The organism is Vibrio thalassae, assembly GCF_900089835.1.
Classification (GTDB): Bacteria; Pseudomonadota; Gammaproteobacteria; order Enterobacterales; family Vibrionaceae; genus Vibrio; species Vibrio thalassae.
Window position 1 is genome coordinate 1 of sequence record NZ_OANU01000007.1, and the last position, 57,671, is coordinate 57,671.

Annotated in this window: 45 protein-coding genes and 1 pseudogene (1 of these 46 running past the window's edge); 17 read left to right on the plus strand and 29 right to left on the minus strand. The window is 44.9% G+C overall.

All coding sequences use genetic code 11. The annotated features are described in order from the left end of the window. Positions 1-113 (minus strand): annotated as a pseudogene (locus VTH8203_RS25670) (IS982 family transposase); the annotation flags it as partial. A 245-nt stretch (positions 114-358) separates the two neighbouring features. Next, entirely contained in the window at positions 359-2,983 is a 2,625-nt protein-coding gene (gene topA / locus VTH8203_RS04340; RefSeq protein WP_096992557.1) for a type I DNA topoisomerase, read from the minus strand. A gap of 332 nt (positions 2,984-3,315) precedes the next feature. Here topA and VTH8203_RS04345 point away from each other — a divergent pair, with 332 nt between their 5' ends. Continuing rightward, positions 3,316-3,564, plus strand: a complete 249-nt coding sequence (locus tag VTH8203_RS04345; RefSeq protein WP_096992558.1) for a YciN family protein — start codon at positions 3,316-3,318, stop codon at positions 3,562-3,564. A gap of 37 nt (positions 3,565-3,601) precedes the next feature. Here the strand turns inward: VTH8203_RS04345 and aroA are convergent, their stop codons facing one another. Continuing rightward, entirely contained in the window at positions 3,602-4,882 is a 1,281-nt protein-coding gene (gene aroA, locus VTH8203_RS04350; protein WP_096992559.1) for a 3-phosphoshikimate 1-carboxyvinyltransferase, read from the minus strand. 227 nt (positions 4,883-5,109) lie between these two features. Here aroA and aat point away from each other — a divergent pair, with 227 nt between their 5' ends. The 3 genes from aat (at position 5,110) to infA (ending at position 6,833) form a co-directional block, all read left to right on the plus strand. Further along, positions 5,110-5,838 carry a leucyl/phenylalanyl-tRNA--protein transferase gene (aat, locus tag VTH8203_RS04355; protein WP_096992560.1) on the plus strand — a complete coding sequence of 243 codons (729 nt, stop codon included), beginning with the start codon at positions 5,110-5,112 and terminating at the stop codon, positions 5,836-5,838. After that, entirely contained in the window at positions 5,835-6,533 is a 699-nt protein-coding gene (locus tag VTH8203_RS04360) for an arginyltransferase (RefSeq protein ID WP_096992561.1), read from the plus strand. Before aat ends, VTH8203_RS04360 begins: the two co-directional genes overlap by 4 nt. An 81-nt stretch (positions 6,534-6,614) precedes the next feature. After that, entirely contained in the window at positions 6,615-6,833 is a 219-nt protein-coding gene (gene infA / locus VTH8203_RS04365; protein ID WP_006075347.1) for a translation initiation factor IF-1, read from the plus strand. Between the two features lie 85 nt (positions 6,834-6,918). On the opposite strand, the gene clpA is transcribed toward infA, so the two are convergent. After that, entirely contained in the window at positions 6,919-9,198 is a 2,280-nt protein-coding gene (gene clpA / locus VTH8203_RS04370) for an ATP-dependent Clp protease ATP-binding subunit ClpA (RefSeq protein WP_096992562.1), read from the minus strand. 41 nt (positions 9,199-9,239) lie between these two features. Further along, on the minus strand, positions 9,240-9,560 hold the full coding sequence (clpS, locus tag VTH8203_RS04375) for an ATP-dependent Clp protease adapter ClpS (RefSeq protein WP_031494481.1): 321 nt from the start codon (positions 9,558-9,560) through the stop codon (positions 9,240-9,242). 558 nt (positions 9,561-10,118) lie between these two features. On the opposite strand from clpS, the gene cspD reads away from it, so the two are divergent. Next, a complete protein-coding gene (gene cspD / locus VTH8203_RS04380) occupies positions 10,119-10,340 on the plus strand; it encodes a cold shock domain-containing protein CspD (RefSeq protein WP_096992563.1) in 222 nt (73 codons plus the stop codon). A 97-nt stretch (positions 10,341-10,437) separates the two neighbouring features. On the opposite strand, the gene VTH8203_RS04385 is transcribed toward cspD, so the two are convergent. Further along, complete coding sequence (locus VTH8203_RS04385; RefSeq protein ID WP_096992564.1) at positions 10,438-12,660, minus strand: NADP-dependent isocitrate dehydrogenase; 2,223 nt, start codon at positions 12,658-12,660, stop codon at positions 10,438-10,440. A gap of 313 nt (positions 12,661-12,973) precedes the next feature. Between VTH8203_RS04385 and VTH8203_RS04390 the strand changes: the two genes are divergently transcribed. Further along, positions 12,974-13,696 carry a pseudouridine synthase gene (locus VTH8203_RS04390; protein WP_096992565.1) on the plus strand — a complete coding sequence of 241 codons (723 nt, stop codon included), beginning with the start codon at positions 12,974-12,976 and terminating at the stop codon, positions 13,694-13,696. Positions 13,697-13,707: 11 nt separating this feature from the next. On the opposite strand, the gene kdsB is transcribed toward VTH8203_RS04390, so the two are convergent. Genes kdsB through VTH8203_RS04415 form a run of 5 tightly spaced genes read right to left on the minus strand, consistent with a single transcriptional unit; the run spans position 13,708 to position 19,698 of the window. Beyond that, on the minus strand, positions 13,708-14,463 hold the full coding sequence (gene kdsB, locus VTH8203_RS04395; RefSeq protein ID WP_096992566.1) for a 3-deoxy-manno-octulosonate cytidylyltransferase: 756 nt from the start codon (positions 14,461-14,463) through the stop codon (positions 13,708-13,710). Next, positions 14,463-14,642 carry a Trm112 family protein gene (locus VTH8203_RS04400; protein WP_096992567.1) on the minus strand — a complete coding sequence of 60 codons (180 nt, stop codon included), beginning with the start codon at positions 14,640-14,642 and terminating at the stop codon, positions 14,463-14,465. Before VTH8203_RS04400 ends, kdsB begins: the two co-directional genes overlap by 1 nt. Then, the gene (gene lpxK, locus VTH8203_RS04405; protein ID WP_096992568.1) at positions 14,623-15,633 is read right to left on the minus strand and encodes a tetraacyldisaccharide 4'-kinase; all 1,011 of its coding nucleotides are present in this window, start codon (positions 15,631-15,633) and stop codon (positions 14,623-14,625) included. Before lpxK ends, VTH8203_RS04400 begins: the two co-directional genes overlap by 20 nt. Continuing rightward, positions 15,630-17,384 (minus strand): lipid A ABC transporter ATP-binding protein/permease MsbA, encoded by a 1,755-nt coding sequence (gene msbA / locus VTH8203_RS04410; RefSeq protein ID WP_096992569.1) that lies wholly within the window; start codon positions 17,382-17,384, stop codon positions 15,630-15,632. Before msbA ends, lpxK begins: the two co-directional genes overlap by 4 nt. Positions 17,385-17,415: 31 nt before the next feature. Next, positions 17,416-19,698, minus strand: a complete 2,283-nt coding sequence (locus tag VTH8203_RS04415; RefSeq protein WP_096992570.1) for a DNA internalization-related competence protein ComEC/Rec2 — start codon at positions 19,696-19,698, stop codon at positions 17,416-17,418. 8 nt (positions 19,699-19,706) lie between these two features. On the opposite strand from VTH8203_RS04415, the gene VTH8203_RS04420 reads away from it, so the two are divergent. Further along, entirely contained in the window at positions 19,707-20,216 is a 510-nt protein-coding gene (locus VTH8203_RS04420; RefSeq protein ID WP_096992571.1) for a DUF2062 domain-containing protein, read from the plus strand. A 135-nt stretch (positions 20,217-20,351) separates the two neighbouring features. Here VTH8203_RS04420 and lolE read toward each other — a convergent pair whose 3' ends face one another. The 3 genes from lolE to lolC are packed head-to-tail and all read right to left on the minus strand — an operon-like array spanning position 20,352 to position 23,495. After that, entirely contained in the window at positions 20,352-21,590 is a 1,239-nt protein-coding gene (gene lolE / locus VTH8203_RS04425; protein WP_096992572.1) for a lipoprotein-releasing ABC transporter permease subunit LolE, read from the minus strand. Positions 21,591-21,604: 14 nt separating this feature from the next. Then, the gene (lolD, locus tag VTH8203_RS04430) at positions 21,605-22,294 is read right to left on the minus strand and encodes a lipoprotein-releasing ABC transporter ATP-binding protein LolD (protein WP_096992573.1); all 690 of its coding nucleotides are present in this window, start codon (positions 22,292-22,294) and stop codon (positions 21,605-21,607) included. After that, positions 22,287-23,495 (minus strand): lipoprotein-releasing ABC transporter permease subunit LolC, encoded by a 1,209-nt coding sequence (gene lolC, locus VTH8203_RS04435; RefSeq protein WP_167385787.1) that lies wholly within the window; start codon positions 23,493-23,495, stop codon positions 22,287-22,289. The genes lolD and lolC overlap by 8 nt, the downstream gene beginning before the upstream one ends. A 174-nt stretch (positions 23,496-23,669) precedes the next feature. On the opposite strand from lolC, the gene VTH8203_RS04440 reads away from it, so the two are divergent. The 4 genes from VTH8203_RS04440 to VTH8203_RS04455 all read left to right on the plus strand — a co-directional run bounded on the left by VTH8203_RS04440 (position 23,670) and on the right by VTH8203_RS04455 (position 29,218). Further along, entirely contained in the window at positions 23,670-24,239 is a 570-nt protein-coding gene (locus tag VTH8203_RS04440; protein WP_096992575.1) for a PilZ domain-containing protein, read from the plus strand. Between the two features lie 5 nt (positions 24,240-24,244). Next, a complete protein-coding gene (mfd, locus tag VTH8203_RS04445) occupies positions 24,245-27,703 on the plus strand; it encodes a transcription-repair coupling factor (protein ID WP_096992576.1) in 3,459 nt (1,152 codons plus the stop codon). A 108-nt stretch (positions 27,704-27,811) separates the two neighbouring features. After that, positions 27,812-28,612: a peptidoglycan binding protein CsiV gene (locus VTH8203_RS04450; protein WP_096992577.1), complete on the plus strand. Its 801-nt coding sequence runs from the start codon at positions 27,812-27,814 to the stop codon at positions 28,610-28,612. A gap of 57 nt (positions 28,613-28,669) precedes the next feature. Continuing rightward, positions 28,670-29,218: a GNAT family N-acetyltransferase gene (locus VTH8203_RS04455; protein WP_096992578.1), complete on the plus strand. Its 549-nt coding sequence runs from the start codon at positions 28,670-28,672 to the stop codon at positions 29,216-29,218. Positions 29,219-29,267: 49 nt separating this feature from the next. On the opposite strand, the gene VTH8203_RS04460 is transcribed toward VTH8203_RS04455, so the two are convergent. The 9 genes from VTH8203_RS04460 to hinT all read right to left on the minus strand — a co-directional run bounded on the left by VTH8203_RS04460 (position 29,268) and on the right by hinT (position 40,711). Beyond that, the gene (locus VTH8203_RS04460) at positions 29,268-30,557 is read right to left on the minus strand and encodes an NAD(P)/FAD-dependent oxidoreductase (protein ID WP_096992579.1); all 1,290 of its coding nucleotides are present in this window, start codon (positions 30,555-30,557) and stop codon (positions 29,268-29,270) included. Between the two features lie 392 nt (positions 30,558-30,949). Beyond that, positions 30,950-35,095, minus strand: a complete 4,146-nt coding sequence (locus VTH8203_RS04465; protein ID WP_096992580.1) for an Ig-like domain-containing protein — start codon at positions 35,093-35,095, stop codon at positions 30,950-30,952. A gap of 10 nt (positions 35,096-35,105) precedes the next feature. Then, entirely contained in the window at positions 35,106-36,137 is a 1,032-nt protein-coding gene (locus VTH8203_RS04470; RefSeq protein WP_096992581.1) for an outer membrane beta-barrel protein, read from the minus strand. Between the two features lie 210 nt (positions 36,138-36,347). After that, the gene (gene ycfP / locus VTH8203_RS04475; protein WP_006072986.1) at positions 36,348-36,887 is read right to left on the minus strand and encodes an alpha/beta hydrolase YcfP; all 540 of its coding nucleotides are present in this window, start codon (positions 36,885-36,887) and stop codon (positions 36,348-36,350) included. Positions 36,888-37,002: 115 nt separating this feature from the next. After that, positions 37,003-37,845, minus strand: coding sequence for a phosphotransferase (locus VTH8203_RS04480; RefSeq protein ID WP_096992582.1), 843 nt, complete (start codon positions 37,843-37,845; stop codon positions 37,003-37,005). Positions 37,846-37,855: 10 nt separating this feature from the next. Beyond that, on the minus strand, positions 37,856-38,446 hold the full coding sequence (lpoB, locus tag VTH8203_RS04485; protein WP_006072984.1) for a penicillin-binding protein activator LpoB: 591 nt from the start codon (positions 38,444-38,446) through the stop codon (positions 37,856-37,858). A 40-nt stretch (positions 38,447-38,486) separates the two neighbouring features. After that, a complete protein-coding gene (locus VTH8203_RS04490; RefSeq protein WP_096992583.1) occupies positions 38,487-38,879 on the minus strand; it encodes a YcfL family putative periplasmic lipoprotein in 393 nt (130 codons plus the stop codon). Next, positions 38,879-40,282, minus strand: coding sequence for a COG3014 family protein (locus VTH8203_RS04495; protein ID WP_096992584.1), 1,404 nt, complete (start codon positions 40,280-40,282; stop codon positions 38,879-38,881). The genes VTH8203_RS04490 and VTH8203_RS04495 overlap by 1 nt, the downstream gene beginning before the upstream one ends. A gap of 78 nt (positions 40,283-40,360) precedes the next feature. Next, on the minus strand, positions 40,361-40,711 hold the full coding sequence (gene hinT / locus VTH8203_RS04500; RefSeq protein ID WP_038229554.1) for a purine nucleoside phosphoramidase: 351 nt from the start codon (positions 40,709-40,711) through the stop codon (positions 40,361-40,363). Between the two features lie 417 nt (positions 40,712-41,128). Between hinT and VTH8203_RS04505 the strand changes: the two genes are divergently transcribed. Both VTH8203_RS04505 and VTH8203_RS04510 read left to right on the plus strand, forming a co-directional pair. Further along, entirely contained in the window at positions 41,129-43,120 is a 1,992-nt protein-coding gene (locus VTH8203_RS04505; RefSeq protein WP_096992585.1) for a methyl-accepting chemotaxis protein, read from the plus strand. A gap of 207 nt (positions 43,121-43,327) precedes the next feature. Beyond that, a complete protein-coding gene (locus tag VTH8203_RS04510) occupies positions 43,328-44,500 on the plus strand; it encodes a DUF1887 family protein (RefSeq protein WP_096992586.1) in 1,173 nt (390 codons plus the stop codon). 57 nt (positions 44,501-44,557) lie between these two features. Here VTH8203_RS04510 and VTH8203_RS04515 read toward each other — a convergent pair whose 3' ends face one another. Continuing rightward, entirely contained in the window at positions 44,558-45,802 is a 1,245-nt protein-coding gene (locus tag VTH8203_RS04515; RefSeq protein WP_096992587.1) for an MFS transporter, read from the minus strand. Positions 45,803-46,166: 364 nt separating this feature from the next. Between VTH8203_RS04515 and VTH8203_RS04520 the strand changes: the two genes are divergently transcribed. Then, positions 46,167-47,048: a LysR family transcriptional regulator gene (locus VTH8203_RS04520; protein ID WP_096992588.1), complete on the plus strand. Its 882-nt coding sequence runs from the start codon at positions 46,167-46,169 to the stop codon at positions 47,046-47,048. 74 nt (positions 47,049-47,122) lie between these two features. Here VTH8203_RS04520 and VTH8203_RS04525 read toward each other — a convergent pair whose 3' ends face one another. From VTH8203_RS04525 to VTH8203_RS04535, 3 genes are all read right to left on the minus strand, one after another. Then, entirely contained in the window at positions 47,123-48,499 is a 1,377-nt protein-coding gene (locus tag VTH8203_RS04525; protein ID WP_006072975.1) for an aldehyde dehydrogenase, read from the minus strand. 80 nt (positions 48,500-48,579) lie between these two features. Further along, on the minus strand, positions 48,580-49,644 hold the full coding sequence (gene buk, locus VTH8203_RS04530; RefSeq protein ID WP_096992589.1) for a butyrate kinase: 1,065 nt from the start codon (positions 49,642-49,644) through the stop codon (positions 48,580-48,582). Positions 49,645-49,680: 36 nt separating this feature from the next. Continuing rightward, positions 49,681-50,616 carry a bifunctional enoyl-CoA hydratase/phosphate acetyltransferase gene (locus VTH8203_RS04535; protein WP_096992590.1) on the minus strand — a complete coding sequence of 312 codons (936 nt, stop codon included), beginning with the start codon at positions 50,614-50,616 and terminating at the stop codon, positions 49,681-49,683. A gap of 683 nt (positions 50,617-51,299) precedes the next feature. On the opposite strand from VTH8203_RS04535, the gene VTH8203_RS04540 reads away from it, so the two are divergent. The 3 genes from VTH8203_RS04540 to VTH8203_RS04545 all read left to right on the plus strand — a co-directional run bounded on the left by VTH8203_RS04540 (position 51,300) and on the right by VTH8203_RS04545 (position 54,646). Further along, positions 51,300-52,826: a diaminopimelate decarboxylase family protein gene (locus VTH8203_RS04540; RefSeq protein WP_096992591.1), complete on the plus strand. Its 1,527-nt coding sequence runs from the start codon at positions 51,300-51,302 to the stop codon at positions 52,824-52,826. Between the two features lie 648 nt (positions 52,827-53,474). Next, positions 53,475-53,723, plus strand: a complete 249-nt coding sequence (locus VTH8203_RS24955) for a hypothetical protein (RefSeq protein WP_244181144.1) — start codon at positions 53,475-53,477, stop codon at positions 53,721-53,723. Positions 53,724-53,740: 17 nt separating this feature from the next. Then, on the plus strand, positions 53,741-54,646 hold the full coding sequence (locus tag VTH8203_RS04545) for an MFS transporter (RefSeq protein WP_244181145.1): 906 nt from the start codon (positions 53,741-53,743) through the stop codon (positions 54,644-54,646). 67 nt (positions 54,647-54,713) lie between these two features. Here the strand turns inward: VTH8203_RS04545 and udp are convergent, their stop codons facing one another. Both udp and VTH8203_RS04555 read right to left on the minus strand, forming a co-directional pair. After that, the gene (gene udp / locus VTH8203_RS04550) at positions 54,714-55,472 is read right to left on the minus strand and encodes a uridine phosphorylase (RefSeq protein WP_096992592.1); all 759 of its coding nucleotides are present in this window, start codon (positions 55,470-55,472) and stop codon (positions 54,714-54,716) included. Between the two features lie 253 nt (positions 55,473-55,725). Then, on the minus strand, positions 55,726-57,671 hold the 3' portion of the coding sequence (locus VTH8203_RS04555) for a zinc/cadmium/mercury/lead-transporting ATPase (RefSeq protein WP_096992593.1). Its footprint extends 370 nt past the window's final position; 1,946 of the gene's 2,316 nt are visible here — the last part of the coding sequence; the start codon falls outside the window, past its right edge; the stop codon is at positions 55,726-55,728.

The window sequence follows — 57,671 nt, forward strand, 5'->3', positions numbered from 1 at the left end:
CCTTTGCGATTACGCTTCCGTACGCCGCTCTCAAGCTGAAGTTTTTGCCACTGGGGTAGAAAAGCCTGACAAAAGTCATCGACATGGCAAAATAAGTCCACTAATTTGTGCATAGCTGGTTCCTTGTGATAAGTCTCTCTTGGTCGAAAGATCTGATCGCAGAACCAGCTTTTAGTTCCCTTCTTTTTTTATCCCGAGTTCAGGTTAACTTAAACTGCTACGACCAGTTAAACGGATATTTAATGAGCAATGGTGTATGAAATACATACAGCCATTTACAAAATGAAACTACTTATTATTGGCAAGATAAAAAAACAGCACTCATCTGAGTGCTGTTTTTTAAAAGGTGACGTGTTTATTATTTAGACTTTTTACGTTTATCGGTAATTTCCCACTTACCGTCAACATATAAGCCTGTCCAACCGGATGGTTTACCATCGATTTCTGAGCGCACATAGTTCTCTTTGGTCTTACGACTGAAACGAACCACTGTGGGTCTACCATCTGGATCTTCGGTCGGAGCTTCCGCAAGGTAGTGGAATTTCGGTGACAAACGCTCTTTGTATTGCGCTAACTCACTGACTAGGGGTGCACGAGTTTCTCTCGATTTAGGGAAGTTGCTTGCGGCCATAAACAGACCTGAAGCACCATCACGCAACACAAAGTAAGCATCCGAGTTTTCACAAGGCAGTTCTGGGAAATGAACCGGATCTTCCTTCGGTGGAGCAATCTCACCGTTTTTGAGGATCTTGCGCGTGTTTTTACACGTTTCGCTAGTGCAGTCCATGTACTTACCAAAACGACCGTTTTTCAGAACCATTTCAGAACCACACTTATCGCACTCGACAGTCGGACCATCATACCCTTTTACTTTAAACTCGCCCTGCTCTACCACATGGCCTTCACAATTTGGGTTATTACCACAAACATGAAGCTTGCGCTTATCGTCGATCAAATAAGCGTCCATTGCAGTTTCGCAAATTGGACAACGTTTTTTCGCTCGTAACGCAGCCGTTTCAACGTCCTCTTCTAGAACGTTAATAATGCCTTCTTCGTCGCCTAAATTAATCGTCGTTTTACAACGCTCTTTAGGTGGTAACGCATAACCAGAACAGCCCAAGAACACACCTGTAGACGCGGTACGAATACCCATAGGACGCGAACAAGTAGGACATTCGATCTCGGTCATAACGATATGATTTGGCTTCATACCGCCATGCTCTTCATCTTGCTCCGCTTTACCTAAATCTGTGGTGAACTCTTCGAAGAATTCGTTTAGTACGTTCTTCCAGTTTGCGTCACCTTCAGCGATTTGGTCTAGCTTCTGCTCCATACGAGCCGTGAAGTCATAGTTCATCAAATCAGTAAAGCTATCATCAAGACGATCGGTGACTATCTCACCCATCTTCTCTGCATAGAAACGACGCTGGTCAACTTTTACATAACCGCGATCTTGAATCGTAGAGATGATCGATGCATAAGTCGAAGGACGACCAATACCACGCTTCTCAAGCTCTTTAACTAGCGCCGCTTCAGTGTATCGTGCTGGCGGTTTGGTAAAGTGCTGTTTAGGATCCAGCGCGACTAGATCTAGCTTATCGCCCAGCTGAACCGCTGGAAGAATAGCATCTTCGTTTTTACCCATTGGACGTTGTACGCGAGTCCAACCATCAAACTTGAGAATGCGACCTTTTGCATTCAACGTATACTCGTCAGCTTTGACACTGACTGTTGTCGAATCGTACTTCGCCGGTGTCATTTGACAGGCAACGAACTGGTTCCAGATAAGGGCATAAAGCTTATGAGCGTCTGCTTCCATTCCTGAAAGATCATCGACTTTCACGTTAACATCTGAAGGACGGATCGCTTCGTGTGCTTCCTGAGCCCCTTCTTTGCTGCCATAGAAATTCGGTTTCTCAGGAAGGTAAGCGCCTCCAAACTCACTATCAATGTAACCACGAACTGCCTCAACAGCTTCAGCACTTAAGTTGGTAGAGTCGGTACGCATATAGGTAATATAACCCGCTTCATACAGTCTCTGAGCTAACATCATTGTTTTCTTAACACCATAACCCAGACGAGTACTTGCCGCCTGTTGCAGTGTCGAAGTGATGTAAGGTGCTGATGGCTTACTTTGAGTTGGACGGTCTTCACGTTTACAAACTTCGTAAGTCGCCTTATCTAATACAGAGACAGCCGCTTGAGCTTCTGTTTCATTAGATGGCTTGAACGCCTTGCCCGCTTTTTGAGCGACAAGTAAACGAAAATCCGTTTTATCCGATGTCTTAGTATCGGCATGAATATCCCAAAACTCTTCAGGGATAAATGCATTAATTTCACGTTCACGCTCTACCAGAAGCTTAACCGCTACAGACTGTACACGACCTGCTGATAAGCCTCGAGCCACTTTTTTCCATAGTAGCGGAGACACCATAAAGCCTACAACACGATCTAAGAAACGTCGTGCTTGCTGTGCGTTTACGCCATCCATATTCAGCTCTCCAGGATCTTGGAATGCCTGTTTGATAGCGTTTTTGGTGATTTCGTTAAATACTACACGTTTATATCGCTCTTCATCGCCACCGATGATCTCACGAAGGTGCCATGCGATTGCTTCCCCTTCGCGGTCCAAATCGGTTGCGAGATAAACATGATCTGCGTCTTTTGCTAGCTTCTGCAGTTCAGCAACCACTTTCTCTTTACCAGGTAAAACTTGGTAATTTGCTGCCCAATCATCATATGGGTTGATGCCCATCTTTTTAATTAGTGCTTTGCGGTCTTTTTCTTTTTTGATACGTGCTTTTTCTTCAGCACTTAAGCCTTTTGTAGAGACAGCTGCTGCTTTTTTACCAGTACTTTGCCCTGCAGTTGGTAAGTCACGCACATGACCTACACTCGACTTTACGATAAAGTCTTTACCAAGGTATTTGTTAATGGTTTTAGCTTTAGCGGGTGACTCCACTATAACCAGTGACTTTCCCATAATGACACTAACGTCCTATATCACATTGCGACATTTAATCGCACGATGTTCGAAATTTATGCTTCTTTTTACTATTGAGCGAGAACAAAAGAAGATCAACCAGTTTTTTTGCAATTGGATTCCGATTGCTCGACAAATGTCCGATCAAATAGAACTCATCGCTTGAAAAGTGGCGCAATATTAAACGCCACTTGGGACTGTTGCCTAGCAACATTCACTATAATTTGTTACCTATCACAAATTGCTGCTAACTATAGCTGAGATATTTATCCTTGCAAAATGTGTAGGCACTCATACACTACGCGGTAATGTTTTATATAGAGGGCATCAATATGTCACAGAAAACCGCAATTACCGAGTTTGATTTGTTGCTAATCGCAAACCAAATCATTCAAGAACATAATGATTTCATTGAAGGAATGCGCGCAGACAGTGTCGAAGAAAAAGACGGCGTCTTAGTTTTCAAAGGTAACTATTTCCTCGATGATAACGGGTTACCGACGGAGAAAACGACAGCAGTATTTAACATGTTTAAATACCTCGCTCACCAACTTTCAAAAGAGTTTACCATTCAAAATTGATGAAATAACGCCCCTATCCGGGGGCGTTATTTTTGGTCTATTGACTTAAGCTTGCCAACTTATCAAAGTAACTCGGGAACGTCTTCGAGGTACATTTAGGATCATTAATTGTCACTGGCGTGTCACTTAAAGCAACGAGCGAAAAGCACATCGCCATTCGGTGATCATCGTAGGTATCAATTGCAGCATGTTTTAACGTATCTGTCGGCTCGACAATAATGTAGTCTTCACCTTCCTCTACAGTCGCCCCCACTTTTCTCAGTTCCGTCGCCATCGCAGATAGTCGGTCGGTCTCTTTGACTCGCCAGTTATAAACATTGCGAATAACGGTGGTGCCTTTAGCGAAGAGCGCTGTTGTCGCGATAGTCATCGCCGCATCAGGGATATGATTATAGTCCATGTCTATCCCGACCAACTCGCCCTTACGACAAAGAATGTAGTCATCACCCCATTCAATATCGGCACCCATTTTTTCCAGAGCGTCAGCAAATCGAATGTCGCCTTGAATGCTATTTTTCCCGATACCCGTTACCTTGATTTCACCGCCTTTAATAGCGGCGGCTGCAAGGAAATAGGAAGCTGAGGACGCATCTCCCTCGACTAAAAACTGTCCTGGCGATCGATACTGCTGCCCACATTGAATAACAAACTGCTGATAGTCTCGGTTTTCAACTTTCACACCAAACTGCTCCATGATGTGCAGCGTTATATCAATATACGGTTTAGACACCAATTCACCGACAATGTCTATGGTGACATCGGCTTCGGCCAATGGAGCGGACATCAGAAAAGCGGTCAAAAACTGACTAGAAATAGAACCATCAATTTTGACCACTCCACCCTTCAAACCAGTGCCAATGATTTTCAGAGGCGGGTAGTGTTCTGCTTCGAGGTATTCAACATTTGCTCCCGCTTGCTTGAGCGCATCAACCAAGTGACCAATGGGTCTTTCCTTCATTCTTGGCTCACCCGTCAGGACAAACTCGCCATCACCAAGACACAGTGCTGCAGCTAAAGGACGCATCGCCGTTCCTGCATTGCCAAGGAACAATTCTGTAGGCTCAGTAACATGAAACGGTCTGCCTAAACCTTGAACGATGCATTGAGTTTTGTCCTCGGATAATTGATACTCGACACCCAAACTTGTGAGTGCGTTCAGCATATGGCGAATATCATCACTATCTAGAAGGTTGGTAAGCGTTGTTGTGCCTTCTGCCAAAGCGGCAAGTAATAAAGCACGATTCGAGACACTTTTTGAACCTGGAAGGTTAACCGTTCCGGATACTTTTTGGATGGGTTGGAGTGTTAAGCTTTCCATTAGTTGAATCTAATCCTTTGTAGACGCTTCAGTCCTTGTAGTGAAACGTCTTATATAATTCTTGGTAGTTGCAGCGTAACGAAAATACATCGTAAACACCAGAGCTAATACACCCATAACTGTTCAATATAACCGCAACCAATACTAGCCAACTAGTACTAAGGAAAGCACATAAATGAATCGGAATTGCGTATAATTAACAAAAAGGAACGCGATACTACTGCACTATGACGATCTACCTGACTGAACTCGATAGCAACGATTTTGCTTTTCCCTCTCCCTTTGAAGCGCTTGATGAGCCTAACGGCCTGCTCGCCTTTGGTGGAGATCTCAACCCTCAACGACTTTTATCAGCCTATCAACATGGTGTATTTCCCTGGTTTGGCCCAAATGAACCACTTCTGTGGTGGAGTCCAGCCCCAAGGGCCGTATTCGATCCACTCTTGTTTCGCCCGTCTAAAAGCTTGAGAAAGTTTCAGCGCAAAGCGAACTATCGAGTTACCCTCAATACTTGTACTTCAGATGTCATCGGTTATTGCGCTAGTACACGCTCAAAAGAGGAAACGTGGTTAAATGAGGATATGCGCACAGCCTACAACGAACTAGCGAAACAAGGGTACTGCCATTCCGTCGAGGTATGGAGAGATGACCACCTAATTGGTGGACTCTATGGCCTATCTATCGGTCAAGTGTTTTGCGGTGAGTCCATGTTTTCTTTAGAAACCAACGCATCTAAAATCGCACTCTGGTACTTCTGCCATCATTTTAAGACTCATGGAGGCAAACTCATTGACTGCCAAGTTATGAACCCTCATTTAGACTCACTGGGCGCAGAAGAACTTACTCGGGAACAGTTTATCAATACCTTGCACGAGTTACGTGATCTCACGGTTCTCGATTCCTGTTTTGTGAAACAAGAGCTATCCTTTCCTACACAACAGGAGACAAATGGATGAACATGGCTGTCCAACAAATTCGTATCGGTTTAAGTCGCAAACAAGATTGCAGTTACTTGCCATCTCAACAAGAACGCGTCGCTATCATTTTAGAAAAAGAGCTACATGAAACGAGCCAGTATGAAATGTTACTTGCCAATGGTTTTAGGAGAAGCGGTGATGCGATCTACAAACCTCAATGTGAACAGTGTACCGCTTGCCATGCCCTGAGAGTGTCAATCGCTGACTTCCAACTGACCAAAAGTCAAAAACGGTTACTAGCAAAAACGCGATCTTTTCGTTGGGAAATACGACCAGCGCTAGATAATAGATGGTTCGACTTGTATTCGCGCTACATTGAAAAACGTCATTCGACTGGCAGTATGTTCCCGCCAAGAAAACAAGAATTTTATGAGTTCGCGCAGTGCTCATGGATGACCATGCATTACTTGCATTTTTTTGATGGCGATACGCTGATTGGCATCGCAATTACTGATGTACTTACCGATAGCGCCAGTGCCTTCTATACCTTTTTCGACCCAGACTACTCGCTTTCTTTGGGGACCTACGCTGTCTTATGTCAAATCGAATACTGCCAACGCTATAACAAACGATGGCTATATTTAGGTTACCAAATCGATGATTGCTCAGCTATGAACTACAAAACACGGTTCCAACGTCATCAAAGGCTAGTAAATCAGCGATGGCAAGGGTAGAATACACCGCAACTTTACTTATTAAGATTTTAACGGCACAATGCCTGTCGTTAAAAACGCCACATGTCGAAAGAGGATTAAATGGCTAAAGAAGACGTAATTGAGATGCAAGGTACGGTCCTTGATACTCTACCAAACACAATGTTCCGTGTTGAACTAGAAAACGGTCACGTAGTTACAGCACACATCTCTGGTAAGATGCGTAAAAACTACATCCGTATCCTTACTGGTGACAAAGTAACTGTAGAGATGACTCCATACGACCTAACTAAAGGCCGCATCGTCTTCCGTGCTCGTTAATCTCAACGTTTAACTGAACACAAAAAAACGGAGCTTACGCTCCGTTTTTTGTTATTTGCTGACTAGCAAGTCAGATGAAGAAGCGCTAGTGATGCGCTTCTACTTCTTCCTTCGCGCCGACGTATTCAAACACTAAGTCATCGTCTTTAAGAGAAACTTTCACTGTTCCTCCATTCACTAACGAGCCAAACAACAACTCATTCGCCAACGGTTTCTTAAGCTTATCTTGGATAACACGACCCATCGGCCTTGCACCCATCGTCTTGTCGTAGCCCCTGATAGCCAACCAATCGCGTGCTTCATCAGATACTTCCAACGAGACACCTCGAGAATCCAATTGAGCTTGAAGCTCGACAATGAACTTATCGACCACTTGATGAATGACTTTATCATCTAGGCTATTAAACCAAATGATACCATCAAGACGGTTACGGAATTCAGGGGTGAACACGCGCTTAATGGCACCCATCGCATCCGGTTTATGATCCTGTTGAATCAGACCAATTGATTTCTTCTCTGTCTCAGCAACACCTGCGTTACTGGTCATAACAAGGATAACATTGCGGAAATCCGCTTTGCGGCCATTGTTGTCCGTTAGCGTACCGTTATCCATGACTTGCAACAGCAAGTTAAAAATATCTGGGTGTGCTTTCTCGACCTCATCTAGCAACACCACAGAGTGCGGATGCTTGATAACAGCGTCTGTTAAAAGACCACCTTGATCGTAGCCAACATAACCCGGAGGCGCGCCGATTAAACGGCTAACTGAGTGACGTTCGCCATACTCCGACATATCGAAGCGAAGCAGTTCAATACCCAGCAGCTTAGACAATTGAACCGTCACTTCTGTCTTACCAACACCGGTTGGGCCTGCAAATAAGAATGAACCGACAGGCTTGTCATCGTTGCCTAAACCAGCACGTGTCATCTTGATTGCTTCACAAAGCACATCAATTGCTTTGTCTTGACCAAACACCAGCATCTTCATCTTGTCATCAAGGTTTTGAAGAATGTCCTTGTCAGACGATGATACGGATTTTTCTGGAATGCGCGCCATTTTAGCAACCATAGCTTCGATATCGGCCACACCCACCGTTTTCTTACGGCGACTGACAGGCACTAAACGGCAACGAGCCCCCGCTTCGTCGATCACGTCAATTGCTTTATCTGGTAAATGGCGCTCATTAATGTATTTCGCCGATAGCTCAACAGCAGCACGCAACGCTTTGTTAGTGTAACGCACCTTATGGTGCTCTTCGTATTTCGGTTTCAATCCCATCAAAATCTTGGTGGTGTCATCGAGTGAAGGTTCCACAACATCAATTTTTTGGAAACGACGAGACAGAGCACGTTCTTTATCAAAAATATTGCTGTACTCTTGATACGTTGTCGAACCGATACAACGCAATTTACCACTACTCAGTAGCGGTTTGATTAGGTTTGCTGCGTCAACTTGTCCACCAGAAGCTGCCCCTGCACCGATGATGGTATGAATCTCATCGATAAATAGTATCGCGTCGTCTTCTTTTTCAAGTTGCTTAAGAATCGCTTTGAAGCGCTTCTCAAAGTCACCGCGGTATTTAGTACCCGCTAATAATGAACCGATATCTAACGAATAAATTACGCTGTTTTGAATCACGTCAGGCACCTGACCTTCAACGATTCTCCAGGCTAAGCCTTCGGCAATAGCCGTCTTACCAACACCAGCCTCACCGACCAGCAGTGGGTTGTTCTTGCGGCGACGGCATAGTACTTGGATCGTACGTTCAAGTTCTTTATCACGACCAATAAGAGGGTCAATGTTACCCACTTTCGCTACTTGGTTTAGGTTGGTTGCAAAGCTTTCAAGGCGATCTTCGCCATTGGCTTCTTCAATGTTCTCACTACCACCAAGCGAACCACTTGACGGTTCGTCACCCGCAGGGCCGATGTTTTTGGTAATGCCATGAGAAATGAAATTAACGATGTCCAAACGACTTATGTCATTTTTCTTCAAAAGGTAGGCGGCGTGTGACTCTTGCTCACTAAAAATCGCTACTAACACGTTCGCACCAGTTACTTCACTGCGCCCAGAAGACTGTACATGGAAAACAGCGCGTTGAAGAACACGTTGGAAACTTAAAGTAGGCTGCGTTTCTCGTGTGTCGTCGGAATCTGGTATAAGAGGTGTTGTTTGGTCTATGAAAATGTCGAGCTCATTACGCAAATTTTCAAGATTAGCGTTACAAGCAGCTAGTGCCTCTTTAGCAGAGTCATTTTCCAACAAAGCTAAAAGGAGATGCTCTACGGTCATGAATTCATGCCTTTTATCACGTGCACGAGCAAATGCGCCGTTCAGACTCGATTCTAATTCTTTATTTAGCATAAGTACCTCCTAAGGAATGACAAATGTCATTCATGCGAAAATTAGGCTTTTTCCATGGTACACAAAAGTGGGTGTTCATTTTCCCTTGAATACATGGTCACTTGAGCAACTTTCGTTTCCGCGACTTCAGATGTGTAAGTGCCACAAACGGCTTTACCTTCATAATGCACTGCCAACATCACTTGTGTCGCTTTGTCTTCGTTGAGTGAAAAAAAGCGTTCCAAGATTTCTACTACAAAGTCCATCGGAGTGTAATCATCGTTGTTTAAAACTACGTTATACATCGCCGGCGGCTCAACCTTAGTTTTTTCTTTCTCCAGTAAGTCTGAGTCTGGAGTCACCCATTCAAAATTTTTACTCATGGCCAAATGTTGAGAGTTTTCTTTTAATTTTAGAACACTGTGTTGCATGTCAATATTTAAAACGCCGTTTTAGATACTTGTGAGCCAACACTCGAAAAACATCTCTATTAAGAGACTAATGCACCAATTGTATAGCTGCAAACAAAACAATGCTATTAGTGTGTGTCACATATGAGCCAAGTAGAAAAAAAATCCGCCTCCCTTATCTATAGAATACATGAGGCTTGTACAAACAGAAGACAGATTTTACATTTTTGTTAAAATAAAGGCGCATATGTATAGAATATGTGGTTATTTATACGACTTTACTATTGACTCCGCTCAATGTTTGACTACAGTGGTTAGTTAGTGACTAAAATTTAACAAGTTTTGCATCAGTATTCTTGTAAGGGTAAGAATACCCTTACAAGAAAAATCCACCATTTGGAGCAATGATGGAAGTTATCTCCGCTTGAACGCTGATGATTAGGTGTTAGTCATTACCCAGAAGAAGCAAACACATTTGGTCAGTGTCTTCAAAGCGACTTAAGTAACAAAAATGCATGAGGGATGTATAGCATGGCTACAGGTAAAGTAAAATGGTTTAACAACGCCAAAGGATTTGGGTTTATTTGTCCAGAAGGCGAAGATGGCGACATTTTCGCGCATTACTCCACCATTAAAATGGATGGCTACCGTACTCTGAAAGCGGGTCAGCAAGTCAATTACGAACTAGAAGAAGGGCCAAAGGGCTATCACGCTAGCTCAGTTACGCCTGTCGAAGGTGACTTAGCGAAGTAGTTTCACAAAACAATCACCCACTTCAGACGACACGACCTGATAAAAAAACCACCTTTCGGTGGTTTTTTTAGGTCTTTAAAAACGTGATATTGGGCAATTAGCCAACAATATTGTTCAGCGTTGAGCTAGGACGCATGAGCGTCGCGGTTTTCACATCATCAAACTGATAGTAACCACCGAGGTCCCCTACTACGCCTTGAGCATTATTTAGCTCAGACACAATAACACTCTCATTGGACGCAAGATGTTCCGCAATCGGTGCAAATTCATCGGCCACAGCTTTGTCTTCAGTTTGAAGTGCTAGTGCTTGTGCCCAGTAGAGAGCCAGATAGTAATGAGAACCACGGTTATCTAATTCACCCACACGACGTGATGGCGACTTGTTGTTATCTAGGAACTTACCTGTGGCCTCATCGAGTGCTTTCGCTAATACGTTCGCTTTTTCTTTGCCAGAAACCACCGCTAGATGCTCTAGAGAAGCAGCGAGTGCTAGGAACTCACCCAACGAGTCCCAACGTAAGTGATTTTCTTTTTGAACCTGTTGAACATGCTTCGGTGCAGAACCACCAGCGCCTGTTTCAAATAGACCACCGCCGTTCATCAATGGAACAATAGACAGCATCTTCGCCGATGTGCCAAGTTCAAGAATTGGGAATAAGTCTGTTAGGTAATCACGTAAGACGTTACCTGTGACCGAGATGGTGTCGTCACCTTTCTTGATGCGCTCAAGTGAGAACAAGGTCGCTTCCAAAGGTGCCTTCACGTAAATTTCTAGGCCTGACGTATCGTGCTCAGGAAGATATTGATTCACTTTCTTAATCAACTCAGCATCATGGGCACGGTTTTCATCGAGCCAAAATACCGCAGGTGTGGCTGATGCACGGGCGCGCGTTACCGCCAGTTTTACCCAATCTTGAATTGGAGCATCTTTCACCTGACACATACGGAAGATATCGCCTTCTTCAACAGGTTGCTCAATAAGCACATTGCCTGCTGCATCAATCACTTCCACTTTGCCATTACCTTTTAGAATGAAGGTCTTATCGTGTGAGCCGTACTCTTCTGCTTTTTGAGCCATCAGGCCTACGTTTGGTACGCTACCCATCGTCGTTGGGTCAAAGGCACCATTCTCTTTACAGAAGTCGATAACCGCTTGATAAATACTTGCATAGCTACGATCTGGAATCATTGCTTTAGTATCTTTCTGCTTACCATCTGGCCCCCACATTTGACCTGATGAACGCAGCATCGCTGGCATAGAAGCATCAACGATAATGTCACTTGGTACGTGTAGATTGGTAATACCGCGGTCAGAGTCAACCATGGCAAGGGCAGGTTGAGTTTCGTAAACGGCGGCAAGATCGGCTTCAATCTGCGCTTTTTGAGCAGCTGGAAGTGAGGCGATTTTCGCGTAAACATCGCCAATGCCGTTGTTTACATCTACACCAAGTTCTTCAAAAAGCTGACCGTGTTTGGCAAATACATCCTTGTAGTACACTTTCACTGCATGACCAAAGATAACCGGGTCAGAGACCTTCATCATCGTGGCTTTCATATGCAGAGAAAGCAGAACATCTTGCTGTTTCGCTTCTGCAATTTGTTCTTCAAAGAAAGATACTAACGCCTTTTTGCTCATGACAGACGCGTCGATAATTTCACCCGCTTGTAGGGCAACTTTCTCTTTAAGAATACTTGTCTCGCCATTAGCGGAAGTGAATTGAATTTTCACATCCGTTGCATCCGCTACAGTGACCGATTTTTCACTACCGAAGAAATCGTGATCTGTCATGCTGGATACATGAGACTTAGAATCTTTCGACCAAGCGCCCATTGAATGCGGGTTTTTCTTCGCGTAGTTTTTAACAGATAGCGGCGCACGGCGGTCTGAGTTACCCTCACGTAGAACTGGGTTTACCGCACTGCCTTTGATCTTGTCGTAAGTAGCTTTAATCGCTTCTTGTTCTGGCGTGGTTGGTTCTTCTGGGTAGTTTGGCAAATCATAGCCATTCGCTTGAAGTTCTTTGATTGCCGCCTGAAGCTGTGGAATAGAAGCAGAGATGTTTGGAAGCTTGATAATGTTCGCTTCTGGTGTTTTCGCCAGTTCACCAAGTTCGGCGAGAGCGTCGCCAATGCGTTGTTCTTCTTTCAGATATTCAGGGAAGTTAGCAATAATACGCCCTGCTAGTGAAATGTCTCTTGTTTCAACACTGATACCAGATGAAGCAGTAAATGACTGAATGATTGGCAGCAATGAATACGTTGCTAGCGCTGGAGCTTCATCAGTAATGGTATAGATAATTGTCGGCTTTTCTGTAGGCATGAAATTTCCCTATCGTTCTAATTGGGTATGAGCACCCTTATTAATCAAAGTGCCTTCATCAAGTACACGTAAACGTTATGACCGAACGCGATGGAGTGGCTGGATACAAAAAGTTTGTACATGAAAACCCTCTCAATTAGGCTTTTTTGTTCAGTCAAACGAAATCCTAAGCACTTATAATTAAACAAATTTGGGCAATTAGTCTATTATCTTGTGCGTTATTCCTGTTTTTGAGCGCGCTTATAATAGCTCAAAACAACCGTAGACAAAACTACACCACACAGTTTGTTTACATTTTTGCAAGGTAGTTAACATGACGAATAAAACAGCGGCACCTCGTAACAAGCCGAAAAGCCGCGCTGCTTCTACACGTTTCAAACAGCAATCAGATCAAAGAAGTAGGACGAAAAAGCCCTCATCCAAGCAAACGTTTAGACGAAAAGCGGATAGCAATAGAACGAGACTACCCATTGAAGATCGAAAAGTAATCCTCTTCAACAAGCCTTATGACACATTAAGTCAATTCACAGATGGTGACGGACGTAAAACTCTCGCCGATTACATCCCAATCAAAGATGTCTACGCTGCAGGACGCCTCGATAGAGATAGCGAAGGTTTGATGGTTCTGACCAACGATGGCATTTTGCAAGCTAGGCTAACACAGCCAAAATCTAAATCAGAGAAAACCTATTGGGTTCAAGTGGATGGTGTTCCAAGTGATGAAGACTTAGAAAAACTGCGGCGTGGTGTCGTTCTCAAAGACGGTCCTACACTGCCTGCTAAAGTTTCACTTATGGAAACACCTGAAGTTTGGGAACGCAATCCACCAGTCCGCTTTCGGGCCAATATTCCGACTACTTGGTTAAGTATTACGATTATTGAAGGAAGAAATCGACAAGTACGTCGAATGACGGCGAATATTGGTTTCCCAACATTGCGGCTGATCCGAGCGTCTATGGCTGGATTTGAGGTTGGGCATTTGCAGCCAGGTGAATGGGTAGAGCTCCCAACCCATCACCCAGCGTTAGTGAAGTAAGCGTCAACAACTTATTGTTTGGCAACAATCGCTCGAACGTGCTCAAGATCTTCAGGAGTATCCACCCCAGCTGGTGGTGCTTCTTGAGCCGCAGCCACATGGATTTTCTCACCGTACCATAAGACACGCAGCTGCTCTAAACACTCAATGCGTTCAAGTGCACTCGGTGCCCACTCAACATAGGTCTTGATAAACCCTGCACGATAAGCATAAATACCAATGTGTCTAAGCAAAGGACTCGCCGCGCGTTGCTTTGGCTCTGAGGCATAGGCATCGCGATCCCAAGGTATCGTAGCTCGACTGAAATAGAGCGCATAGCCCTGCGCGTCAGTGACCACTTTTACCGCATTCGGGTTAAACACTTCCGCGTCATTGTCAATAGTGACGCCAAGCGTTGCCATTGGAGCAATGCTTGTTTCTAGGTTGCTTGCTACTTGTTTAATGATACTTGGCGGAATTAGCGGCTCGTCGCCTTGAACATTCACCACTATATGATCAGGGGCGATATTCATCGACTCTACCACCTCAGCTAAACGCTCTGTACCTGATTCATGTGTCGGAGAGGTCATGCAAACTTCGGCACCAAACTGCTTCGCCGCTAACTCAACACGCTCATCATCCGTTGCAATAACTACACGCTCTGCGCCCGATTGGAGGGATTTCTCATAAACGTGCTGAATCATCGGTTTACCGCCGATGTCCGCCAGCGGCTTGCCAGGCAGACGAGTAGATTCATACCTTGCTGGAATTATGACCGTAAAAGACATTAGCGTCCCTCATCCATACTCATTTGTCTTGCTTCAGGTTCTAGTAGTACTGGAATCCCATCTTTGATTGGGTAAGCAAGTCTATCAAGCTTACAAATAAGCTCTTGCTTGTCTTTGTCAAAAGTGAGTTTTCCTTTGCATACTGGGCATGCCACGATTTCAAGAAGTCTGTGATCCATAACTTTCTATTACCTTGTTTATTTTATTGAGTATTTCGCTATTGTCTTGCTCAGTGAACTGCGCAGAAACGGGCAAATACCACCAATTATCTTGTGCAAATGAACGACATTTTACGGCATCTTTTTCCGTCATAATGACGTTATCAGCCCCCTTACTGAGGGCCATTAATTGTTGTGGTTGAAAATCTTGATGATCGGCGAAGCCTTGGCAGCACACCAAGTCGGCATCCAAAGCGTTCAGCGTCTTAAAAAAACGTGGCGGGTGACCAATACCAGCAAAGGCAGCAAGTCTGCCTAGCTCAGTGACCGATTTACGCTCATTGGTTACCAAGTTGATGGCAAGTTCAGGCTGTAAATCAAAACGCTTTTCTTGCTCTAAGCCACCTTCGCCACCGTTGGTGACGATGAGATCCACTTCATCCAAACGAGACAGCGTTTCACGTAACGGTCCCAATGGAATAGATTGCTCATTCCCAAACCGTCGAACACCATCGACCACCACTATTTCCATCGCTCTATCGAGAGCATAGTGTTGGAGCCCATCATCAGTAACAATGACATCAACACCAAGATGCTCCAGCGCCTTAACCGCATTCGATCTTATAGGATCCACAACAACGGGAACTTTAGTTCTTTCATATATAAGCTTTGGTTCATCACCACACGCTTTCGTACTGGTCTCAGTGGTTACTTGTAACGGATAGTGATCAGATTTGCCGCCATAGCCACGAGAAACAACGCCAGGCTTTAAGCCTTGTCGCTGCAAATTCTCTATCAACCAAATCACTATTGGCGTTTTTCCATTGCCACCTGCAGTAATGTTGCCAACCACAATCACAGGCAAGGATGACGTGTAATGCGCTTTTGAACCATTACTGAAGGCCAACCTGCGTTGCTTAGCGATCGCTTGGTATAACTTACTCAAAGGCCAAAGTAATGGCCACCACAAGTAGTTGAATGGATTACGACCGAACCACAGTTTCTCAATCACTCACTTTCACCAAACTGAATTTTATGCAGCTGTGCGTAAGCGCCTTTGTGAGCAAGCAGCGTTTTGTGATCGCCTCTCTCGATCACTTCACCATCATCAACTACAAGAATTTCATCCGCTTCTTCGATCGTTGATAGGCGGTGAGCAATCACTAACACCGTTTTGTCTTTCTGCAGTTCGTCCAATGCCGATTGAATGGCGCGCTCTGATTCCGTGTCCAAAGCCGAAGTAGCCTCATCCAAAATCAGCACCGGCGCATCACGCAACAAAGCTCGTGCAATTGCGATGCGCTGTCTCTGACCACCCGACAAGCTCGCACCATTTTCACCAATCACAGTATCAAGGCCGTTATCTAGCCCATTGATAAACTCCATCGCATGAGCGAGTGTCGCTGCATGTTCTATCTGTTCACGGGTATATTCACCATCCGTTGCATAGGCAATGTTGTTAGCAATGGTATCGTTAAATAAATGCACATTTTGAGACACCAACCCAAAGTGCTTACGCAAGTTGGTGAGCTTAATATCATCGATTTTGTGACCATCGAGTTCAATGCTTCCGTTATCCACGTCATAGAAACGTGTAAATAAGTTCGCAATCGTACTCTTACCAGAACCTGAGCGACCAACCAAGGCAATGGTTTTTCCAGCAGGAAGGTTAAAACTAACATGTCGCAGCGCTGGCTTCTCGTTACCCTGATAGGTGAAGGTGATGTCATTGACTTTAATGTCCCCTTTCACTTTTTCAAGCTCTACGGTGCCATTGTCACGCTCAGTATCTAAATCCATCAACGCAAATAACGTCTGACTTGCCGCCATGCCGCGTTGAAACTCTGCTGTTACGCCGGTCAGCGCTTTTAATGGACGCATTAATGAGAACATCGCAGAGAAAATAACCGTAAACGTACCTGCTGTTAATTGATCCCGAATCTCATCAAAACTCGCAAGATAAAGCACAGCCACTAACGCAAGGGAAGCGATCATTTGAATCACCGGGTTTGCTACCGCTGAAGCCGCAACCATCTTCATGCTTTGCTGCCTCATTTGGTTACTCATTTGGTCGAATCGTTCTTTTTCTACTCGTTGTCCACCGTAACTCAGAACCACTTTATGACCTTTCAGCATTTGTTCCGCTGACGTTGTCATATGACCCATGGAGGTTTGCATGTTACGAGAGATCTTTCTGAATCGTTTGGAAACAAAACTGATTGCCCAGGCCACGACTGGAGCCACTGCAAAAAGAACCAAAGAAAGCTGCCAACTGCTCCAGAACATCAGAACCAATAAACCAATGATACTTGCGCCTTCTCGGACAATACTGACTAACGAGCGGCTTGTCGCACCCGCGACTTGCTCTGAATCATAAGTAATACGAGAAAGCAGACCACCGGTAGATTCTTTGTCAAAGAATGAGACTGGCATGTGCATAAAATGACTGAAAATTTTTCGACGTAGCTCCATCACCACTTTGCCGGATACCCAGCTCAAACAGTAAGTGGAAACAAATCCACTGGTACCACGTACGAACATCATTCCAAGAATAATTAGAGGAAGGACTTTTAGGAAATTTGACTCGACATCACCGAAGCCCTCATCAAGTAGAGGCTTGAGTAGTGAAAGCATATAGGTATCTGCAGCAGCATTGATCACCAGTGCGATCACCGCAACGACGAGACCCGCTTTGTACTCTCGAATATAAGTCCAAAGACGCTTAAAGGTCTGCAGCGTCGTTTCATCTTGATTTAGCGACATAATTATTGTTCGTTTTCTTCTATCTATTTATTTATTCTACTCTGCTTCGCAACATCTGCCTATACCAAGGGTCGAGGTTCTGGTTGCGAAGCGTTGAAACGGTTAATTCTCCATCAAAAAAGACAAAATTAATCTGTCCTTGTTCACCAGTTTCGTACCATTGAGCACCTTGTTCAATATATCGTTGTTTAACCGATTCACTCGGAAGCTGCCAACGAGACTGGAACTTGGTTGACGCGACAACATGGTCGGCGCGAATTAATCGGGTCAGAAATGTTGAAGAGGAAGTATTGCTGCCATGATGGGGGACACCCATCACATCGACATTGAGGTCAGAAATTGTTCTTGCGATCAAAATTTCACTGACTTTCTCAATATCACCGGTAAGCAGTATTCGTTTTATCGTTGTCTGGCCTTGAACAACACTCACTAGTACAACGCAAGAGTGTGGGTTGTACGCTCTCTCTACTTTGTTCGGTGGCCACAGTGCTTCAAATCGAATTGCTTTCCATTGCCACGTCTTACCCTGGACACAAAGCTGCTCATCCTTTGTACCGTCTGGCTTTTTTATCCATTCTGGCTGCCAACTAGCAACAAGTGCATTTTCCCCTCCTGCGTGATCATTATCGGCGTGGCTGATAATGATTCCATGGAGCTTTTTAACGCCTAGAGCCAATAGATTGGGAGTAACTACAGCCCTTGCCATCGAGAACGTCGGGGTCGCCCTTCCTGTGTCATAAAGCACGGCTTCATCGCCTTGTTTAATGGCAACAGCGAGGCCATGAGCCACATCGAAGAAATGAACACTGACTTTTTGACCACTTTGTTTTAGTGGCAACGTCACGGCAAAAGCTATTAATAATAACGCGAACCACTTCAATGAAATGCCTTGTCTCAACACCAAGACCAAAATCAAAGGTATTGCATAGAAAGCAAAATACGCTGGAGCATTAAACCAAAACCAACTGGATAAATTCAAAGCGTAGTCAAACGGCATCATAAGCCCATCGACCCACTCCCATACAAAGCGCGCTTTTTCCACAAGCACTGTCACTACAGTGACCAACAGCAATGTCGGGACGACGAGAAAACTAAACCAAGGAACAAAAACCAAGTTATAAAACGGCGACGCCATGGCGATGCCTTGAAATAAACCGACAACAATAGGAATGAATAGTAAGCAGAGCAGCACGTGAGTGTACAATACAGTACGAAGACCAAATTGATGGCACACAACAGAGTGAGTAACGATAAGTACAGCAACAGCAAGGAAAGAAAGCCAAAAACTGGCACTTGCGGCAGAAAATGGTATCAAAGTCAGTATCAGTGACGCTGTCACCAATAACGTCACCACACTCATTATTCGGGTGTGAGTAATGTAGAGTACATTAACAACAGCAAGCATGATTAAAGCTCGAACCGTTGATGTAGCAAAGCCTCCTAATGCAGCATAAAAGTATGCTAACAAGAGCCCCAACAGCAGGCTTAATATCAAACCAAAACGCACCGTTTTATGACGATATGCGACTGGCAAGCACAGCGTCATGACAAGCAAGCTAGCGCGTCCGATAAGGTAGCCTACGGTAAATATTATTCCTACGTGCAAGCCTGAAATAGCCACAAGATGAGACAGTCCGCTTTGTTTTAAGCGCAACCAATCTTTCGCCTCTAGTTTGCTTCTATCGCCGAAAATTAACGCCAAATAATAACCTTGATAGGGACTATTTTCGGTCGCTGACACAACCACTTGATGCAATGTCGCTTGCCAATTGTCCACACTGCGAACGATAAAGTGGCTGCCATTCGCCAAAATACTCTCTGCCGAAATGCGATGGGAAAAATAGTATTGCTCTTTGTCGAAACCAACCTGATTACGCACACCAATAACTGGAGCTAAGTGAACCAATGCGTGTAGCTCATCGCCCATTGATAATTCGACTGGTGTATATAATTTGACGCTAGGCTGCTCAAAGAATGACAATTTTTCTCCGTTAATAGATAAAATCGTCAACTCAACCTCATATCCACGAGTTATTTTTTTAAAATAGCTGTCAACTCGTCCTTTTATGGTAATATCTGTGCCAAATCGGTAAAGCACCTCAGACTGGTGCTTATATAGATTCCCTTGTATCAAAGCCACGGACATTGCAATAAATACCCATGCGAATACTAAGCAGCGGTTTATAAGTAGGGCTATGCTAATTAAGGATGTAGGAATCAACCAGTAGTAATGAGGCATCATTGGCCACCAAATCACACTGATCAGTGTTAAGGTGTAACCCAATGGTGCAACAATGCCTGTTAAGAGAGTCATGTTTCCCTATGCCAAGAAAGTTAATTAAACGTTTCATGCCCGATCACGAGATGATCAAACGACAAAAGGCATTGAAAGTGTTCGGCAATGTCCTCTATAACCCAAACCTATGGTGTTTAAACCGACGCTCAGCGGCAGGTGCTTTCGCCGTTGGTTTATTTATGGCTTTCGTCCCTCTGCCAAGCCAAATGATCATGGCTGCTGGACTTGCCATTATGTTTGGCGTGAACTTACCGCTGTCCGTTGCACTTGTTTGGATCAGTAATCCCGTGACCATGCCGGTACTTTTCTACTTCGCCTACAAGCTCGGAGCCTTTTGCCTAAATACACCGCCGCAGCCGTTCCATTTTGAACTGTCTTGGCAATATTTATCAGACCAAATGAGCACGATTGGGCCTCCTTTCCTTTTAGGATGTGCGATATGCGCTATCGTTTCTTCTGTTGCTGGATATTTTGGAATTCGTGGTCTTTGGCGCTATTCTGTTGTGCGCAGCTGGCAAAAACGCGCTACAAGGTAACGCGATTATTGAAGGTGCCAAAGTAGGCTTAAGAAAAACTACGAGCCTACAGACAGTTTGAAGCAACAACGTTGTCGACTGAATATGAAAAAGCCCACCATGCATAAGCATGGTGGGCTTTTCCTTTGAGTGACATTATTTAGAACTGAGAACAGTGGCAGGATTCAGCTGACTTGCTTTCGTGGCTGGGTACCAGGTTGCAATAAGGCTTAATACCGTTGCTGTTCCAGCGACTAAGGCAACATCACTCCAAACGAGCTGAGATGGGAGAAAATCAACGAAGTAAATATCACCGGATAAAAACTTATGCCCAATTAGCGACTCCAGACCTGAAATCAAAGGAGTGAGGTTCAGCGCGATGACACTGCCTAACACACCACCCACTATGCTTCCTACGACTCCTGAGAATACACCCTGCCAGGTAAATATTCGTTTTATTAAACCATCGGTGGCCCCCATCGTTCTCAATATAGCAATCTCAGAGGCGCGGTCTTTCACTGCCATCATTAAGGTTGAGACGATATTGAAACAGGCCACACCGATCACCAACACCATGACCAGATACATAATGGTCCGAACGAGTTGAATGTCTCGATATAAGAACCCGTATTTTTGCTTCCAACTGTGTAAATAAACATATTCCGTTAAGGTATTCCCGACTTCTCGAACAATCAAAGGCGCGTTGAACACGTCATCGACTTTGATAGACACACCCGTTACCTTATCACCCAACCTAGCGTATTGCTGGGCATCAGCAAGTGGGACTATGGCCAGGCTATGATCTATCTGCCCATTTAGCTCTAACAGACCTGTCACTTGAACTCGTACTCTCCTTGGGGCTTGTACTTTAGTACTATTGCCCGACGTCGGTATCATCAACGTCACATAATCGCCCACTTTGGCTCCTACTTGATCAGCAACTCCCTTCCCCAAAATGACTTGCTGCTGACCTGACTGAAATGTTTGCCATGCCGCTCCTTTGACAAAGCTCGGTAACGTCGACACCTTAGGTTCAAGTTGCGGATCGACACCACGAACTTCCACGGCTTTCAGTTGACTGCCTTTTTCTACTAAAGCGGTCAATCGAACATAAGGTGCCGCCGCTTCTACCTGTGAGTGCTCAAGCGCGGAATCCATGACATTTTGCCAATTTTTGATCGGGGCGTTGACGCCTTCAAATTCACCGTGGGCAATCACAGATAACACTCGATTCTTCAGCTCACGCTCAAAACCATTCATCGCCGACAAGCCAATGACAATCACAGCCACCCCAACGGCAATCCCTACGATGGACGAAATAGAAATAAACGACACCATTTTGTTGCGTTGTTTGGCTTTACTAAAACGTTTACCAATAAAAAACGAAAGTGACACGTTAACTCCTTGAACTAGGCGGTTTGAGCATCAAGTAGCAAACCATCTTGCATATGCATCTGCCTATCCATTTTCGCAGCTAACTCATTATCGTGAGTGACCACTAGAAAAGCAGTTCCATACTCAGTATTGAGTGTTCGCATCAAGTCATAAATTGACAAGGCCGTTGTGTGATCAAGGTTACCCGTCGGTTCATCAGCAAGTACTAGGGCCGGTTTATTGACCAAGGCTCTCGCGATTGCGACGCGTTGACGTTCACCACCCGATAGCTCGGAAGGGCGATGCTCTAAACGGTGTTTTAATCCCACTCGTTCCAATAACGCACTGGCTTCTGCCTTGGCTTGTTTCGTACCCATCCCGCCAATTAACAGCGGCATCGCGACGTTTTCTACCGCGGTAAAGTCACTGAGTAGATGATGAAACTGATAAACAAACCCTAAATGCTCGTTGCGAAGCTTAGCTTGTTGATTACTGCTAAGCGTTAACAAAGGTTTACCAAGGAAGGTGACCTCCCCTTCTGTGGCCTCATCGAGTGCCCCTAAAACATGCAACAGCGTCGATTTCCCAGAACCAGAGGAACCGATAATAGACACCAGTTCGCCTTTGGCGATCTCAAAGCTAACGCCTTTGAGAACCTCGGTATCCACCGCCCCGTCGTGATAAGTTTTTCGGATGTTTTGACAGGCGATCAATGGACTACTCATATCTTAAAGCCTCTGCTGGTTTAACGGATGACGCGCGGAAAGAAGGAAACAAGGTAGCTGCAAGACTTAACAATACAGCGCAAATAACAACAACGACAATTTGACTAGGATTAACGACGATCGGTAATTGGCCACCAAAGCTAAATAAAGCGACACCCATCATCTCAAGAATCGCATTCAGATTGTTGGCTAATAACACTCCAAGAACACCACCGACTAAGGCGCCCACAGCACCGCTGCTCGCCCCTTGAACCATAAAAATAGCGAGCACTTGGCGGTCGGTCATACCTTGGGTTTTAAGAATGGCCACTTCTGATTGTTTTTCCATCACCACCATGATCAGAGCAGAAATAATATTGAACGCCGCGACACCTATAATAAGTCCCAACATTAACCCCATCATATTCTTTTCCATTTTAACCGCTTGGAATAGTTCACCACGTTGGTCACGCCAGTCGCTCCACAACCAGCCATCTGGCAAAGGTTGCTCACTCAAACTGGATACTACAAAGGGATCGTTGAAAAACAGTCGCCAACCACTGGCTTCATCTGCGTTAAAACGCATCAATTTGGCAGCGTCTTTAAGGTGAGTCACTACCAATTGGCCATCAACATCTGAGCCAGTACTATAAAGACCCGCAACGGTAAACATTCTTTGGCTTGGAATTCGACCAAGAGGAGTATACTGACTGGCACTGGTGACCATGAGTCGCACTTTATCCCCCACACGTACATCCAACTCACGAGCAAGAGTGTGACCAAGCAATATCTGATATTTACCCGGTTGTAGTTTATCAAGGCTGCCACTCACTAGACGGTAACGAATAGGGTCGTCTGTATCAGGTTCAATACCAATCATCATCGCCGCAGATAAGCCTTGATGGCTTTGCACCACGGCTTCGCTGCGTACGATTGGAACGGCAGGCTGACTGGTCGGAAAACTATTGAGCAGCGCCGTTGGCTTATCGTTTAAGTTAACTCGACCTGATTCGTGTGAAATAACCGCTTGCGGCAAAACGCCAAGAATACGACCTTTCAGCTGCGCCTCAAATCCATTCATTACCGAGAGCACGGTAACCAGAGATAACACACCGATAGTAATTCCTGCGGTCGAAATATAGGATACAAATCGACTAAAGCGATCGCCAGAGCGACCTCTTAGGTAGCGTAATCCAATTAAAACGGGCAAAGGGTGAAACATAATAATGGCCATGGGACGAAATCTATGAGTAATGTAACCAGAAAACCCTCTGGGTTGTAGCCCCGATTGTAAAATTCCTTTTAAATTACGTACTTTTGACCATTCATTCTGTCATTTTCTTGATAACTCAGACATACATGGAGATAATTAATTCAAGTTGATTAGGAAAAATGTATGCAGCAGAACGAATTCTTTACCGTCACTGGACCTTTGAAAGTCAATATCGCTCCCTTAAGGCTTGGTAGTACTTTGCCCGACCTAGATCAGTACATTGCCGAGATTCCAGCGCCGTTTATTGCTTCAAGTGAGTTTAGTTTACTCGACCAACAAAACGACGCTGCCAAACACGAATTGAATCAACACAATCTCAAGCATGTTGCAGAATTAATTGAACAGCAAAACGGCAAACTCAATTTGCTGCTGAACTACATTATTTCTCAACAAGATGACCCTGCACAGCGCCATATCACGCAAAGTTTTGGTGCAGGACAGCTATCCTATCTAACATCTGAAGCACTTCAGATTGGTCAATTTGCTAAAGTAAAGCTCTTCCTAGACCATCCTCCTGCCGGTATTTTTTGTTACGCGGAGGTAACCAATCTCCAAACCACTGATGCCGGCCAATTGGTTACAATGAACTTTGTACGTATTTTGGAAGAACACCAAGATTTGCTGATTAAAGCGGCTTTATACCAACAACAGAAACTGCTTAGACAGCGCTCGCTAAACAGAGGCAAACAATAAATATTATGAGTAATTGTCAACTACTTCCTCTTAATACTCCAAGTGGTGCGGGAGATAGAAAATTTCTCGGTAACCTAATTGGAGGAGCGTTAGCGCTCGCCATCAGTGAGCACGCTAACGCCCACAGTGACCATACCTTATTGGTAGTGCCTGATCCGCAACTGGCTCTTAAACTTCAAGGTGAGCTTGAACAGTTTTTCCCTGGAGACATTGCTTTGTTTCCCGATTGGGAAACACTGCCATATGATAACTTTTCGCCGCATCAGGATATCATCTCGGATCGCATCGCCAGACTGTACGCGTTACCTCAACAGTCCAAAGGCATCACTATCGTTCCTGTCAGCACGTTATTGCAAAGGCAGAGCCCCCGCGACTTTTTGATGCAACATACCTTGATGGTGAAAACTGGCGATCTGTTTTCGTTAGATAAGCTTCGTTTGCAGCTAGAAAACTCCGGTTATCGTCACGTGGATCAAGTTTTTGGTCCCGGAGAATACGCAAGTCGGGGATCTATCCTCGATCTTTATCCAATGGGGAGCTCAGCCCCCTATCGCATCGACTTTTTCGATGACGAAATCGACACTATTCGCACCTTTGATCCAGAGAACCAACGTTCCATCGAAGACATAAGTGAAATTCGGCTGCTTCCTGCTCACGAATTTCCGACGACAAAAGAAGCAATCGAAGAGTTTCGTGTCCGCTGGAGACAGCAATTTGAGGCACGTCGCGAACCTGAATCCGTGTATATGCAAGTCACAAAAGGGACTTGGCCTGCAGGTATTGAATATTGGCAGCCTTTATTTTTTGAGCACACTGAAACACTTTTTGATTATATCAGCCCAGATTCACAAATTATTGCTGTCGGTGATATAGAGTCCGCTGTTGATACCTTCTTATCGGATGTTGATACTCGCTACGAACAACGACGAGTGGATCCTTTACGTCCATTGCTTGAACCCAACGCGCTGTGGTTACAAAAGGATGAGTTCTTCTCTCAATTAAAAGCCTACCCTCAGCTGCATTGCTCCATTGACACTATTGATGAAAAAGCAGGCCGGGTTAATGTCCCTGTAGAAGCGCTGCCTGATTTAGCGGTGCAACATCAGCTAAAAGAACCGATGGCACAAATTCGCCAGTTCACCGAGCAATTTCCCGGCAAGGTGATTTTTTCCGTGGAGTCGGAGGGTCGCAGGGAAGCCTTACTTGAATTACTGCATCGCATAAAACTAAGACCTCAAGAAAAAGAACACTTCATTGATGCACTGAAAAGTGACGAAAAGTTCACTTTAGTCATTGGCCAATGTGAACACGGTTTCGCCTATCAACAACAATTTGCTTTGATCTGCGAGAGCGACATGCTGGGCGATCGCGTCATCCAAAGGCGCAAGAAAGAGAAACGCTCAATCAATAGTGACACCGTCATACGCAACCTTGCAGAACTTAAGCCGGGACAACCCGTCGTACATATCGACCACGGTATTGGACGCTACGTTGGCTTGCAGACGCTAGAAGCTGGCGGCATGATGACAGAATACGTCACACTCGAGTACCAAAACGACGCTAAGTTGTATGTTCCTGTTGCTTCTTTGAATTTAATTGGGCGTTATTCCGGAGGTGCAGACGAGTCAGCACCACTCAATAAATTAGGTAGTGAATCCTGGGCGAAAGCACGTAGAAAAGCGGCAGAAAAAGTGCGTGATGTCGCAGCTGAACTACTCGATGTGTACGCGAAACGCGAACTAAAACCAGGATTTAAGTTCAGTTTAGATCGTGACCAATACGCTACGTTTAAAGCCGGTTTCCCATTTGAGGAAACGGACGATCAAGCCCAAGCTATCAACGCTGTCATGTCTGATATGTGCCAGCCAAAAGCCATGGATCGTCTAGTCTGTGGTGATGTGGGTTTTGGTAAAACCGAAGTGGCAATGCGCGCCGCTTTCGTAGCAACTGATAACGGTAAACAAGTCGCGGTATTGGTACCAACTACGCTACTTGCACAGCAACACTTTGAGAACTTCCGTGATCGATTTGCCAACTTGCCGATCCGTGTTGAAGTTTTATCACGATTTAAATCAGCGAAAGAACAAAAAATCATCTTACAAGATGTCGCAGAGGGTAAAGTCGATATCGTCGTCGGTACGCACAAATTGCTCTCTAGTGACATTCGGTTTAAAGATCTTGGCTTGCTCATTGTTGATGAAGAGCATCGATTTGGGGTGAGGCAGAAAGAGAAAGTGAAAGCAATGCGCGCCGATGTCGATATTCTGACATTGACGGCCACACCTATTCCACGAACGCTCAACATGGCCATGAGTGGCATGCGTGATCTTTCCATCATTGCGACACCACCAGCAAGACGCCTTGCTATTAAGACCTTTGTCCGCCAGAGCGAAGACAGTGTCATACGAGAAGCGATACTGCGTGAAATCATGCGTGGTGGGCAAGTCTATTTCCTTCACAATCAAGTGGAAACTATTGAGAAGGTAGCAGCAGATTTAGAAAAGCTGGCACCCGAAGCGCGCGTGACCGTTGCACATGGTCAGATGCGTGAGCGTGAGCTTGAGCGCGTTATGAATGATTTCTACCATCAGCGTTTTAATTTACTGGTCTGTACGACCATCATTGAAACCGGTATTGACGTTCCAACGGCCAACACCATCATCATGGATCGCGCCGATAACCTTGGTTTAGCGCAGCTTCACCAACTACGTGGACGAGTAGGTCGTTCACACCATCAAGCCTACGCTTATCTGTTAACACCGCATCCTAAAGCGATGACCAAAGATGCAGTGAAAAGACTCGATGCTATCGCTTCATTAGAAGATCTTGGCGCGGGCTTTACCCTGGCAACTCATGATCTAGAAATTCGTGGTGCCGGTGAGCTTTTGGGCGACGAGCAAAGTGGTCAAATCCAATCCGTTGGTTTCTCTCTATATATGGAAATGTTAGAGCAAGCGGTGGAAGCACTCAAAGAAGGTAAGGAGCCTTCTTTGGATGATCTGCTACGAGAACAAACCGAGGTCGAATTGCGCATCCCTGCTTTGCTTCCAGATGACTATATTCCGGACATCAATACTCGCCTATCCATGTACAAGCGAATCGCGAGCGTCGCAGATAATGAAGAACTCGATGAGCTTAAAGTGGAACTGATAGATAGATTTGGCTTGTTGCCTGATGCAGCCAAGCACCTGCTTGCTGTCTCTCAGATGAAACTTCGTGGCAGAGCACTCAAGGTCAAAAAAGTAGAAGCTCATGACAAAGGTGGCTATATTGAATTTTATCCGGATGCTGACATTAACCCAGCCTTCTTGGTTAAACTACTTCAAGCACAGCCAACTAAGTTTGCAATGGAAGGGCCAACGAAATTCAAGTTTATGGAGGCTTTAACTGATAGGCGTCAACGTCTAAGTTACCTCAATAACATGCTTGACGAGTTTGAAGCCAATCGACTTCCGAACTCATAGGCGCTGAAAGCTGTAACGATTTTTCACAATGAAATGTTTCAGCAACGTCCTGTATTACTTGATATAATGGGATTGCACTCAATGATAGTGGCAATCAATGGAGAAACAATGAAAAAACTGATCCCACTGCTACTCCTATTGGTCTCTATGCCAAGTCTGGCACAAAGACAATTTGATATAGAAGTGATCGTTTTCAAACGTGCGGTAAACCCTGAAAAGGTAAACGAGTCTTGGCCAAACAGCATGCCACAAATAGACTTTAGTCGCGCAGGTTCAATGAACGATGCCAGTTATCGTGCGTCGAAAGGCGTTCAAATGCTGCCATACTCTTCATACCAATTAAATGATGAAGCCGCTAAGCTAAAGAATCACGCTGGCTATACGGTTTTGCTTCATAAGGCTTGGCGTCAAGGTGATAACGGTAGAGGTTCTGCGCCAATTTTCTATATTCGCGCAGGTAAAGATTACTCTGGTAGCTTCAATGCCGATGGTACCGAAAAAGGCAGCACTAGTAATGTGACGAGCCCCGTTGATGGTGTCACCGAAATCGCTATCGATAAGCCTTTGTACGAATTAGTCGGCAAATTACAAATATATGTTCAACATTATCTGTATGCAGAAGCTCAGCTTGATTTGCGCTCACCAAGTACAAAAGAAGTGATTGTCGCTGACTCGGTCACGACACAAGCGCCGATATCAACGACTGAGGACATAACGACTGAAGTAACAACCGATGACAGTAACGTGATCGCAGGTAACTTGCAGTCCATCGAACCACAACGCGAGGTACAAACGTTTCTTAAGGATTATCGCTTTGACCAGAAACGTCGTATGAGAAGTAGCGAGACTCACTACCTTGATCATCCGTTAATGGGAATGATCATCCAAGTACGAAGAGTACCAAACTAATATAACAAGGGCCTAAAATATGGCCCTTTTTCAATTTAACCTCCCTTCCAAGGCATTATGAATACGCATTACACCATCTATACCAAAAGATTATGCCTTCGATTACTTGAACTCAATGACGCTGAGCAACTCGCTACGACCATTCAAACCTCTCCTTCACTGCATCAATGGGTCGATTGGTGCCACAAAGACTTTACTCATAATGAAGCAATGGAATTTATCAGCGCGACACGAGTTAACTGGGTGAAAGCCATCGCTTTTGGTTTTGCCCTCTTTGACCGCCAGGATGACCAGTTTCTGGGGATGGTGGCGTTAAACGAGTTCTATCACACCTTCAATATGGGAAGTATTGGATATTGGCTAAAAGACAGTGCGCAGCAACAGGGGTACGCACATGAAGCGCTAGATGCCTTGATCGAGTTTAGCTTTACCCACTTACTGCTCACTCGGTTGGAGATAGTTTGTGATCCGGATAATATCCCAAGCCACCAACTTGCGCAGCGAGTTGGTGCAACCTATGAATGTGTGGCACAAAATCGCTTTGTTTTTGAGGGTAAACCAAAGGCGGGATGGGTGTATTCTCTGGTGCCCCCTCGACCGTCATAGCAGACCGAGAATAAAAAAGAGGCGCTTTCCAGCGCCTCTTGTTGGGGTATCAATGCAATTTTAGATTTGGTCTTAATACGCGGTTAATACGACCTACCAACATCATCAATCCAGTCTTCACCATACCGTGAAGCGCCACTTGGTGCATTCGATACAGGGAGATATAAACGACGCGAGCAATTCGCCCTTCCACCATCATCGAGCCTTTAGTTAAGTTACCCATTAAGCTTCCCACCGTTGAGAAACGACTCAATGATACTAACGAACCATGATCGTTATACACGTATGGTTTGAGCTCGCGGTCTGTTAACTTGGCGACAATATTGCTAAAGGCACGGCTCGCCATTTGGTGTGCAGCTTGAGCACGTGGCGGAACAAACTGACCATCTGCCTGTGTGCACTGAGCAAGATCACCGATAACAAAAATATCGTCATCACGTGTGGTTTGCAGGGTGTCTTTCACCACTAATTGGTTAATGCGGTTCGTTTCCAGTCCGGCAATATCTTTCATAAAATCTGGTGCTTTGATGCCTGCAGCCCAAACCATAATTTGCGCAGGAATCTTTTCGCCATCTTTGGTCGTTAAACCGTCTTTTTCGGCTTGAGTCACCATAGTAGAGGTACGAACTGTGACACCTAGTTTAGTCAACTCAGAGTGCGCTGCACTTGAAATTCTCGGTGGTAGTGCCGGTAGAATTCGCTCGCCTGCTTCAATCAAGTTCACGTTAAGCTTACTCGAATCAAGATCACCAAAACCATAAGTGCGAAGCTCTTTAACGGCATTGTGTAACTCGGCAGACAATTCTACGCCTGTTGCACCAGCACCAACGATAGCGATGTCCACTGTACCGTGACCATTTTTCGCGTGTAACTTCAAAAACTCGTTGTTCATTTCCGTGCGGAAACGGTGAGCCTGTTCTGGACTATCTAGGAAAATACAGTTTTCACGTACACCTGGGGTGTTGAAGTCATTAGACGTAGAGCCAATCGCAAGCACAAGGATATCGTAAGCAATATCACGACTCGGCATCAGTAGCTCATTATGTTCGTCTCGTAGCTCACCAAGCGTAATGGTCTTGTTCTCACGATTAATCTCCTTAAGACTGCCCATTTGGAAGTCAAAATGATGATTTTTCGCATGCGCACGATAACTCAGCGCATCCACGCCTTCATCCAATGAGCCTGTCGCTACTTCGTGTAAAAGCGGCTTCCATAGGTGGCTTGCTTTACGATCCACAAGCGTAATATTGGCGCGCCCTTTACGTCCGAGCGTTCGGCCTAATTTGGTCGCAAGCTCAAGTCCGCCTGCGCCACCACCAACAACGACAATATTCGTCACAATGGCTCTCCTCAAAAGTGAAATTTGAAAGTGATAAAACGGGGGTGCATTCTGACCAAGATCAAAATGCTAAAAATTCGGTCAGTAAACGCAGGTCGGCCAACCATTGACTGTCTCTGCGCGGTACGATCCAGTTTCACTTTAAAACTCGTTCAAAATCGCTTTTGTTTGAACATCTTAGGGCAAGTTCTCTTCTTGCTCTCAACTTTTTTTGATATTTATCAAATAATGTGGAACCGTTTTATTATATAGAGCAAATAAATGACCGCAACTATTCAATGGAATTATTTTTGTTAAGTGAATTAAATGGCCATTTGTTAATCGATAGTTCCATCACTAAAAACGGCTCCTCAAGGGAGCCGTATTTAACTTCATAATATCAAGGTCAATAACTAGGGCGTTACCGTAACTAACGCATCACCTGTGACATTTTCAAATGATGCAGTGATGGTAGCGGTACCTGCCGAAATACCACTTACATATTGCTTGAAAGGGTATGCAACATTCATGTCTGAGCTGCTCCAAGAGACATATTTGGCGTAGTTCTCAACACGACCATCAGAGAAAGTGACATTAACAGTTACCTCAACAGTATCACCAGTAGCAACCGTGATATTTTGTGGCACAATTTCTACCTTTGTTGTTGTGGCAGCGTAGGTTTGCGTTTCAACAAAATCTGTCATGCCTTGGTATGACATCGTAATCCTCGCGCGCTCTCCTTCATAGACACCTTGCGCCAAGCCCGCCTTGGCATTTCCGGATTCAATCGTCGCGGCAGTGGTATCGCTGCTCGACCATTCAGCATCTAAGGTAACATCTTTACTCGACCCACCTTGATAGTATGCAATAGCATGGTATTGGAATGGTGTTCCCGAATAGAGGATATCCTGTCTTGGTTCTATTGCGACTTGTGCTAGAACTAGAGGAGCAACCGTGGTAGTTACCTCATCCTCAACCCCATCAAACTCAGCTTTGATCTGCGCGCTGCCTGCGGATAACGCTTCACCACTACCTCCTAACTCCCCTGTGGTGACCACTTGAATCACAGTAGGGTCACTAGAAGACCACGTCGCTTTTGAAGTTACATCTTCATCAGGCAAGCCTTGATGATATTTAGCAATCGCCTTATATCGTCCTACAGTCCCTTCTGGTACTGTCTCATTATCCGGTGTAACAACCAACTGCCTCACGTATGTATCAACAACGGTGACCTGTCCAGCACCTTCAATATTTTGATAAATTGCGTACACCAAACTCCCACCAGCAGACTTGCCCTCAATCAAACCTGTTGTGTTGACAGCAAGCTTGTCTCTGTTTTGAACTCGCCAATCACTAAGCGTAGTTACATCTTTGTAAGAGATTTTATTAGTATTGACGTCTTTATACACCGCATAGGCAGTAAGTTGCTTAGTGTCTCCTACTTTGACCATGGAATCAGCAGGTTCAACGTCCACACCCAGATAGGTCAGACTGCCGACCACCACTTCTGCGTTTGCCGTTTTACCATAATAATTTGCAATAACCGACGTTTGTCCAGAGCTTAAACCTGTGACTAATCCTTCTCTAAAACGAGCGTTATCCACATGGGCAACCACATCATCAGCAATCGTCCAAGTAGCCCCTGTCGTCACATCCGTCACGGTTTTGTCTGAAAATACCGCTGTTGCTTTATATTGCTGTAGATCTTGAATGTTAATAGTAGCGGTGGCGGGCGTAACCTGTAACTCAATTAAAATTGGCTCTGTAACTATCAACGATGTCGACGCAGTAATTGACTCAAAAGTCACGCTGATTTGAGTCTCCCCCGTATAAACGGTTGAAGCCAAACCATTGGCACTAATTGTCGCCACCGTCGTCATACTGCTTTGCCAACTCGACTCTGAAGTTACGGTCTTACTAGTACCATCTGAATAGCGAGCGTGGGCCTCATATTGTACCTCTAAACCCAGCGGTACGGTCTCATTTTGAGGGCTAATGGTAAGTTCAACCAAGCTTGGGGCAACAACGGTGACACTAGAAGTATCACTCATGCCAGAGTAGGTAGCAGTGATCACTGCATTACCAACACTCAAGGCACTACCTACCCCCGCGTTAGCCAAGCTGTTATCAACATTGACTACGATTGAATCGGAGCTGCTCCAATTAGCGCTGGATGTGACATCAACACTGCTTCCATCACTATAGACAGCCGTTGCTTCAAACTGCCCATTTGTGCCTGTTGGTACTGTAACGGTATTTGGCGTTACTTCTAGGTGATCAAGCACCGCTGCAGTAACCGTTAAACTTGCTTCACCATTAAGGCCCAAATACTGAGCGCTGATTGTCGTTTGACCTGCAACAAACGTCGTCGCATTCGCCGAAGCATCTATAGAAGCAACATCGTTATCCGAGCTTTGCCAAACTGACAGCAAGGTGACATCTTGCAAGGTTCCATCTGTGTAGAGCGCATCCGCATGATACGGTAAGTTTAATCCAAGAGGAACTTTAGTAATGGCCGGGGACACAATCAACTTAACTGCCGTTGCGGCTGTTACAGTTAACGTTGCCTGACTTTGCTGACCCGCATAACGCGCCGAAATAACAACACTTCCCGGATCAACCCCCGTCGCTTTTCCCCCTGTTGTTCCTGTAGAAGAAATAGTAGCAATATTGATATCCGAAGAAGTCCAGGTTGCGATCTCAGTCACCACTTTACTTGTCCCATCCGAGTATAACGCAGTCGCTTGATAGTACTGACTCTGACCATCGGCAATAGTGGCGCTAGCGGGCGTCACTTGCAGGCCTGTTACTACCGCTTGAGTGACAGAAAGGTTCGCGGTATCACACTCCCCCAAATAGCATCCGCTGATCTGGCTAGCTCCTTGCTGCTCTCCATATGCCACGCCAAAGGCGTTAATAGTCGCAATATCAGTATTGTTGGATTGCCAACTACTCAAAATGCTGACATCTCGTTTGCTTCCATCTGAATACTGAGCGGTAAGAACATAACTTTGTGTTGTTCCTTTTGGAATCGTTGCATTAGCAGGTGATATGGATACCGACGTTAGCGTTGCGCTACTTACCGTGATCATGCTGCTCTGTTCCATACCGCCAAATTTTGCCGTGACATCCGCTTGGCCCTGAACTAAACCATGTACCGTTCCGGCGCTTATATTACCGGTTTCAACTTGTACTAAACTCTGGTCCATTGATGTCCAAACCGATTGCAGAGTCACATCATTCGATGACCCATCACTATACACTGCAACAGCTTGAAGCGTAGTTTGATGCCCTGCTGGTATAGTCACCTTGTTTGGAGAGACCACCAGCTCTGTTAGCTGAGCTTGAGTCACATTCAATAAAGCACCTGCTTGTTGGCTGGCATAAGTAGCTGTCACTGTGACATCACCACTTTGGTAACTATCTGCCAGTCCTTTTTGATTAATAGACGCCACACTGTTGTTGGATGATTGCCAACTTGCTAGCTCAGTTACCTCTCGACTTGTCCCATCACTAAATAAAGCGAAAGCCTGATACTGCTGAATATTACCCGCAGCTACGCTGGATTTTGCTGGTGTCACCACCAAATCGGTAACGGAGAGCTGAGTCACGGTCGCTGCTGTACTATCGGAAATGGTATTACTCATTTTTGAGAATGATGCGATGCCTTGATAGCTTGCGGTGATTTGGGTTGTGCCGATCTCGTTCGCCGTCGCCAAGCCGCCATCTGTGCCATTCGCTACAATTGAAACTGCTCTACCATTTGACGAATTCCATGTAGCTAATTGCGTTACGTCTTCACTATGACCGTCTGAATAATACGCGGTCGCAGTGTATTTACCTGTTGTACCCACAGGCTTCGCCAGATTTTTTGGGGTGACCTGTAAACTCGATATAACCGCATTAGTAACGGTCAAATCCGTTTGTACCGACTTACCTTGATAGCTAAAACTGATCTGAGTCGTGCCTTGAGATAATGTGGCGGCATTACCGCTTTGCGAACCTATCGTTGCGACATTAGTCGTGCCACTTTGCCAGTTACCGAATTTAGTAACGTCTTGTTGGCTTGCATCAGAGAAGAGCGCTATGGCTTGATACTGAACAGCGATACCTGCTGGAACCGTCTTGTTAACAGGAGAGATAGACAACGAATCCAAAACAGCAGCAGTAACCGTTAGTTCCGATGAAGCTTGGTAGGTTTGATACTGAGCGTTGACCGTCGTAATTCCGATTTGCTTTCCGCCAACAAGTCCACCTTGTGTGCCATCAGCGACAATCGTCGCAATAGAGGAATCGATAATACTCCACTGTGACAACGCTGAAATATCTTGAACGCTGCCATCAGAATAATTCGCTATTGCTTGAAACTGATACTGTGTCCCATTCGCTATCGCCTTGACCGGTGGCACAACAGCGATACTGGTAATATAAGGTGCACACGGATTATCTGGCCCGCCGCATTCACTGGTTGGAAAGCCACTATTATCTCCATTACATGCCGCCAAAAAGAATGTCATCCATAACACACATAAGCGATAAAATGTTTTTGTCATCTGCATGAGTCACTCTTTAGTTTTGATTAGCGCTGGACGGGATCGTCATTTCTTCCATATGAACGGTCACTCTTCGATTCATATGACGATGTTCCGTCGTGTCATTAGGAACGAGAGGAGAGTCTTCTCCATAGCCAGCAACCTTTAGCTGCTCCGTACTTACACCCGCATGTTTTAGGTACTCATAAACCGCATTTGCTCGACGCTCGGACAAGCTTTGGTTGTACTCATTCGGTCCAGTAGAATCGGTGTAACCATATACGGTTGCACGAGTTTCAGGATAGCGAGTTAATCGATAGACAATAGGGTTAAGCGCCTCAACATTCTCAATTTTCTCGGAGTCAAATGCGAAGAGAACCGAAGAATGCAGCTCTGGCAAGCGCGTTGTTATTATTGGAGTAACTGGTTTGGGATCGGTTTGAGTCTCTGGATTGGAATCTTCTGCCGAGCTAAATCGATACACAATACCTAAAGTAGCCAGATGCCCGTTACTGCCGCCAAGTTTGTCGCTGCCAAGCGCATCGACATATTGGTACTCTACTCTGCCCGCCCAATGATTTGAGAAGTGGTATTCCAAGCCGACGCCAGCTGTTGGAGCCCAACCGTCATCTGTTAGAGTTCTGGTTGGTCCGCTATTCTTACCTTGCCAGTAGAGCATGCCCGCTTTTGCAAACGCGTCCAAATTATTGGTCACCAGGATGCGACCTACCACTGACATTTCTATACCAGACATAGAGCCCGTATATTGGTTGACTTTACCACTTTCTGGATACATAGCCTTCGCTTCACCGAAATCGAGATAGCCTAATTCCAGTCCCCAGTGCTGCCAAACCTGATAGCCAACAAATCCCCCAAACGCAACATCAGTTCCATCACAATCTACCGCCCAATCTTCACAGGCATTTTGGTATTTCATTGCACCTAGTTTTCCTCCTAGGTACCAATGTGATGAAAAAGCGTCACTGTCAGCCAACGTTTCATCGGCGAGGGCGTTAAAGCTGAGCGATAGAACTATCGCTAAACTGAGTACTTTATGAGTAGAAACCACTGCTTCCTCCGTTTTCGTCTAATACGAGCGTAAGGCAGGCTACTGAAGTATGTGAAATTGACCTTGTATAAGTAACCAACCTAATTTAATTAGGTGTAACATATAAAATCTTAATCATATGTGACAGTTGTTACAGCAATGGACAAAAAAAAGCAGCAAATTACGCTGCTTTTGTAAAAATTAGCACACGCCACTCGGACGTTTCTTACATTACGATTCTTTAAACGCCTTCATTGTTTGAAGGTGCTGAGAGATCTTCTTGAATTTATGAGTTTGAGTTTCATCCCACACTACATCGTAATAATCTTTGAGGGCGTCCGCCGTTTTTTGATTGTCATGAATTTCGTCTTCTTTGGACAAAATGACCATACAACGACCCGCATTTTTACTACGGAACTTTTCAACACACTTAGTGGCAATGTCTTCATATTCTTCTGGGCGATCAATACGACCTTGCATGTTTACTTCAGGATGTAAATTAGGGTTGAAGATAACTTGCTTAATGCCACACAAAAAGCCGATGCGCTCTGACCAGTAGCCTCCCAGACCAACACCACAAATGATCGGCGCTTCGTCCTTCGACTCTTGAACCAGCTTGTTCACTTCTTTAAGAAGGTGCTGCATATCATGCTTAGGGTGAAGTGTGCTGTAGTTGACGAAACGAACATCTTCGTCAATGAATTGCAACTGAAGCACTTTTTCATGGTTGCCTGGGCTTGTTGAATCGAAGCCGTGAAGATAAATAATCATAGTACCTCTCAATCCGTCCTTATTGGTACGCTTTCGTTAAATCTACCACGAAAGCCCTAGTTTCATAGGGGGTAAGATGATTTTTCAGAAAAGATAACGTTAAACAGTGATCCCCTCAACATAATCGCAGATAAATCGTCTCAGCTTCGGCTAAAAAACCATCGTCCTGCCACACCTGTGCTGCAAGTAAATACCAGAGCATAGCCATCATCTGCGATTGCCGCTGCCAGATTTTTACATCCTGTTGCCAAGATTTACTATCTATCTTAGGCTGATGCTGTTTGTAGAGTTCAATCCCTGTGACAACATCCAATTGCAGCATATCTAAGGTCATTGTTAAGTCCAGCACTGGACTTGCAATAGCAGCATATTCCCAATCAATTACCGCAAGGCCCGTTTCATTCTGCACTAAGTTATGAAGGCCAAAATCAAAATGACAAAGCGCTTGTTGCGCACAGCTTAATTTTGGTAGCGTTCGAAGGCTTTCGTAGATTAGACGAAAGCGCCGCTTTAGAACAGAATCGTCAAGCTGAGACCAGTAATGATCCACTTTGGCTTGGTAATCAAAACGTCGCACCTGACCGATAGGTTGAATGGTATGAATGTTCGCAAGAAGGGCGATGACCTTTGAATGGTCGTCTATATGACTAACAGGAACACCACTGCACCAACTGAGCACGATGCCTAGTGGGCCGCGAGCAATGACTTTGTTAGTAGGGAGGTGTCCGGCAACCGAGTTCAAAACTTCAGCTTCATTGTCACGACTAATATCAAATGACTGACATAGCGATGAATTCGCGCGCCAAATCACCCATCCATAAGATGAGGTCAATACACGCCATGCGCGATTTGTCAGGCCGCCAGATAACGGAAGTGCCCCTAAGGGCACTTCGTTTACCAAGGAAGATAGTCCAGCTAAATCCGGTGATTGCTGGACCGCATCAATCCAATTAAGCATTGAGCGCTTGTTATAGACCTAGTACTGAACGAGACTCTTGCTTACGAATTTCAGTTTCGTCAGCCCACTCAATCAGACCCGTTTCTAGATCCATAAGACGCATAGTCATTTTGTAGTATACGTCTTTATCGCTGCCCGCTTCTTTAACGATACTACTTAGGTTACCGTAAAGCATGTATTGCGCACCAACCATTTTACCGAATTGGATAGCTGTGCTTTGGTTCACTAGCTCATCATTGTTTTGGAAGTTAAGCTGTTCGCGTACAGACTCAACACGATCCATATCTACGAAACGGAACTTGCCAGAGTTCAGCATTTTAGTACTGATGCTGTCCGTGATGGACTCGGTATCAATGTGCTCCGTTGTTTTGTTCTTGATACGTTCAACAAATACAATTGGGCGGCTGTCGCGCGTGATTGCCGCAACTGAGCCTGACATCAGCATGCTATCAACCATATCACCAGCGATCTTCTGTAGGTCAGTCGAACCGAAATCGATAGTTGTCGTTTCAGTAGCTTGCGCGTCGCCGTAACTTACTTTATTTGAACAGCCACCGAGAATGACAGCCAAACCCAACAAAGCAATAATACTTTTTTTCATTTTGTTTCCTTAGTGTTACTTACTTTCCAACGGGTGGAAATTACTCATCCGCTCCGCGCAATTGCACACGGAATTCTTTACCATTCGGGTTTACAGACACCTCAGACAGGGTAACAGTTTCATCACCGCGTAAGATGGCTCTTTTCCAAGGGGCCTGTTTGGTATTTACTTCAAGTCCTTGCGCATCATACCAATAGAAACGGTATTGAATAATTTGATCAGTCGATGTGGTATTCGACAAGCGAACTACCGCTCTTGCGTGACCATTGGTATCAATAGTTGAAATGTCATCAATAGAGAACTTCTTACCCATTTGTGCATCACCATAGAGCACTGCCTGAGTTTGGCCTTCAATCTTAATTCCTGACGTTTTATTGGAAGCACAGCCGAATAGCGCCAACAACACGCCAATACTCACTACCCATCTTTTCATTACATTCTTCCTAATTGTTTATGCCAAATAGTGGCATTTCCACCTTGACGCGATACCCAAACCAAGGTGGTTTGTCTGTCTCTCACATCAAAAGTATAGTCTTGTCCATCCAATGTTAGCGTGTGACTACCTGCTTTAACGATCTGACTCGCTCCGTTAACCACACCCGGTAGCGTTTGCCAACTTCTAGTATCTGGCTGTTCGGTCAATGTATTCCAAACGTTAAAGATAAGGTTACCCACATCGTCATCTTTCGCCGTACTCTTCCGAATTTGGTCTTTCGCATACACTCTCAGCGCTTGGCGCAATAGAATAGTCGGCATATTTTCAGTCAATTGTTGCTGCGCCATCAAATTGGTATCGACTAATTCACTCGACTTAAATGCTTTTCCATCTAACACCATACGAGAAAACTTCGGTGCCACCGCTGGTACATAATACGGCAACGCGACAGTGTATAGCGCAGTGTTGCCCTGACTGTCATAAACAGGCAAAGTTAGGTTCCAGGACTGCATCGCATTTACAACCCCTTGCTCCTCAAGCACGATAATACGGCCCTCGCCCGCTTTGACATTCGGCCTATCCCCATACTGCTTTTTCAGTTTAGCAAGGTCTTGATTTCGACTGGAGCGTTTAGCCACTCGAATCACCGCATCAACAACGGCGTCGTTATCAGGGGCAACAGCCAATGCTCGTGTGTAATCTATGTACGCACCGTTCAAATCGTTTGATGCTTCATACATTAGACCTGACAAAAATAGCAAATAGCCGTTTTGAATCGCTTTAAGTTTGTTGCCAGCATCAGGATAACGAGACAATACTGAGCCTAAATTGGGAGATAGTCCCTTCTGTTTCATCTCCGCTTCCGCAGAGCGCAGGTCTTTCTCTCTAGCCTCGCGCGCTCGCTGCTGAACTTGGTTTGCGCGTCGCACCTCAACCAGAGCACCTTCCAAATCGTTTTTTTGAATGTAGTTGAGCCCCAAGTAAAGGTGTAAATAACCCAGTTCGTAATCCGGTGGCACATACGCAGTAATATTGTCATTGACGGCTAACGCACCGACACTCGTCGCCGTATCCGTAATAGATATCAGCGCTTTGTCTTGCTGCACTCTCACCGCTTTATCACTCAATTCGAATGCTGACTTACTTTGTGGGTAGGCTTGGTTCAGGAATTCAACTCGACCACGCTCAAAATTATCAAGGATGTCACCTGCGACGATAGTCTCAGGTGAAGGAAGTGCAGCTTGCGCTTTTTCATATTGACCTGCTTTCACCGCTTGATACACCACCGTATTTTGCTGGGTATAATGACTGAACAGGTTCCCTGCACTTAACCCTGCGCAAGCAGTAAGTGAAGCGGTAAGTATGACGATAAAGGCGTGTTTAACGCTACGTATTAACATAGTTTTTTGAAGAGAATGGGTACCAAAGGTGAGGCCTTGACAGTCTTAAAGACACTAAGTTGCCAAAGCCACTTAAAATTAGCTCATCAATAATGGGCCTAAAGGACGACCACCAACTAGGTGCATGTGAATATGGTACACCTCTTGACCACCATGTGAGTTGCAGTTAACGATCAGGCGATAGCCGTCTTCTGCAATACCTTCATCGTGCGCAATTTTTCTCGCAACAGTGAACATACGGCCCATCATCGCTTCATCGTCTGCTTCGACTTCGTTAACGGTTGGAATTAGTTTGTTTGGAATGATCAGCACGTGACTCGGAGCACGTGGATTGATGTCGCGAAACGCTGTGACAAGATCATCTTGGTACAACACATCGGCGGGGATTTCTTTACGAATAATTTTGCTAAAAATGGTTTCTTCAGCCATGAAGTTCTCCAATTACCAAACCAATTATACTGACACCAAATCGTCAGCACATACTTACTTTAGAAGTATGCACTAAGGTCTATAGAATCACAATTTAAAGCAAAGCCAACATAGCTCATTGTTTTCGCTCTTGTTCAATTCTCAACCTATTTTCGCAAGAAGTCTTTTTTTGAGACAACAAATCCCTTTAAAACCTTTGGTTTTATTACATTTTTGCCGAGTGCGTCATAAAACGTAGCGCTGCAAGTCATATATATTTCAGTTTTTGTTATTTGTAACGATAAAGAGACAAAAGCGCCAAACTTCAATACTGACCTGACGCAAGTGTTAGCGGATAGTGCAAGGTTTAGTGTAAAGCGTCCAGTTAAATTTTGTATGATTTTTGTATAGCTACAACGCTACTAGGGAGAGAAATATATGCAGGGTTCCGTTATACGGAGGATGTACGCTGGGTTTACACTCATCGTGATTCTTTTTGTTATTACCATCATGATTATGCTCAGTGGCATGAATCAAATTCATCAGTATTTTGGGTCTGTTTCTAACTCTTCCCTCCCCTTGGTCTCACTCTCGAACCAAACCAGCGTTCAGTTATTGTCAGCTGACAAATCTTTCAAAGACTTTCTTACCACCCAAAACGAAGAAAGAATGACCGTGCGTCGTGATGAGTTTTCTGCCTCTATGGAACAATTTGGTCATGACTTAGAGAAATTGGCCAGCGCCAGTAAGGGCTTCCCAGAATTAGAGAATCGAATTAATCAACTGAGAGAGGTTCAACAGCGCTACCGCTCGGAAGCTCAAGAGGCAATGGATAACTACCAATCCATGTTGGCTGCGCAAGAGCAAGTACAACTCTCTACCCGCCGATTCCAAAAGCTCCATTCTGATCTATCTGTTGGTATGAAAGAGTACGTGGATGATACCTCAAGCGTTTCAGTCAAAGTGATGGCGAAAAGCTATTTTATCAAACTGAAAGATGCCGAGACTATCACCTCAGATGCACTGGCGAGTAATGATACTGCCTTTGTTCAAGATGCCGTCAATAAAAACCGCAAAGCCGTAACTCATCTTAACTACGCCTATCGAGGCTTGGTCACACAAATGCCTGAACTGAAGAAAGCATTCGAAAGTTCTGTTGAGCAATTTACAAAAGATGTCGGCCAAAAAGGCGGTGTTCTCGATCAGCATAATAATTATTTAATAGCACGAGCGGCGCTTTACCAAAACATTGAGAATCTTGCACTCGAAGTCGATGGCGCGATGGCAACCCTCAATGGCTTTACCGAGACAGCGACGGCTAACCTTAACCTATCACTAGAACAAGCAGGGACGGTTTATGATGAAGGTGTGGTTAAAGCTATTGCGATTGGGTTAGTGGTCATTCTGATAGCCGTCGGTATTGGTTATCACATTGCACAAAGCGTACGCCAACCATTGAAGAGTACGTTAAAAACACTGGAAAGCTTGACTGAAGGTGATATGACACAGCGCATTGAGGTGAAATACAACAACGAGTTCCGCCGCTTAGGCAATCACATTAATACATTGGCAGATAGCCTGCACAACGTCTTAGTCAAATTGAACGACGCGTCGGACAACCTAACTGATACTGCAAGCAACAATCAACGTACCTCGCTAAGTGCACAAAACCAATTAAGTGCACAGCGTGAGCAAACCGCGAATGTCGCAACAGCAATGACCGAAATGTCTCATTCAGTACAGGAAGTGGCAAACAGTGCGCAAAGCTCTTTGGAGAAGGTGCATCAAGTCGAATCGGCCTCTGAGTCTGGTCGTCAAATAATGAGTACCAATATCAGCACCATCAATCAGTTAGAACTTCGTCTAAACGAATCGGTTCAAGCGGTTGGTGAGCTGCAAAAAATGAGTAGCCAAATTGGCAGCATTTTAGATGTCATACGCAACATTGCAGAGCAAACTAACCTACTTGCTCTCAATGCCGCTATTGAAGCAGCGCGTGCTGGGGAGCAAGGGCGTGGGTTTGCTGTGGTCGCGGATGAGGTTCGCGTTCTAGCTCAGAAGACCACCGAATCTACCACTGAAATCGAAACCATGATCAGTAACTTACAAGCCAGCTCTGAGAGTGCAAGTAAAGTCATCGAGAACTGTATGAGGGATATGGAACTGTCGGTTGAGCAAGCGTCTACCGCGAACGGAGCCATGGAAGAGATACAAGCATTGATCATCGAAATCAGCCAAATGAGTACGCATATTTCTCAGGCTGCTGGTGAGCAAAGTGAAACCACGGTGGATATTGCTAAGAATATCGAAGAAATTAATCATATCGCTGATGAAAGCTATCAAGCCATGTCGCAAATCGCGGCAACGAGTGAAAACTTAACTAGCCTAGCAAACCAACAAAGTGAACTGGTCCATCGCTTCAAACTCTAACTTTCATGTTAGAAACGCGTAAATTCTCCCCCAAGAGCAGGTTTCATTGAGACCTGCTCTTGTTTTTTGTAACCAACGGCATTATATCTGAGACATGGCTTGCTTCACTTTTCATGACCTTTGATTCTGAAAGCCCAAGTTTTAGTATCAGCGCCCAATGTCATGCTCTCATTTTCTTCAGCAAGCCAGTAGTTGAAGGAAGCTATAATGGCCGTTCATGTAGGCATAATTGATCAAGACCCTATTCGTCTGGTAACCCCATTACTGGATGACCGAACCATCAGTCGTCATATTATCTTTATTGGTGACGACTCTCAGTTTGAAATGTATGAGCGTTTAAGCTCAGTATTGGCAGAGCGAGACATTACGTCAGAATTTTACAAAATCCCCAATATCGTCAATACGTCGGTCATCAAACAGTCAATTCTTGGTCTGGCTAAGCAACTCAAAGAAAAGAACCTAGAAGTCAAATTGAATGCCAGTTGCGGTCTGCGCCATCGACTGCTTTCCGTGTATGAAGTCTTCAGAACCTTCCATTGGCCTATCTTTGTTGTCGAGCCCAATAGTGACAAAATGTGCTGGTTGTATCCCGAAGGCGCTACCGACGCTCAAGTCCAAGACCACATTACCATTGGTGACTACCTAACGATTTTTGGTGCCCGTGGTGAATTTACTGATTACGATCTACCACCGCAACTCGATAAAAAACTCTATGAACTGGGCGAAAAATGGGCGAGCCATGCATTGGAATTAGGCCCAGGACTCGCCACATTGAACTACCTAGCAACGACATGCCGAAAAGAACAAAGACTGGATGTTGAGCTTTCAGAGAAGCAACAAGGCTATCGCGAACTCAATATGCTCCTAAGTGACTTGGTAGAGTCCGAAATTGCAACTTATGACAATGGCATTTTGACCTTTATTAGTGAAGACGCACGCCGGTTCTCTAACGGTGAATGGTTAGAGAACCTCGTCCACAGCACGGTGAAACAGATTCAGGATGATTTACCAACCATTCAAGATCGTTCGTTAAATGTTCAAGTCTATCGTCAGCTTGGTGAGCGAGAAGTTCGCAACGAGCTGGATGTCGCATCCGTAGTAAACAATAAATTGCACATTATTGAGTGTAAGACCAAAGGTATGCGCGACGATGGTGACGATACCCTATACAAACTGGAATCGCTGCGTGACTTGTTAGGTGGCCTTCAAGCACGTGCTATGCTGGTAAGTTTTAGACCGCTGCGTCACAATGATATTACCCGTGCAGAAGATCTTGGATTAGCCCTCATTGGACCGGATGAGTTGAAGGATCTGAAACTGCATCTAACTAAATGGTTCAAAGGTGCAGGCGGTATCGATGAGAAAGCTCACCTTTCTTAAGCAGATAGAAACAGAAAAAGCTTGGCTCTCGCCAAGCTTTTTACTTTGATTTTGCGTTTACGCTGCAGCTTGTCGCTGCTTATGCTTTACCGACGCTTTGTATTTCGCGCCAACAATTACAATACATACATATGCCGCAATCGTCAGGGCTAAAATAGCAAATGGTAACGCTGCCCAACCAAACCCATCTACAGCAACACCACTGATAACGCTACCAGCAGCAAAACCTAATGAGATGAAGAACATCATTAAGCCTTGAGTCAGACCGCCACCTACTACGGTCAAGCGAGCAGCAATCGCTGGTGAAATCATATCGGTAATAGTGATACCTTGCAGATAGATTAGGAACAAGCCTAGGGTAATAATGTAGTGCACACTCATTCCCGCTTCAGCTATGACATAAAGCAAACCAATCACGATGATGGAAGCAATCGCAGACACTTTGAACAAGCTAAGGTTGCCGTAGCGTGCCACAAAGCGCTCAGCCGCGATTAAGATAAACAGACCTACAACTGACGCCACCGAGAGATTCGCAGCAGATAGAGATTGCGCGACACCGTAAGCGTTTTCTAATAGGTTCGGATATTGAGCCTGAAATGCCCCTTGTCCAGCACATAGCAAACCAACGGCAAGTAAGAACAAACCGAAGTTTGAGAACAATGATTTGACTAGACCAACGTCTTCTTTACCATCGACATCCGCTTCTGCACTCGCCTCAGCGTTAGCCAGTACTCGTTGAGCTGCTGCTTTATTGGTAAACATGGTTATAACGAACAGCACAACAACTATCGCCATCATAACGCCAAAGCGTTGTTCGTAGGACCAACCTAAATCCGTGATATATGCCAAGGCTACACCAGATAGTAAAGCACCAATGATAAGCGTTTGCGCCATACGACCAAGCTTCATCGCCTCAGTTTTTGTATCGTAGCCCGCAAACGTAATAAAAACTGGATTGAGCATAAGAAGAATAGCTGAGCCGACACCGAAGCATGCAGCACCCACTAACATCAATGGAAAACTCTCGCCCGCGACGACGAAACTTGCCCCAGCAAGCAGATAACAGATCATACCGAATAGCTGTGCATGTCGATGCGCTTTGTACTTGTCAGCTAGAACTCCGATAATTGGAGCAGCAAGACCCGCCATACCAAACACAGCCATTGCTAGACCAGCTTGAGTTGCACTACCAGTGCGAGCAAGAATAAAAGAAGGCATTAACATAGGAATAAACACGATTTGCACAATGCCATAAGCAAAGTGCGCGGCAAACCAGCCCTCTAAGCCAAGTTTTTTCAACATGATCACAGACCTCAATAGATCATTACCCTTAGTGTTGTGGGTAACAAATTAAACCACAGCAAAAAGATCCGTTTTCTACTGAGCGAATAGCTAGCCCACGCCAAATCTAGGTAAATTATCAACCGAGTAAACACTCTGTTTGACCCGTTGTTAACCATAAAAATTATGGGCTTATTTATAGTGTTGATAATATCAGCCTACCCACAAAGTCGTAATAGCCCAACATCGCCAGTGTTAAGCCTTAACTTCTCTCAGCGTCAATTTTGTTATACTCTAAACAGTCTTAAGGAAAGAATAGTTGTCATCTACCCAGTTGTGTTGGGTATATACTTTGCCGCTAATTATTAAGGTAGGAGTTTGCCTTATGAATCTCACCAAACTGAGAGTGTTTGCGTTAACTGCAGAGCATGGTTCATTAACCAAAGTTGCCAATATTATGGGTAAAACGCGCACCTCACTAAGCATGGCGCTATCCAGTTTAGAAGATGAACTTGGTGTAGAACTGTTTGAACGGACTCGTAATCGTCTGGTATTGAATGATGCGGGAAGCGCTCTACTGCCCGATTGTCGAAACATCCTCAATATGGCCGAGAGTCTGTACTCAAAAGCCGAGCAGTTTCGACAAGGCGACAGTGACAAAATACGCATCGCCTATGACGACACACTAGCGTCTTCATTCTGGCGCAAACAACTTGTTGCTTTGTCTGATGAATTTCCACATGTCTCCCTGACCGTCATCAAAGCCTCCAGTGCCGATATCCCGACACTCGTTCGTGAAAATCACGTAGATCTTGGCTATGGTTTGGTCTTTAGCTCTGGGGATGACCCACAAGTTAAGGTTCGTGCTCTGCATCGTATTCGAATGATGGCGGTATGTTCCCCTAAGCATGAATTGGCTAAACTCACCAACGTCACCAGTACCGACATTAGTGCCCATCGGCAAATCGTGCTGTCTCACCTATTTGAAGAGATCCATCAAGACTTTCGCCCCATTTCGAGTAGTACAATGAGCTTTTCTAATTACCAAGAAGTATTGGATGCGGTTATCGATAATTTAGGTTGGGCGATCATTCCTGAGACACTAGTAAAACAAGAGTTACGCCAAGAACATTTAGTGGTCGTGAAGCATCCGAACGGCATGTATTTTGAGAGCTTTGGCGAGATGTCACGTCCGAACGATCATGCGGTAGAAACAAGACAAGCACTGATCGATGGCATCGAAGAAGGTATCTACGACTTGTTTTAACTATCCACTTTCATAAACGAGAAAAGCCGAAGCAAATGCTTCGGCTTTTTCGTTTCTCGATTGGAGTAAATCGATTAAACGATGCGCAGACCGCCTTGAGCGATTGCGAAACGACGTGCACGAGTGAACGAGTACGCGTTTGTAATACCTTCACCAGTTGGACCAGCGATTGTGAACGTTGAAGTACCTTCAGCGTTGTAACCTACACCAGATAGTGTTGGACCGTTGTGTGCGAAGATAGTTGTGTTAATAGCACGACCGAACTTAGTTACGTTCTCGATGTTGCCAGAGTAGATACATGCAGAGTGCTTATTACCACGCTCAGCTGCAACAGCGCGCTCGATAGCTTCGTCGATGTTCGCACAACGAACAACTGGAAGTACTGGCATCATTTGCTCAACGTGTACTAGTGGGTGATCGTTCTCAACAACCATAACCGCTAGACGAGTCTCAGACTCAACGCCGATAGACTTAAGGATCTCACCAGCATCTTGACCAACGTGTTGCTTAACTGGGTGCCATACGCGAGCAATTTCTTGCGCAGTACATGGCTTAGCACCGTCGATTTCATCCATAGTTAGGATTTGTGCAGTTAGCTTCTCAGCTTCTTCTGCAGAAAGAACGTAAGCACCAGTTGCTTCTAGCTTAGCTAGGAACTCGTCAGCTACTGAATCTTCTACGAATACTTCTTTCTCACCGATACATAGTAGGTTGTTATCGAAAGATGCACCGCCGTAAACGCCTGCCGCAGCTAGGTCTAGGTTAGCAGAAGCGTCTACGATTACAGGTGGGTTACCAGCACCAGCGCCTACACCTTTCTTACCAGATTGTAGGATTGCTTTCACTAGACCTGGGCCACCAGTACCTACTAGCATGTTTACTAGTGGAGACTTAGCGATTTCGTTAAGAGTTTCTAGCGTAGGCTCTTTTACCATAGTAACTAGGTTAGCTGGGCCGCCTGCTGCAACGATAGTCTTATTGATCATGTCGATCATTACCGCAGAAACAACTTTTGAAGATGGGTGAACGTTGAACGTTACCGCGTTACCAGACGCTAGCATAGAGATAGCGTTGTTAACGATAGTTTCAGTTGGGTTAGTTACAGGAGTAACCGCACCGATAACACCGTATGGTGCACGCTCTTCTAGAGAGATACCGTTGTCACCAGACCATACTTTAGTTTCTAGAACTTCAGTGCCCGGAGTCTTAGCAGCAGTTAGCTGGTGCTTAGCGATCTTGTCTTCAACACGACCTAGTTTCGTTTCTTCACGAACCATTTTCGCGAAGTCTTCAGCTTTAGCTAGAACCGCACCACGGATAGCAGTAAGGATAGCTTCACGGCCTTCTTTGGTAGAGTTAGCGTAGAATTCAACTTGAGCTTTGTGAGTTGCTTCGATTGCTGCTTCAACAGTTTCGAATACACCTTGTGCGTTATTGATATCGAATGACATTTTAATTACCTTCTGTAAAGTATTCAGTGGCGAGCCACTTCTACAGAGCAGGTTCATGACCTGCCCTAATCTTTAATTCATTAAGCGTATGTTTTCGCCGCTTCTTCGCCGTTAGCCACACGCAGTGTGCCTAGTACTAATGCTTCTAGTTCAACTTCACCTGGGAACTTAGTTACCGGAGCAATGAACTCTACGCGCTTAGTGATTTCAGCCGTGATGTATTTGCTGTAGGCGATACCACCTGTTAGCAGGATTCCATCAACTTTCTCACCACCGAATACCGCGCCCATTGCCGCGATTTGCTTAGACACTTGGTAGGCCATTGCATCAGTGACGAGTTTGAACTCAGCGTCGCCTGCTTCCGCTTTCTCTTCGATTTCACGCATATCAATGCTACCTGTGTAGCTAAAAGCACCACCTTTACCTTGGATAAATGCTTTCATCTCGGCATGCGTGTACTCACCGCTGAAGCAGATGTCGATTAGCTCACGAGTTGGCAGTTCACCAGAGCGCTCAGGCGTGAAAGGGCCTTCAGAAACCGCGTCGTTTACGTCAACAGTACGACCGCCCATGTGAGCACCAACAGTGATACCGCCACCCATGTGACACACGATAACGTTCACGTCTTGGTATTTCTTACCTTGCTGCTCAGCAAACTGACGAGCGATTGCTTTCTGGTTAAGCGCATGGAAACGACCTTTGCGTTTAATGGCTTTGTGACCAGAGAAAGCCGCTAGCTCAGATAACTCATAAGTCACTGGCGCGTCAGTGAAGAACGCTTCAATACCGTTCTCGTCTGCAATCTCTTTACCGATGATGCCTGCGAGACTTGCTGGGTGTTGAATTTGTGCTTCAAGAAGGTCAGCAATGACATTATCGTCAACCTTGTAAGTACCACCAGCGATTGGCTTAAGAACACCGCCGCGACATGCAATAGCACCGAGTTCAGACGCTTTAACACCAGCTTCTTTTAGTGCCGCTAGGATCGCTTCTTTACGGAATGCTTTCTGGTGAGCAACAACCGCACCAAACGGTGCCAACTCTTCAGCACTGTGACGTAGTGTTTTCTCGAACAGCTCAGTAGTGCCTTCGAAAACACCGATTTTTGTAGAGGTAGATCCAGGGTTGATCGCTAGAATTTTCATCACTTATAAACCTAATTTAGTTATTGCTATTTATAATTAAGCAGACACTTCTGCGGCGGTTTTCTGTTGGCTCATTGCAGCAACAGAACAAGCAAGCGCGATAGAGACGGTCTTCTCTGCTTCGCCGTCAGCGCGAGACACAAGAACAACAGGAATACGAGCACCAAGTAGAACACCCGCCATGCTAAAGCCAGCCATATACTGAAGTGCTTTCGCAAACACGTTGCCTACTTCGATGTTTGGAACCATTAGGATATCGGCGTTGCCCGCTACTGGAGACTCATAACCTTTTAAGTTTGCAGCGTACTGAGATACCGCGATATCTAGAGAGATAGGACCAGAAACGATACAACCTTCGATTTCACCGTTTTGGTTCATTTTTTGAAGCGCTGCCGCGTCCATCGTCGCTGGCATCTTGTCGTATGGCTTCTCTTTCGCACATAGATTAGCGACTTTAGGCTCTTCGATACCTACAGAGTGCGCTAGGCTTACAGCGTTTTTGATGATGCCCGCTTTTTGCTCAAGCGTAGGCATGATGTTCATCGCTGCGTCAGTAAATACGTGGAAGCTGTCGCCACCTTCTTTGAATAGAACGCCAGCATGGCTAAGTACATTACCAGTACGAAGGCCGTGCTCTTTCTTTAGGACTTCTTTAAGTAGAACAGAAGTGTCAATAAGACCCTTCATTAGTAGGTCGCCTTTACCTTCTGCAATAGCTGCAACTGATGCGGTTGCAATTGCTTCAAGACCGTCGGTTTCGATGATCTCAAAGTTGGCTAGGTCAACATTTGCTTTCGCCGCTGCTTCGTTAATTAACGCGCGCTCACCAACAAGAATGACGTCTGCCATGCCTTCTTGGAATGCATTATTTGCTGCATCAAGCGTTGCATCATCGTGCGCTGCCGCAACAACCATACGTTGTTTCTTGCCGAACTTTTTAGCTTGCTGAATAAAGAAATCTTTATTGTACATAGGGGCGATACCTTTTAATTAAGAAGAAGGAAACAACCTTCTTTTTATCTTCGATAAATATTCATCAAAGGGAGTAATCAATTATTATGGAGCAATAAATTGAGACTATTTTTAACCCTTTCAAAGGATGGAATTAATCTATCTCAGGTATCGTCGAAATAAACTTCACTCAGAGTCAGGTTTTTTGACCGTTTTACGGTAACAATGATTTGACGATGAATAATTAAAACAATGAAGTATCAACCAGGGCTATAACTGGCGATCTTCATCACAAAAACAACTTATATTTTCGCGTAGAAAAATAGACTTTTTACTGTCCTAGCCTTAGGTAACAGGACAAAGTAACCGAGTAATTTACTTTAGAACGAATAGGTAACAATTACTGGTTATTGCCTTTATTAGTGGCATTTATGGATTGTCACGCTCTAATAACCACTTCAACACCAAAGTCAGAAAGCCACAGTCATTCACCAGAGGAATGATTTTGCTTCCTGATGCAAGTTGTTATTTTTCGCTAGCGTAAGTTTTTTTGACGCTGAGTGATGTGCTTGGGGATAACGTCCAAGAATATACTCAACAGCAACAAATCAATACCGCATTCGAGCCTTTGTAGAGTCCAAAACTCAGTCAATAAATCGAATGTAACTTCATGATAATCATTGACTAAATAGTAAGGGTCGAAGATGACAATTCAAAACCGCTTAGAAGAAAGTGTAAACAACCTTAGCGTTGTTCTTGAAGAACAAAAACAACTACTTGCAGAGCACAAAGCGAACCAAAACTACGCTGAGCGTCTAAACAACCTATTGACTCCAACTGACGAGTTAACCACACAGGGCGACGATCTATTGATTGGTGGTTGTAAAGCGACTGACCTTATTGAGCAATACGGCAGCCCGCTATTCGTTCTAAGCGAAGACACACTGCGTGGTAACTTACGCCGTGTGAAAAACGCCTTCGGGAACTACTGGCCAAAACCTGTAAACGTTATGTTTGCTATCAAATCGAACACAAACTTTGCGGTTCGCGCTATCTGTAATGAGGAAGGTGTTGGTGGCGACTGTTTCGGTCCCGGTGAAGTTGAAGCGACTCACATTGCGGGCGCTGATCCAAAAACTATCGCACTAAACGGTACAGTGAAACCTGAGCTTGCCATCCGCAAAGCCATTGAATACGGCTACGCTATCCACCTAGATTCTTACGAAGAGATCGAGATCGTTGAGCGTATCGCTCGCGAAGTAAAACCTGCTGAAAAAGTACGTATCGCTGTTCGCCTAAAAGTCATCCCTGAAGATTTCTTCAACGACTTTGAACCAGACGCCTACCCGTTCCCTAACTTTATCGGTGCGATGAAGTGGATTAAATTCGGTCTACTTAAAGAAGAAGCGAAGAAAATCATCAACCGCGTTAAAGAAATCGATATCTTCGAATTCTACGGCTTCCATACTCACCTAGGTCGCTTCTCTAAGCAGCCTGAAGGTTGGGATGCGCTATACCGTGAGTATGCACGTAACGTAATCGAGATCTCTCGTGAATGTGGTGTACAACCTTTCCAAGTGGACCTAGGTGGTGGTTGGCCTCGTGAACGTGAGCCAGAGTGTCGTAGCAAAGAACATATGATGAACTCCAACACTATCGAAGACTACGCAAAAATCGTCTGTGAAGGTATGCTAGAAGAGTTCACTAAAGAAGGCTTCGAAGTTCCACAATTATGGCTAGAACCTGGCCGTTACATTGCAGGTAACATTGGTACTCTACTGACATCTGTATACGTCGTAAAAGACGACCAAGAGATGGATTACACTTACACCATGGTTGATGCGTCGACTTACCTAGCAACGCTAGTGGAGTCACAAGAGTCGAAAAACCCTGTGCTACCAGCAAACAAGATGACACAACCTCTTGTTAAGAAAACAACTGAAATCGCTGGCCCTATCTGTATCCCATCAATCTGGGAAAGCGGTGCAACGATGCCTGCACTAGAGCCAAAAGACGTGCTAGCAATTATGGATGTGGGTCACTACGCTGAATCTCAAGCGAGTCAGTTTAACTCACTGCCACGTCCAGCAACCGTACTTGTTAAAGACGGTCAAGCTGAACTCATTAAGCGTGCAGAAACGGTTGAGGATGTATTCGCTACTCAAATCCTTCCAGAACGTTTTAAGAAGGCCAAAGCAGAAATCACTAAAAAGAGAACCGCGAAAGCATAAGCTTTAACATATCGGGAACAGAAGCCTCTTAATTATCATATGAGGTTTTATATTTAAAGGCTTAGCTTGTTGCTAAGCCTTTTTATTACCTATACTTCCTTCAAATAATTAATTAATGCCTAGATATACTTCTCTATTAGGTTAAATTTTTCCATCAATTAAAATCAACCCACTCTCCCATCTGCCAATTTAATAGAACTTACTTTAATCCAACTAAATATTATATAGATAAAGCCAATGCCTAGAATTGAAAACAACTTATACAAATTAACATTTCAAAAACATTATCACTAACAAATAAAGAAGGCTATTTGCAATTAATTATCGACACTATTTTAGGAAAATAACATTGAGACATAGCGCAATATATAACGCTACTTTGTACCTATTTAAGGTATATCCAAAAGGAGTATCTTTAGCTAACTTAAGTAACAGTTATCAAGTGAATGACTATCAACCCAATAAGTTATTTTTTGTTAATAATATTTTTAACAGAATCATCTTATCAATTTTAATGCTTCACTTTTTGAAAACTTATCAGTGTGAATGCAGCCACGATGGCTGAAATATGAATTAGAAGGATGCGGTTTGAAATTTTATTTTCTTTCGACTTAACGGGGGAAGCTAAATGGGAAACGCAGATTGATTATGCTAAAAAAACTATGTAATAAACTGGGGATTGAGCTTTGGTTCTCCGCTCACCTTGCTTATGGCTTTGTCCAACTTGTATTTATCCTGATCGTAATGCCTGCGTTTGTCGCAGAGCGAACCGGCAGTTTTGCCAATGCAGGCTTAGCAATGGGCTTCTTCGGTGTAGCTGGTCTTGCAGCTCCTATTATTGGCTTACTCGCAGACAAATATAAAGCGCACCGATTGGCTCTATTTTCTTTGGTCTAGGTTCTGCAACATTATTAATGTTAAACCCCGTCTTTATCGCTTTCGCCGGTTATGACAATAAAACTGAAGCTCTCAAGCTGGGTCGAATGGCACAAGCCGCTATTATCAGCACTTTGATTGGCGGTGGCGTGTTAGCAGCGTTAACAGATGGTGGTTTTGGCTATGAAACAAGCTTTTACACTATGATGGGCACCGTCACTGTTTTAGCTGTGATCACCTTTATGACCAATAAACAGGCTGGTCAGCGAGTGCTTGATACCGCAAAAGCTCGCGAAGAAGCTACGAAAGCTGAGTCGCAACAAAAAGTGAATCTGTTGAGTGTGCTGCTTTCTAAATTCGGTCTATTCCTTTTTGCTGTCGCGGCGCTATGCGCAGGTCAAGGCGCGTTTCAAGCTCAATTCCCAAACTTAATGAAAAATGCGTTCTCGGTATCTGAAGCAGTATCCGCCACCAGCCTATCAATATCTGCAGTACTAGGGTTAATCGTCGTCGTTATGGCCGAGCGCTTCTCAGCTAAATTTGGTCCAGCAGCACTATTTAGGCTGTGTACAGTAGCGTCCATTGTGGTTGTTGCAGCACTTTACTTTATTGCAGAGTTCCAACTCATACCGACCATTATTTTCCCAGTTGCGTTAGTCATAATTTATTTACAAGGCATAACAGTAACAGACATGTGTTCTCCAGCCGTCGCTTCCCGCTTAACAAGAGTTGGCGCTGGTTATACGCAAGGGCTAATGATGTTCTTCATTTCCATCGGTTTTGCAACTGGTAGCGCGATAAGCGGCTTTACTGTCGAATCGTTTAGCTGGAGCGCATTACCCGTCGCCATTGGTGTACTAACAACAGTTGCTTTTGTATGTATTTGGGCCGTCACTCGTGACAACAAAGCAGCAAAACACCAAGCCTCGACAAAACATGCTTAGAAAATTCGGCGATTTTTGACTAAAAAAAAGCCTCCATAACAGGAGGCTTTTCTATTTGAATCAATGCTTAAAGAAGCTTGCGAGCAGCCTCTACGACCACTTTGATAGAGCGAGTTTCCGCTTGCTTCAACGTATCATGATCAGGCGTTTCTTTCTGAGTACGGTTGATGATAACACCGGCAACACAGCCAGCTTTAAGACCAGAACTTGCACACATAGTCAGTAGCGTTGCCGACTCCATTTCGAAGTTCAGTACGCCCATTTGTTGCCACTCTTCCATAGAACCTTGGAAACGACGAACAACACGGCCTGAGAAGGTATCGTAACGCTCTTGACCAGGGTAGAAAGTGTCACTTGATGCCGTTACACCAGTATGCACTGTAGAACCCGCTTCAATTGCCGCTTCTTTCATTGCCGTTGCGACATCGAAATCGGCTACCGCAGGGAATTCCATAGGAGCAAAGTGCAAGCTTGCACCATCGAGGCGAACAGAAGCCGTCGTGACAATCATATCGCCAACGTTAACATCAGATTGGATCGCACCAGTAGTACCAACACGCAAGAAAGTGCGAACGCCCAGTTGAGCCAGTTCTTCAACAGCGATAGACGTTGATGGACCACCAATACCTGTAGAACACACCACAACCGTCTTACCGTCTAGTTTTGCACGGTATACTGTGTATTCACGTTGGCTAGCCAAAAACTCCGGCTCATCCATTAACTCAGCGATCTTTTGAACTCGAGCTGGGTCACCTGGAATAATCGCTAGCGTAGCGCCTTGTAGATCTTCTGTATTTACTCCGAGATGGAAAACAGCTTGGGACATGGGGGACTCCTTTTGTCTCTTGGATATGTGGTAAAGCTTATAAGATCACGCCCAACATAAACGTACACAGATCACACTTTACCAATGTAACAGCATCAGTATTTCAAATAAAAACGGTTTGCATCACACTTTATTGTCGTATCGGTCTATAAATTACACGAATAACGCTTTACTGTTCACAAATAAACCGCCCTACAGAGGGGCGGTTTATTGATTGGATTATTTATAAATACAGCGAAGCTGAGTACTACATTCAATCAAATTTAGATTTATGACGCAGTAATCTCAGTGCGTTGAGGGTCACGATGGCAGTAGCGCCACTATCTGCCAAGACGGCAACCCATAACCCTGTAATACCTAAAAGACTAGTGACTAAGAATATGCCTTTTAAACCTAATGCTAACGTAACATTTTGCTTAATGTTACTGAGTGTTGCTCTTGAGAGCTCGATCATCACAGGAAGCTCACTCAAGCGGTTATGAGTCAGAGCTGCATCAGCCGTTTCCAACGCAACATCTGTCCCCCCACCCATAGCAATACCAATATTGGCCGCTTTCATCGCAGGTGCATCGTTGATGCCATCGCCAACCATAGCGACGCGACGACCTTGAGCTAGCTCGTTAACAAAGGTGACTTTATCTGCGGGCAACAAACTTGCTTTATAATCCATACCCAACGGCGTTGCTATCGCATGTGCACTTCGCTCATTATCACCCGTCAACATGATGGTATCGATACCGAGCTTAGCGAGTTTTTCCACCGCTTCTGCGGTATCCGCTCTAACTTCATCTTGCCATGCGATGATGCCTTTCACCGTGTTTTCTGTTGCCAGTACCACCACCGTTTTGCCGCCATTTTCCAGCTCAACTACTTTATCCATCACCTCGTCAGCGATGTCAAAAGTGACTTTAGATGGTGCGCTTAATATCCAATTACTACCATCAACAATACCTTCGATACCAACACCAACCAGTGCTTTTTTCTCTTGGGCTTCTGGAATAGTAATGCCACGCTGCTCTACGTACTTAATCAATGAAGTTGCTAAAGGGTGATTTGAACCTTGTTCAATCGCGCCAGATAGCGCCAACACTTGCTCAGTATCCAAATCTGCTGTCACTACTACGTCAGTGACATGAGGTTTACCTAACGTCAGTGTACCCGTTTTATCAAATGCAATGGCTTGAACGTTGCCTAACTGCTCTAACGCTGCGCCGCCTTTAATCAGTGCACCACGTCTTGTTGCCGCGGCTAGGCCTGACGTAATCGCTGCTGGTGTTGAAATCACAAGCGCACAAGGACAAGCGATTAGCAGTAACGCTAAACCACGATACACCCAGGTTTCCCATGGCTGTGCAAACATAAGAGGCGGCGTGATAATTACTAGTAGCGAAACCAACATCATTAATGGTGTGTACCAACGACTGAATTTGTCTAAGAATCGCTCGATTGGCGCTTTTCTCGATTCCGCTTCTTCTATGAGGTGAAGAATGCGGTCAATAGCGTTTTCACCCTGTTTGGACGTAACCGTGAGTCGTACTACTTTGTCCGCCAGTACCGCGCCAGCCATAACAGTCTCACCGACATGGCGTTCGACAGGGAGCGATTCGCCTGTCAATGCACTTTCATCAAAACTGGCGTTAGCATCCAATAACGAACCGTCGGCTGGCATACGATCACCAGGTGCAACTTCGATAATGTCACCGGGCACAAGTGCCGATGCACTCTTGGTTTGACGCACACCATCTACAATCACTGTAGCTTCTTCTGGAACCAGGGACATTAGCGCTTGGACACCACTGCGCGCTCTCGAAGCAGCAAACGCTTCCAATCGCTCACCGATAAGAAACAGTAACAGAACCATTGCTGCTTCTACCGTTTCACCGAGATACAGAGCACCAATCGCCGCCACACTCATTAGTGTTTCAATGGCAAAAGGAGTACCAGATTTGGCAAGTTTCAATGCCTTTGAGGCAATAGGGATAAGACCAAGAATACATGTAAGCGTGAATAGCCATTCGCTTAACTGCGGCAAGCTGCCTTTAAACGCAGCAGCGATCGCCATACCTGTAGAGATAGCAAGGATATGAAAGTTGTCTTTTAAGGTTTTTTTCCAGCCTGTTAGTTGGTCTTGCGGTGCTGCATTATTGGTGCTGCCATCTAGAGCGTTCAGAGTAAAGCCAGCATCAATAACGGCTGCTT

Bases quoted from the DNA above. Each gene is read 5' to 3' on its own strand.
- VTH8203_RS24955 (WP_244181144.1), top strand. From the start codon at position 53,475: ATGCTAAAAAAACTATGTAATAAACTGGGGATTGAGCTTTGGTTCTCC.
- kdsB (WP_096992566.1), bottom strand. From the start codon at position 14,463: ATGTCTTTTACGGTCATAATTCCAGCAAGGTATGAATCTACTCGTCTG.
- VTH8203_RS04515 (WP_096992587.1), bottom strand. From the start codon at position 45,802: ATGTTGAAAAAACTTGGCTTAGAGGGCTGGTTTGCCGCGCACTTTGCT.
- VTH8203_RS04390 (WP_096992565.1), top strand. From the start codon at position 12,974: ATGACGAATAAAACAGCGGCACCTCGTAACAAGCCGAAAAGCCGCGCT.
- VTH8203_RS04520 (WP_096992588.1), top strand. From the start codon at position 46,167: ATGAATCTCACCAAACTGAGAGTGTTTGCGTTAACTGCAGAGCATGGT.
- VTH8203_RS04490 (WP_096992583.1), bottom strand. From the start codon at position 38,879: ATGAAAAGATGGGTAGTGAGTATTGGCGTGTTGTTGGCGCTATTCGGC.
- VTH8203_RS04440 (WP_096992575.1), top strand. From the start codon at position 23,670: ATGCAGCAGAACGAATTCTTTACCGTCACTGGACCTTTGAAAGTCAAT.
- mfd (WP_096992576.1), top strand. From the start codon at position 24,245: ATGAGTAATTGTCAACTACTTCCTCTTAATACTCCAAGTGGTGCGGGA.
- cspD (WP_096992563.1), top strand. From the start codon at position 10,119: ATGGCTACAGGTAAAGTAAAATGGTTTAACAACGCCAAAGGATTTGGG.
- VTH8203_RS04545 (WP_244181145.1), top strand. From the start codon at position 53,741: ATGTTAAACCCCGTCTTTATCGCTTTCGCCGGTTATGACAATAAAACT.
- lolD (WP_096992573.1), bottom strand. From the start codon at position 22,294: ATGAGTAGTCCATTGATCGCCTGTCAAAACATCCGAAAAACTTATCAC.
- topA (WP_096992557.1), bottom strand. From the start codon at position 2,983: ATGGGAAAGTCACTGGTTATAGTGGAGTCACCCGCTAAAGCTAAAACC.
- VTH8203_RS04385 (WP_096992564.1), bottom strand. From the start codon at position 12,660: ATGCCTACAGAAAAGCCGACAATTATCTATACCATTACTGATGAAGCT.
- VTH8203_RS04535 (WP_096992590.1), bottom strand. From the start codon at position 50,616: ATGTACAATAAAGATTTCTTTATTCAGCAAGCTAAAAAGTTCGGCAAG.
- hinT (WP_038229554.1), bottom strand. From the start codon at position 40,711: ATGGCTGAAGAAACCATTTTTAGCAAAATTATTCGTAAAGAAATCCCC.
- infA (WP_006075347.1), top strand. From the start codon at position 6,615: ATGGCTAAAGAAGACGTAATTGAGATGCAAGGTACGGTCCTTGATACT.
- msbA (WP_096992569.1), bottom strand. From the start codon at position 17,384: ATGTCGCTAAATCAAGATGAAACGACGCTGCAGACCTTTAAGCGTCTT.
- clpA (WP_096992562.1), bottom strand. From the start codon at position 9,198: ATGCTAAATAAAGAATTAGAATCGAGTCTGAACGGCGCATTTGCTCGT.
- aat (WP_096992560.1), top strand. From the start codon at position 5,110: ATGACGATCTACCTGACTGAACTCGATAGCAACGATTTTGCTTTTCCC.
- VTH8203_RS04400 (WP_096992567.1), bottom strand. From the start codon at position 14,642: ATGGATCACAGACTTCTTGAAATCGTGGCATGCCCAGTATGCAAAGGA.
- VTH8203_RS04540 (WP_096992591.1), top strand. From the start codon at position 51,300: ATGACAATTCAAAACCGCTTAGAAGAAAGTGTAAACAACCTTAGCGTT.
- buk (WP_096992589.1), bottom strand. From the start codon at position 49,644: ATGAAAATTCTAGCGATCAACCCTGGATCTACCTCTACAAAAATCGGT.
- VTH8203_RS04525 (WP_006072975.1), bottom strand. From the start codon at position 48,499: ATGTCATTCGATATCAATAACGCACAAGGTGTATTCGAAACTGTTGAA.
- VTH8203_RS04455 (WP_096992578.1), top strand. From the start codon at position 28,670: ATGAATACGCATTACACCATCTATACCAAAAGATTATGCCTTCGATTA.
- VTH8203_RS04510 (WP_096992586.1), top strand. From the start codon at position 43,328: ATGGCCGTTCATGTAGGCATAATTGATCAAGACCCTATTCGTCTGGTA.
- lpoB (WP_006072984.1), bottom strand. From the start codon at position 38,446: ATGAAAAAAAGTATTATTGCTTTGTTGGGTTTGGCTGTCATTCTCGGT.
- VTH8203_RS04450 (WP_096992577.1), top strand. From the start codon at position 27,812: ATGAAAAAACTGATCCCACTGCTACTCCTATTGGTCTCTATGCCAAGT.
- VTH8203_RS04495 (WP_096992584.1), bottom strand. From the start codon at position 40,282: ATGTTAATACGTAGCGTTAAACACGCCTTTATCGTCATACTTACCGCT.
- VTH8203_RS04415 (WP_096992570.1), bottom strand. From the start codon at position 19,698: ATGACTCTCTTAACAGGCATTGTTGCACCATTGGGTTACACCTTAACA.
- ycfP (WP_006072986.1), bottom strand. From the start codon at position 36,887: ATGATTATTTATCTTCACGGCTTCGATTCAACAAGCCCAGGCAACCAT.
- VTH8203_RS04480 (WP_096992582.1), bottom strand. From the start codon at position 37,845: ATGCTTAATTGGATTGATGCGGTCCAGCAATCACCGGATTTAGCTGGA.
- clpS (WP_031494481.1), bottom strand. From the start codon at position 9,560: ATGAGTAAAAATTTTGAATGGGTGACTCCAGACTCAGACTTACTGGAG.
- aroA (WP_096992559.1), bottom strand. From the start codon at position 4,882: ATGGAAAGCTTAACACTCCAACCCATCCAAAAAGTATCCGGAACGGTT.
- VTH8203_RS04360 (WP_096992561.1), top strand. From the start codon at position 5,835: ATGAACATGGCTGTCCAACAAATTCGTATCGGTTTAAGTCGCAAACAA.
- VTH8203_RS04345 (WP_096992558.1), top strand. From the start codon at position 3,316: ATGTCACAGAAAACCGCAATTACCGAGTTTGATTTGTTGCTAATCGCA.
- VTH8203_RS04420 (WP_096992571.1), top strand. From the start codon at position 19,707: ATGCCAAGAAAGTTAATTAAACGTTTCATGCCCGATCACGAGATGATC.
- VTH8203_RS04505 (WP_096992585.1), top strand. From the start codon at position 41,129: ATGCAGGGTTCCGTTATACGGAGGATGTACGCTGGGTTTACACTCATC.
- lolC (WP_167385787.1), bottom strand. From the start codon at position 23,495: ATGTTTCACCCTTTGCCCGTTTTAATTGGATTACGCTACCTAAGAGGT.
- udp (WP_096992592.1), bottom strand. From the start codon at position 55,472: ATGTCCCAAGCTGTTTTCCATCTCGGAGTAAATACAGAAGATCTACAA.
- VTH8203_RS04465 (WP_096992580.1), bottom strand. From the start codon at position 35,095: ATGCAGATGACAAAAACATTTTATCGCTTATGTGTGTTATGGATGACA.